The 57,671-nt window shown below is 56.3% G+C and carries 51 protein-coding genes and 3 tRNA genes (1 of these 54 only partly in view); 20 read left to right on the top strand and 34 right to left on the bottom strand.

The genetic code is table 11. The features are described 5' to 3' along the window. Both csdA and csdE read left to right on the top strand, forming a co-directional pair. Positions 1–648 carry the 3' portion of a cysteine desulfurase CsdA gene (csdA, locus tag DDA898_RS05210; protein ID WP_038910453.1) on the top strand. Its footprint begins 558 nt before the window's first position, so 648 of the gene's 1,206 nt are visible here — the last part of the coding sequence; the start codon falls outside the window, past its left edge; it ends in the stop codon at positions 646–648. 3 nt (positions 649–651) lie between these two features. After that, complete coding sequence (csdE, locus tag DDA898_RS05205) at positions 652–1,095, top strand: cysteine desulfurase sulfur acceptor subunit CsdE (RefSeq protein ID WP_038910452.1); 444 nt, start codon at positions 652–654, stop codon at positions 1,093–1,095. Here csdE and tcdA read toward each other — a convergent pair. After that, entirely contained in the window at positions 1,083–1,916 is an 834-nt protein-coding gene (gene tcdA, locus DDA898_RS05200) for a tRNA cyclic N6-threonylcarbamoyladenosine(37) synthase TcdA (RefSeq protein ID WP_038910450.1), read from the bottom strand. The two genes, csdE and tcdA, sit on opposite strands and share 13 nt — an antisense overlap. A gap of 218 nt (positions 1,917–2,134) precedes the next feature. Between tcdA and DDA898_RS05195 the strand changes: the two genes are divergently transcribed. The 3 genes from DDA898_RS05195 to DDA898_RS05185 are packed head-to-tail and all read left to right on the top strand — an operon-like array spanning position 2,135 to position 4,096. Then, on the top strand, positions 2,135–2,581 hold the full coding sequence (locus tag DDA898_RS05195) for a GNAT family N-acetyltransferase (protein ID WP_038910449.1): 447 nt from the start codon (positions 2,135–2,137) through the stop codon (positions 2,579–2,581). A 22-nt stretch (positions 2,582–2,603) separates the two neighbouring features. Further along, positions 2,604–3,617 (top strand): D-2-hydroxyacid dehydrogenase family protein, encoded by a 1,014-nt coding sequence (locus DDA898_RS05190; RefSeq protein WP_038910447.1) that lies wholly within the window; start codon positions 2,604–2,606, stop codon positions 3,615–3,617. Continuing rightward, positions 3,617–4,096 carry a GNAT family N-acetyltransferase gene (locus tag DDA898_RS05185; RefSeq protein WP_038910446.1) on the top strand — a complete coding sequence of 160 codons (480 nt, stop codon included), beginning with the start codon at positions 3,617–3,619 and terminating at the stop codon, positions 4,094–4,096. Before DDA898_RS05190 ends, DDA898_RS05185 begins: the two co-directional genes overlap by 1 nt. 41 nt (positions 4,097–4,137) lie before the next feature. Here DDA898_RS05185 and mltA read toward each other — a convergent pair whose 3' ends face one another. Further along, a complete protein-coding gene (mltA, locus tag DDA898_RS05180; protein ID WP_038910445.1) occupies positions 4,138–5,292 on the bottom strand; it encodes a murein transglycosylase A in 1,155 nt (384 codons plus the stop codon). A 210-nt stretch (positions 5,293–5,502) separates the two neighbouring features. Here mltA and DDA898_RS05175 point away from each other — a divergent pair. Together DDA898_RS05175 and DDA898_RS05170 are read left to right on the top strand one after the other, a co-directional pair. Then, positions 5,503–5,580 (top strand) — tRNA-Met (locus DDA898_RS05175). A gap of 42 nt (positions 5,581–5,622) precedes the next feature. After that, positions 5,623–5,699: transfer RNA gene (locus tag DDA898_RS05170), tRNA-Met, on the top strand. A 79-nt stretch (positions 5,700–5,778) separates the two neighbouring features. Here DDA898_RS05170 and amiC read toward each other — a convergent pair. After that, positions 5,779–7,017 carry an N-acetylmuramoyl-L-alanine amidase AmiC gene (gene amiC / locus DDA898_RS05165; RefSeq protein ID WP_038910444.1) on the bottom strand — a complete coding sequence of 413 codons (1,239 nt, stop codon included), beginning with the start codon at positions 7,015–7,017 and terminating at the stop codon, positions 5,779–5,781. Between the two features lie 224 nt (positions 7,018–7,241). Between amiC and argA the strand changes: the two genes are divergently transcribed. Beyond that, positions 7,242–8,567: an amino-acid N-acetyltransferase gene (gene argA / locus DDA898_RS05160; RefSeq protein ID WP_038910443.1), complete on the top strand. Its 1,326-nt coding sequence runs from the start codon at positions 7,242–7,244 to the stop codon at positions 8,565–8,567. 112 nt (positions 8,568–8,679) lie between these two features. On the opposite strand, the gene ptrA is transcribed toward argA, so the two are convergent. The 9 genes from ptrA to rppH all read right to left on the bottom strand — a co-directional run bounded on the left by ptrA (position 8,680) and on the right by rppH (position 18,427). Then, positions 8,680–11,589, bottom strand: coding sequence for a pitrilysin (gene ptrA / locus DDA898_RS05155; RefSeq protein ID WP_038912450.1), 2,910 nt, complete (start codon positions 11,587–11,589; stop codon positions 8,680–8,682). 39 nt (positions 11,590–11,628) lie between these two features. After that, complete coding sequence (locus DDA898_RS05150; RefSeq protein WP_438830410.1) at positions 11,629–12,015, bottom strand: prepilin-type N-terminal cleavage/methylation domain-containing protein; 387 nt, start codon at positions 12,013–12,015, stop codon at positions 11,629–11,631. Beyond that, positions 11,999–12,445, bottom strand: coding sequence for a YgdB family protein (locus DDA898_RS05145; RefSeq protein ID WP_013316724.1), 447 nt, complete (start codon positions 12,443–12,445; stop codon positions 11,999–12,001). The genes DDA898_RS05150 and DDA898_RS05145 overlap by 17 nt, the downstream gene beginning before the upstream one ends. Further along, complete coding sequence (locus tag DDA898_RS05140; RefSeq protein ID WP_038910441.1) at positions 12,435–13,028, bottom strand: prepilin peptidase-dependent protein; 594 nt, start codon at positions 13,026–13,028, stop codon at positions 12,435–12,437. The genes DDA898_RS05145 and DDA898_RS05140 overlap by 11 nt, the downstream gene beginning before the upstream one ends. After that, entirely contained in the window at positions 13,022–13,513 is a 492-nt protein-coding gene (locus tag DDA898_RS05135; protein ID WP_038912449.1) for a prepilin peptidase-dependent protein, read from the bottom strand. Before DDA898_RS05135 ends, DDA898_RS05140 begins: the two co-directional genes overlap by 7 nt. A gap of 241 nt (positions 13,514–13,754) precedes the next feature. Beyond that, entirely contained in the window at positions 13,755–14,549 is a 795-nt protein-coding gene (gene thyA, locus DDA898_RS05130) for a thymidylate synthase (protein ID WP_013316721.1), read from the bottom strand. Positions 14,550–14,580: 31 nt separating this feature from the next. Continuing rightward, entirely contained in the window at positions 14,581–15,444 is an 864-nt protein-coding gene (lgt, locus tag DDA898_RS05125; protein WP_038900481.1) for a prolipoprotein diacylglyceryl transferase, read from the bottom strand. 194 nt (positions 15,445–15,638) lie between these two features. Beyond that, positions 15,639–17,885: a phosphoenolpyruvate--protein phosphotransferase gene (gene ptsP, locus DDA898_RS05120; protein ID WP_038902563.1), complete on the bottom strand. Its 2,247-nt coding sequence runs from the start codon at positions 17,883–17,885 to the stop codon at positions 15,639–15,641. A 14-nt stretch (positions 17,886–17,899) separates the two neighbouring features. After that, positions 17,900–18,427 (bottom strand): RNA pyrophosphohydrolase, encoded by a 528-nt coding sequence (gene rppH / locus DDA898_RS05115; RefSeq protein WP_013316718.1) that lies wholly within the window; start codon positions 18,425–18,427, stop codon positions 17,900–17,902. A gap of 773 nt (positions 18,428–19,200) precedes the next feature. Between rppH and mutH the strand changes: the two genes are divergently transcribed. The 4 genes from mutH (at position 19,201) to DDA898_RS05095 (ending at position 22,328) form a co-directional block, all read left to right on the top strand. Further along, positions 19,201–19,887, top strand: coding sequence for a DNA mismatch repair endonuclease MutH (mutH, locus tag DDA898_RS05110; RefSeq protein WP_013316716.1), 687 nt, complete (start codon positions 19,201–19,203; stop codon positions 19,885–19,887). Positions 19,888–19,985: 98 nt separating this feature from the next. Then, positions 19,986–20,702, top strand: coding sequence for a TerC family protein (locus tag DDA898_RS05105; protein ID WP_013316715.1), 717 nt, complete (start codon positions 19,986–19,988; stop codon positions 20,700–20,702). A 153-nt stretch (positions 20,703–20,855) separates the two neighbouring features. Further along, positions 20,856–21,074 (top strand): YgdI/YgdR family lipoprotein, encoded by a 219-nt coding sequence (locus DDA898_RS05100; RefSeq protein WP_038910440.1) that lies wholly within the window; start codon positions 20,856–20,858, stop codon positions 21,072–21,074. Between the two features lie 213 nt (positions 21,075–21,287). Then, positions 21,288–22,328 carry an NADP(H)-dependent aldo-keto reductase gene (locus DDA898_RS05095; RefSeq protein WP_038910438.1) on the top strand — a complete coding sequence of 347 codons (1,041 nt, stop codon included), beginning with the start codon at positions 21,288–21,290 and terminating at the stop codon, positions 22,326–22,328. Positions 22,329–22,399: 71 nt separating this feature from the next. On the opposite strand, the gene DDA898_RS05090 is transcribed toward DDA898_RS05095, so the two are convergent. The 4 genes from DDA898_RS05090 to trmB all read right to left on the bottom strand — a co-directional run bounded on the left by DDA898_RS05090 (position 22,400) and on the right by trmB (position 28,484). Further along, on the bottom strand, positions 22,400–25,552 hold the full coding sequence (locus DDA898_RS05090; RefSeq protein WP_236616705.1) for an autotransporter domain-containing protein: 3,153 nt from the start codon (positions 25,550–25,552) through the stop codon (positions 22,400–22,402). A 1,041-nt stretch (positions 25,553–26,593) separates the two neighbouring features. Continuing rightward, positions 26,594–27,310: a YggN family protein gene (locus DDA898_RS05085; protein WP_013316708.1), complete on the bottom strand. Its 717-nt coding sequence runs from the start codon at positions 27,308–27,310 to the stop codon at positions 26,594–26,596. 110 nt (positions 27,311–27,420) lie between these two features. Next, complete coding sequence (locus tag DDA898_RS05080; protein ID WP_013316707.1) at positions 27,421–27,765, bottom strand: YggL family protein; 345 nt, start codon at positions 27,763–27,765, stop codon at positions 27,421–27,423. Beyond that, the gene (gene trmB / locus DDA898_RS05075; RefSeq protein WP_038910436.1) at positions 27,765–28,484 is read right to left on the bottom strand and encodes a tRNA (guanosine(46)-N7)-methyltransferase TrmB; all 720 of its coding nucleotides are present in this window, start codon (positions 28,482–28,484) and stop codon (positions 27,765–27,767) included. The genes DDA898_RS05080 and trmB overlap by 1 nt, the downstream gene beginning before the upstream one ends. Positions 28,485–28,642: 158 nt before the next feature. On the opposite strand from trmB, the gene mutY reads away from it, so the two are divergent. From mutY to ansP, 4 genes are all read left to right on the top strand, one after another. After that, positions 28,643–29,734: an A/G-specific adenine glycosylase gene (mutY, locus tag DDA898_RS05070; RefSeq protein WP_038912448.1), complete on the top strand. Its 1,092-nt coding sequence runs from the start codon at positions 28,643–28,645 to the stop codon at positions 29,732–29,734. Continuing rightward, entirely contained in the window at positions 29,731–30,003 is a 273-nt protein-coding gene (locus DDA898_RS05065; RefSeq protein WP_013316704.1) for an oxidative damage protection protein, read from the top strand. The genes mutY and DDA898_RS05065 overlap by 4 nt, the downstream gene beginning before the upstream one ends. Positions 30,004–30,057: 54 nt before the next feature. Then, positions 30,058–31,140 carry a membrane-bound lytic murein transglycosylase MltC gene (gene mltC / locus DDA898_RS05060; protein ID WP_038910435.1) on the top strand — a complete coding sequence of 361 codons (1,083 nt, stop codon included), beginning with the start codon at positions 30,058–30,060 and terminating at the stop codon, positions 31,138–31,140. Positions 31,141–31,551: 411 nt separating this feature from the next. Further along, the gene (gene ansP, locus DDA898_RS05055; protein ID WP_038910434.1) at positions 31,552–33,009 is read left to right on the top strand and encodes an L-asparagine permease; all 1,458 of its coding nucleotides are present in this window, start codon (positions 31,552–31,554) and stop codon (positions 33,007–33,009) included. A 68-nt stretch (positions 33,010–33,077) separates the two neighbouring features. On the opposite strand, the gene DDA898_RS05050 is transcribed toward ansP, so the two are convergent. Further along, on the bottom strand, positions 33,078–35,231 hold the full coding sequence (locus DDA898_RS05050) for an ornithine decarboxylase (protein WP_038910433.1): 2,154 nt from the start codon (positions 35,229–35,231) through the stop codon (positions 33,078–33,080). Between the two features lie 664 nt (positions 35,232–35,895). On the opposite strand from DDA898_RS05050, the gene DDA898_RS05045 reads away from it, so the two are divergent. Further along, a tRNA-Phe gene (locus DDA898_RS05045) sits at positions 35,896–35,971 on the top strand. 74 nt (positions 35,972–36,045) lie between these two features. On the opposite strand, the gene DDA898_RS05040 is transcribed toward DDA898_RS05045, so the two are convergent. The 4 genes from DDA898_RS05040 to DDA898_RS05025 all read right to left on the bottom strand — a co-directional run bounded on the left by DDA898_RS05040 (position 36,046) and on the right by DDA898_RS05025 (position 39,707). Then, positions 36,046–37,188, bottom strand: a complete 1,143-nt coding sequence (locus DDA898_RS05040) for a Fic family protein (RefSeq protein WP_038910431.1) — start codon at positions 37,186–37,188, stop codon at positions 36,046–36,048. Positions 37,189–37,668: 480 nt separating this feature from the next. Further along, positions 37,669–38,370: a helix-turn-helix transcriptional regulator gene (locus tag DDA898_RS05035; protein ID WP_038910430.1), complete on the bottom strand. Its 702-nt coding sequence runs from the start codon at positions 38,368–38,370 to the stop codon at positions 37,669–37,671. A 2-nt stretch (positions 38,371–38,372) separates the two neighbouring features. After that, positions 38,373–39,305 (bottom strand): NAD(P)-dependent alcohol dehydrogenase, encoded by a 933-nt coding sequence (locus DDA898_RS05030; protein ID WP_038910429.1) that lies wholly within the window; start codon positions 39,303–39,305, stop codon positions 38,373–38,375. A 24-nt stretch (positions 39,306–39,329) separates the two neighbouring features. Next, on the bottom strand, positions 39,330–39,707 hold the full coding sequence (locus DDA898_RS05025; protein WP_038910428.1) for a nuclear transport factor 2 family protein: 378 nt from the start codon (positions 39,705–39,707) through the stop codon (positions 39,330–39,332). Between the two features lie 49 nt (positions 39,708–39,756). Between DDA898_RS05025 and DDA898_RS23340 the strand changes: the two genes are divergently transcribed. The 3 genes from DDA898_RS23340 to DDA898_RS05015 all read left to right on the top strand — a co-directional run bounded on the left by DDA898_RS23340 (position 39,757) and on the right by DDA898_RS05015 (position 41,966). Further along, the gene (locus DDA898_RS23340) at positions 39,757–39,915 is read left to right on the top strand and encodes a hypothetical protein (protein WP_159077857.1); all 159 of its coding nucleotides are present in this window, start codon (positions 39,757–39,759) and stop codon (positions 39,913–39,915) included. Between the two features lie 114 nt (positions 39,916–40,029). Beyond that, positions 40,030–41,103, top strand: a complete 1,074-nt coding sequence (locus DDA898_RS05020) for a linear amide C-N hydrolase (RefSeq protein ID WP_038910427.1) — start codon at positions 40,030–40,032, stop codon at positions 41,101–41,103. Positions 41,104–41,438: 335 nt separating this feature from the next. Further along, positions 41,439–41,966, top strand: a complete 528-nt coding sequence (locus DDA898_RS05015) for a P-loop NTPase family protein (protein ID WP_013316685.1) — start codon at positions 41,439–41,441, stop codon at positions 41,964–41,966. A 78-nt stretch (positions 41,967–42,044) separates the two neighbouring features. Here DDA898_RS05015 and DDA898_RS05010 read toward each other — a convergent pair whose 3' ends face one another. The 13 genes from DDA898_RS05010 to DDA898_RS04950 all read right to left on the bottom strand — a co-directional run. Then, positions 42,045–43,337 (bottom strand): efflux RND transporter periplasmic adaptor subunit, encoded by a 1,293-nt coding sequence (locus tag DDA898_RS05010; RefSeq protein ID WP_038910426.1) that lies wholly within the window; start codon positions 43,335–43,337, stop codon positions 42,045–42,047. Continuing rightward, entirely contained in the window at positions 43,330–44,796 is a 1,467-nt protein-coding gene (locus DDA898_RS05005) for a TolC family protein (RefSeq protein ID WP_038910425.1), read from the bottom strand. The genes DDA898_RS05010 and DDA898_RS05005 overlap by 8 nt, the downstream gene beginning before the upstream one ends. Continuing rightward, positions 44,789–46,081, bottom strand: coding sequence for an ABC transporter permease (locus tag DDA898_RS05000; protein WP_081639220.1), 1,293 nt, complete (start codon positions 46,079–46,081; stop codon positions 44,789–44,791). The genes DDA898_RS05005 and DDA898_RS05000 overlap by 8 nt, the downstream gene beginning before the upstream one ends. A 216-nt stretch (positions 46,082–46,297) precedes the next feature. Beyond that, positions 46,298–46,705, bottom strand: coding sequence for a hypothetical protein (locus tag DDA898_RS04995; protein ID WP_033111661.1), 408 nt, complete (start codon positions 46,703–46,705; stop codon positions 46,298–46,300). 148 nt (positions 46,706–46,853) lie between these two features. Next, positions 46,854–47,579, bottom strand: coding sequence for an ABC transporter ATP-binding protein (locus DDA898_RS04990; protein ID WP_050570202.1), 726 nt, complete (start codon positions 47,577–47,579; stop codon positions 46,854–46,856). Between the two features lie 191 nt (positions 47,580–47,770). After that, entirely contained in the window at positions 47,771–48,244 is a 474-nt protein-coding gene (locus DDA898_RS04985) for a GyrI-like domain-containing protein (protein ID WP_038910424.1), read from the bottom strand. Positions 48,245–48,436: 192 nt separating this feature from the next. Next, on the bottom strand, positions 48,437–49,423 hold the full coding sequence (locus tag DDA898_RS04980) for a Bug family tripartite tricarboxylate transporter substrate binding protein (RefSeq protein WP_038900459.1): 987 nt from the start codon (positions 49,421–49,423) through the stop codon (positions 48,437–48,439). Between the two features lie 50 nt (positions 49,424–49,473). Further along, complete coding sequence (locus tag DDA898_RS04975; protein WP_081639219.1) at positions 49,474–50,460, bottom strand: Bug family tripartite tricarboxylate transporter substrate binding protein; 987 nt, start codon at positions 50,458–50,460, stop codon at positions 49,474–49,476. A 48-nt stretch (positions 50,461–50,508) separates the two neighbouring features. Then, positions 50,509–52,590, bottom strand: coding sequence for a biotin/lipoyl-binding protein (locus DDA898_RS04970; RefSeq protein ID WP_038910421.1), 2,082 nt, complete (start codon positions 52,588–52,590; stop codon positions 50,509–50,511). Positions 52,591–52,592: 2 nt separating this feature from the next. After that, positions 52,593–53,957: an efflux RND transporter periplasmic adaptor subunit gene (locus DDA898_RS04965; protein WP_013316675.1), complete on the bottom strand. Its 1,365-nt coding sequence runs from the start codon at positions 53,955–53,957 to the stop codon at positions 52,593–52,595. Then, on the bottom strand, positions 53,950–54,975 hold the full coding sequence (locus DDA898_RS04960) for an efflux RND transporter periplasmic adaptor subunit (protein WP_081639218.1): 1,026 nt from the start codon (positions 54,973–54,975) through the stop codon (positions 53,950–53,952). Before DDA898_RS04960 ends, DDA898_RS04965 begins: the two co-directional genes overlap by 8 nt. After that, complete coding sequence (locus tag DDA898_RS04955; RefSeq protein ID WP_071604506.1) at positions 54,972–56,498, bottom strand: TolC family protein; 1,527 nt, start codon at positions 56,496–56,498, stop codon at positions 54,972–54,974. The genes DDA898_RS04960 and DDA898_RS04955 overlap by 4 nt, the downstream gene beginning before the upstream one ends. 12 nt (positions 56,499–56,510) lie before the next feature. Then, a partial coding sequence (locus DDA898_RS04950; protein ID WP_038910420.1) for an Ig-like domain-containing protein occupies positions 56,511–57,671 on the bottom strand: 1,161 nt, incomplete at its 5' end.

The following is a 57,671-nucleotide window of genomic DNA, read 5'->3' as shown; positions in this document are numbered from 1 at the left end:
CATCAGGCCGGTGCGGTGGTGGTGGTCGATGGCGCGCAGGGCATTGCGCACACGGCGACCGACGTGACGGCGCTGGATATCGACTTTTATGCATTCTCCGGCCACAAACTGTATGCCCCCACCGGTATTGGCGTGCTGTACGGCAAACCGGCCCTGCTGGAAACCATGCCGCCCTGGCAGGGCGGTGGAAAAATGATGACGACGGTGTCGTTTGACGGTTTTACGCCCCAGGCCATTCCCCAGCGTTTCGAAGCCGGTACGCCGCACATTGCCGGGGTGATCGGTCTGGCGGCAGCCATTGACTGGTGGCAGCAACAAGACCGCCCGGCGGCGGAGCGACATAGCGTCGACCTGGCGAACGATGCGGAACGGCAACTGAGCGCGTTACCCGGCTTTCGCAGCTTCCGCGCTCCCGACTCCAGCCTGTTGTCATTCACTATCGACGGCGTGCACCACCACGATCTGGTGACCTTGCTGGCGGAGGACGGCATCGCCCTGCGAGCCGGTCACCATTGCGCCCAGCCGCTGATGGCGGCGTTGGGCGTGCCCGGCACGCTGCGGGCCTCATTTGCGCCTTATAACCAGCCGCAAGACGTAGACCGTCTGGTCCAGGCTACCCAAAAAGCCCTTGAATTACTGATGGATTAACTGATGACGACCGACGCTACCCGCCACCCGTTTGGCACGGACATTGATGAAACAGCGCTGACGGCGCGTTTTGACGCCTGTCGTTCCTGGGAAGAACGCTATCGGCAGTTGATTATGCTGAGCAAATCGCTGCCATCGCTGCCGGACACGCTTCGTCAGGAACACATCGAACTGTCCGGTTGCGAAAACCGCGTCTGGTTGGGGTATCAACGGCAGGCGGACGGCACGCTGCACTTTTACGGCGACAGCGACGGCCGCATCGTGCGCGGGCTGCTGGCTGTTGTGTTGACGGCGGTAGAGGGCAAAACCGCGGAAACGTTGCGGCAGATCGACCCGCTGGCGCTATTTGACCGGCTGGGGCTGCGCGCCGAACTCAGTGCGTCGCGCGCCGGCGGGTTGGCCGCGCTGGCCAGCCGCATCCACGACATCGCCCGTCACGAATTCTGATTCAACGCGGCAGCCTGCGACTGTCGGGCATCGCGCGCCATCATTTTTTTCAACGCATGGGAAACCGCCACAAAACCAAAGGTGGCGGTCACCATGGTCGCGGCGCCGAAGCCGGATGCACAGTCCATACGTTTTACGCCGTCGGCGGTGCTACGCGATGCGCAAACCGAGCCATCCGGCTGCGGGTACATCAGCGGTTCGCTGGAAAACACACAGTCAATGCCCAGCTTGCCTTTGCTGTTTTTAACGATATTAAAATCGTGCTTCAGCCGTTCACGCAGCTTGGCCGCCAGCGGATCCTGAATAGTTTTCGCCAGATCGGCGACTTCAATACGGGTCGGGTCGATTTGCCCTCCCGCGCCGCCGGTGGTCACCACCGGAATTTTGTAGCGACGGCACCAGGCCAGCAGCGCGGCCTTGGGGCGCACACTATCGATAGCATCAATCACATAGCTGAAATTGTTGTCCAGCAGTTCCGCCACATTATCTGCGCTGATGAAATCATCGACACAGGTCACCCGGCATTCCGGATTGATCGCCAGAATTCGTTCCTTCATCACCTCGGTTTTCAACTGCCCGGTGTGCTGGCGCAGGGCGTGAATCTGCCGGTTGGTGTTGCTGACGCACACATCATCCATGTCAATCAGGGTAATAGCGCCGATGCCGGTGCGCGCCAGCGCTTCCGCCGCCCAGGACCCGACCCCGCCAATACCGATCACGCACACATGCGCGTCGGCAAACAGCGACAACGCCCGCTGGCCGTACAAACGCGCCGTACCGCCAAAACGTTGCAGATAACTTTCGGATAATTGCGTACTCATTGCCCACCTTCACTCAATCTCAAACGGCAGCGATGATACTCCAGTCAGGACCGTTTGCGCAGTGGATAACGCCAATCAATCCCACACGCCGGTGTTCTACATGGGGGGAGCGTTTACTCAGCCTTGATTATTTACCGCTTTGACAGGTGACGACCTCAGTGGAGCTGTGGCACTTTAACTGATGACGCTTATTAGGCGGCGCGCCGCCGGAGGAAACCATGCATCCTGAACTGCTCCCCGCCACCGAATCCGATATCGACTTCCTGCTGCAACTGCGCAGACTAACCATGGGGAAATATCTGGCGGATATTGGCGCCTCGACAGATCACGACAGCCTGATGCGGCGCGTTCGTTACGAATTTGAACACGCCCATATCGTGCGGGTGGAGGGGCAACCCGCCGGGTTGTTCAAATATCGCTTCATGCCGCAGGAACAGCACTGGTATCTGATTCAGATTCAGATCCATCCGGATTTTCAAAATCGCGGCATCGGCAAGCAACTGATCGAAACACTGCTCGCGCAGGCATCAGCGCAGGGTCAAGCGGTGGTGCTGAGCGTGCTGAAAAATAATCCGGCGCGTCATCTGTATCACCGGCTGGGATTTCGGGTTACCGACCAGACCGAGCGGGAATTCATCATGACCTGCCTCCCCAACGCACAATAAAACACGAGTAAGGATGCCCGGCATGAACATCGCCATATTAGATGACTATCAGGACTGCGTCAGACAGCTGGACTGCTTTTCGCTGTTGAACGGTCATCAGGTACAGGTTCTGAATCAGACCTATACCGATGCCGCCCAACTGGCGGCGCAGCTGCAAGATGTTGAAGCGCTGGTGCTGATTCGTGAGCGCACCCGTATTACTGATGAATTACTGGCTCAACTGCCGAACCTGAAGCTCATCAGCCAGACCGGCAAAGTAAGCCAGCACCTCAGTGTTGACGCCTGTACCCGGCATGGCGTCGCGGTCGCCGAAGGCACCGGCTCACCGGTGGCTCCCGCCGAATTATGCTGGGGTTTGATCATGGCGGCATCGCGCCATCTGCCCTGCTACAGCACTCAGTTGACTCAGGGGCACTGGCAACAGAACGGCACATTGGGATTGGGAAGAACGCTGCATGGCCTGACGCTCGGCATCTGGGGATACGGCAAAATCGGGCAGCGTATCGCCCGATATGGCGCGGCATTCGGCATGACGGTGCTGGTGTGGGGCAGCGAGACGTCACGTGAACTGGCGCGCCGGCACGGCTTTAGCGCCGCCGACAGCAAGGCCGCGTTTTTTGCCGGCGCTGACGTGCTGTCACTGCATTTGCGCCTGAACGACGCCACCCGCTGCTGCGTAACCCGGAACGATCTGGCGCTGATGAAGCCAGATTCATTGTTCGTCAATATCAGCCGCGCCGAACTGGTGGAACCGGGCGCGCTGTGGCGCGAGTTGTCCACTCATCCCGGCAAACAGGCCGCGCTGGATGTCTTCGACAACGAACCCGCGACGCCGGAAAACGAACCGCTATTGACGCTGCCTAATGTGCTGGCCACACCGCATATTGGCTATGTCGAACGCAACAGCTACGAGCTTTATTTTAAAACCGCGTTTGAGAATGTGCTGGCATTTGCCGTCGGGCACCCAACCAATCTGGTCAACAGTGCGGTACTTTCCGCTGCCCGTTACCACAACGCCGCAACAGGGGCCGATTGATGCAACCTGCCGCAATCACGTTGCGTAAAGCCCGCCGAATTGATGCGCAGACGGTATTCGATCTCCGTAACCGCGCCATCCTGCACGGCTGCCGCCATGACTATACCGCTGAGCAACTGCAGCTCTGGACCAGCGGCACCCTCAGCGAGACGTTCGAGAACACCGTCACCCACCATTTCCACCTGGCGGAGAGCGCCGGTCGGATCGTGGCAACGGGAATGATCAATTTTCACACCGGCATGATCGACGCGGTGTTTGTCGACCCGGAGGCGATGGGGCAAGGGGTAGGCAAACGGATGATGCAACATCTGGAAATGCTGGCTCGCGCGGCGGGTCTGGTGGAAATCCGGCTCGACGCCAGCCTGAACGCCGCGCCGTTTTACCGCTCGCTGGGATTTTCAGGCGATGAAGTCAGCCTCTACCACTCGCCGCGGGGCTTCTCACTGGCCTGCATCCCGATGGTCAAATTTATCGGCTGACAGCCCCACGCCACCATATACTGACGACGGGACTGTCTGATTTAATTCGGATTACCGACCAATCCCCCGCCAGTCCCGCGGCTGTTGCCTGCGCTAAGCAGCGGCATGGCAGAGGCAGACTGCGCATTCTTCAATACCCACACCCGGCCGTAATGATTGTAGAACCCGGCCGCATGCCCGGCCTCTGAACCAATCCCCTGATAGATATCGAAATGCTGCCCTTTAATCGCCCCGCCGACATCCAGCGCGACCATTAAGCGCATCTCATATTGGCCGGTAAATTTGCCCTGATTATCCAGCAGCGGCACTTCCGCCAACAGCGTAGTGCCGGCCGGGATCAGCGAGCGGTCAGACGCCACCGACGCTTTGGCCACCAGCGGCACCGCGCTGGCGCCTTTCACCGGCATCGACGCCATCGATTTAAAGAACACGAAAGAGGGATTCTGCACCAATAATTCCCGTACTTCCGCTTCGGAATGCCGGTCGGCCCACTGCCGAATGGCCTGCATCGACATCTCTTCTTTCGGCACCTCGCCACGATCGATCAACACCTTGCCGATACTGCGGTAAGCATGACCGTTTTTGCCTGCATAGCCAAAAAAGGTCAGCGGGCTACCATCGCCGAAATCCACATAACCACTACCCTGCACTTCCATCATAAAGTTATCCATCAGGGAGTTGGTCCAGGCGATAGCCAGCTCGTTGCTCAACGCGCCGGAATAAATGGCGGCGCGATCCGGCAGACGGCCGTTCTTGCGCACACGAGGCATTGCGTACAATGGGAAACGGAACTCGCCCTGACGATAGCGGCGCGCCTGCACCACCGGGGTGTAATAACCGGTAAACTGTACGTTGCCGAAGCTATCGACGCCTTCCATCTGCCAGGCGCTAAGGCCGAACTGCGTCAGTTGGCGGGTATCGCCGCCGGCCTGAATCCAGTTATGAATGGCCTGAAAAATATCGCCGTTACGGGAATAGAGCCCGGGGGAGGAGGCTTGAATCTGGCTGATCTGCTGGGAAAAATCGACCGTATTTACCGGTTTGCCGTTGGCGTTCGGCGAGTTTACCCATTCCAGAGGCTGATCAAGACGGCCATCTTTATATTGCTGACCACGATCGCTGGGCCGGGTCTGACAACCGGCCAGTGTGGCGATGACGACCCCGGTCAACACGTATTTCCCCCACCATCCTTTCATTTCCGTGCTCTCTTCTTGCTTGAATGTAAAACCACGCAGAACGATAACAAACAGGCGGAGAGAATAAAACGCATCGCATCAAAACGACATACGGCAGTCTAAAAAAACGGCATCACGCCGATAATTTCACCATCTGTCTGCAAAAGCGTAAACTATTTGCAAAAAGAGGTTGCATCGAAATGAACGCGGAGTATAGTGCGCATCCACGGACGCGGGGTGGAGCAGCCTGGTAGCTCGTCGGGCTCATAACCCGAAGGTCGTCGGTTCAAATCCGGCCCCCCGCAACCAATTAGATGTACCAGGCAGTCATATAAGAAGAAGTAAGACGGACGCGGGGTGGAGCAGCCTGGTAGCTCGTCGGGCTCATAACCCGAAGGTCGTCGGTTCAAATCCGGCCCCCGCAACCAATAAACAGACACCCTAAAGGGTGTTTTTTTATGCCTGTCGTTCAGGCAATTCTCCCCGGCACAGTACGCCTTTCGGCGATTACCGCACCTGAGCCGCGAAATAGGCTTTGATCCCTTCCAGAATCGATTGCGCCACCTGCTGCTGAAAACGGCTGGTACGCAGCTTGCGTTCCTCTTCCAGATTGCTGATAAACGCCGTTTCCACCAGCACCGACGGAATATCCGGCGCCTTCAGCACCGCAAATCCGGCCTGGTCGACGCTGTTTTTGTGCAGATGATTGACCTTTCCCAGCCGATGCAGAATTTCCTTGCCGAATTTCAGGCTGTCGTTAATGGTCAGGGTTTGCACCATGTCAAACATGGTACTGTCCAGATAACGATCGCCGCTCAGGCTGACGCCGCCAATCAAATCAGATTCGTTCTGGGTTTGCGCCAGATAACGCGCCGCAGAGCTGGTCGCGCCTTTTTTTGACAGGGCAAACACCGAGGAACCGCGGGCAGCACGGTTGGTGAAGGCATCGGCGTGGATAGAGACGAACAGGTCGGCGCGCTGTTTGCGCGCTTTAGCCACCCGCACTTTGAGCGGAATGAACACATCCTCATTGCGGGTCATGTAGACCTTCATGTTGCGCTCACGCTCGATCAGCGCTTTCAGGCGCCGGGCAATTTGCAGCACCACGTCTTTTTCGCGGGTCCGGTTTTTGCCGATGGCGCCGGGGTCCTCGCCGCCGTGTCCCGGATCAAGCATGATAACCAGCGGTCTTTCGCGCCCCGCCTTACCGTCTTTGGGCCTTTCCGGCGGCAGCGTCCGTTCCAGTTCGCCTTTATTGTAATCCTCCAGCAACGCCAGCAGCGGATCATCAGCCTCGTCGTAACGACCGGCGGCGGGGTACAAATCCATCACCAGACGGTTTCGGAAGCCGGCGACCGGCGCCAGCGTAAACAGTTTAGGATTGACCTTCTGCCTTAATTCCAGCACCAGACGCACGGTATTCTTGTCAAACTGCCCGGCACGCGCCGTTTTGATGAAAGGATCCGGCCGTTCGAATTGCCGGCCGGCATTTTTCAGCACGCTATTCAACGAGGCGTTTTCAATATCCACCACCAGACGTTCGGGATTTTCCAGCATGAACTGGCGGTACTTGAGCGGCTGGCTGGACTCCAGCGTCACACGGCTATAGGAAGAAGAAGGCCACACCCGCACGGCAAGCACCTGCGAGACGGCGGCCAGCCCGATGCCGCTGATACTCAGTAACCAGGTGGCGGCGGCGCCCTGTAATAAATGACGACGGGTCAGATGGTGCTTCGGATCAGACATGCAACTCCGGTAATGGCTAAAGAAATCAGGCAGATTGATAAAAACGTCAAAAACTTTAACTAATACGCATCGGGCTGTCATGCAAAAATCATTTTTATGTTTTTTACTGTGATAAGCAGACTTCTCTGAACTATCGGGCCAGACCGAAAAGTTATCGCTTGCCTTTTGGTTTACGAGGAATAAAAATACGAAAATATCGAATAAAAATTCAAAGAGGGCTCGCAGTGAAGGAACGTAGTACAGAACTGGTTCAAGGCTTCCGCCACTCAGTTCCTTACATCAACGCACATCGCGGTAAAACGTTTGTCATTATGCTCGGCGGCGAAGCTATCGAGCATGAAAATTTTGCCAAAATCGTCAATGATATCGGGCTGTTACATAGTCTCGGCATCAAGCTGGTGGTGGTTTATGGCGCACGACCCCAGATCGATGCGAACCTGATGGCCCATAACTACGAGCCCCGCTACCACAAGCACACCCGCGTGACAGACAGCACCACGCTGGAACTGGTGAAACAGGCGGCCGGCATGCTGCAACTGGACATCACCGCCCGGCTGTCGATGAGCCTGCTGAACACGCCGCTACAAGGCGCGCACATTAACGTGGTCAGCGGCAACTTCATCATTGCCCAGCCGCTGGGCGTGGATGACGGCGTGGACTACTGCCACAGCGGGCGCATTCGCCGCATCGACGAAGAAGCGCTGCATCGCCAGTTGGACAGCGGCGCCATCGTGCTGTTGGGCCCGGTAGCGGTTTCCGTCACCGGCGAAAGTTTCAACCTGACGTCGGAAGAAGTCGCCACCCAGTTGGCTATCAAACTCCGGGCCGAAAAGATGATCGGTTTTTGCGCCTCTCAGGGCGTGACCAACATCGAAGGCAGCATTGTGTCCGAACTGCTGCCGGACGAAGCCCAACAGCGCATCCAGTCACTGGAGGAAGCCGGCGACTATAACTCCGAGATTGTGCGTTTCCTGCGCGGCGCGGTAAAAGCCTGCCGCAGCGGAGTACGCCGCAGCCACCTGATCAGCTATCAGGAAGATGGTGCGCTGTTGCAGGAACTGTTCTCCCGCGACGGCATCGGTACCCAGATCGTGATGGAAAGCGCCGAGCAAATCCGCCGGGCGACCATCAATGACATCGGCGGCATTCTGGAGCTGATTCGCCCGCTGGAACAGCAAGGCATTCTGGTGCGCCGTTCGCGCGAACAACTCGAAATGGAGATAGACAAATTCACCGTGGTGGTCCGCGATAATCTGACTATCGCCTGCGCCGCGCTCTATCCATTCCCGGAAGAGAGTATCGGTGAAATGGCCTGCGTGGCGGTCCACCCGGAATACCGCAACTCGTCGCGTGGCGATCAGTTGCTGCACCATATCGCCGTACAGGCCCGCCAGCAGGGACTCAAACGCCTGTTCGTGCTGACCACCCACAGCATCCACTGGTTCCAGGAACGCGGTTTCCAGCCGGCGGAGGTCGCCGTGCTGCCGAAGCGCAAGCAGGAGCTTTACAACTACCAGCGTCGTTCCAAGATTCTGGTCATCGACCTGTAAGGCAAATAACGCGTGGTTCATCGCCACGCGTTACTCACACTGCTCCCCTTCTTTTCCTGTGCCGGCCATTATCCCGGCACAGGTATTTCAGAATCTCACCAGCACCTTACTCTTACTGCGTTTCCGTCTGTTTTTGTTCCACCTTTTGCTCCACCGGTTTTAGCGTCAGCGTCCGTTGCAGCGCGGAAGTAGAGGCATAGGATTGCCATTCCGACGGCCGGGCGTAGTCCGCCTGCCCGCTCGCACTGCCGGAAACCTGGGACAAAATCGCCAGCCCCTGCGGATGCAGCGCCTGGCGGAAAAAGTCGGTTAACTGCGTCGAAGAAATGGACGCCAGTTGTCCGATCAGCTGCTGGCGGGTATCGAAGGCAAAATTCTCCCGCTCCAGATCGCCACGTAGACGGGCCGCCTCTTCATCCAGCGTTTGCGGCGGCTGACTGAGCGCATTGATCAACCCCTGCTTATTCTGAGCAAACGTCTCTGCGTTCATGGCGTTCAGGCGCTGCTCCGCCTTACCGAAAAAGTCCTGATAACGTTGATAGAGGTAGGCGGGCTGCTGGCTGTTGCTTTGCAGCAGGAAACCAATCCCCCACTGGCGATCGACCGAAACCGGGGTGGCGAACACGGCATAGCCCAGCTGTTCGTCAGTACGCAACTGATTAAAGAACCAGGGATGAATGATCTGCCCCAGCAGCTTACTGTAAGCCGCGCTCTGTACTTCGCCATACCCTGCCGGAATATATACCGCCGCCAGTGCCGAATCCGTGCTGCCAGCGCTGCGTTGCAGCGTGGCTCTCTGTGATTGACTGATGCTGACCGACTGCCCGCGCCACCATTCGGTACCGCCGCAGCCAAGGCGCTCACGCAGGCTGTGCGACAAGCTGACCACCTTGTCCTGCTCCAGGTTGCCGACCACCAGCATTTCCGGCGCGGCCTGCTGCAATAAAGCCTTGCGGTATTGCATCAGCTCCTGCAGCGTAATGTCTTTCAGCAAGTTGCGCCGCTCGCTTCGTTCGCTGTAAGGCACGTTCGACAGCCCCTTAATCGGGAACATCGCCTGTTCATACGCTTTGGCCTTCTCGGCTGCATCCAGTTGTTCGGCGTACCAGGATTTTGCCTGTTCCAACTGTTCTTCCGTCGAGCTGAAGTTGGCGTATTGTTCCACCAGCGTCAGCAATAGCTCCGGCAGATGCTGGGTGTAGCCGCTGGCCGTCATCATCAACCCGTCATCGCTGCCGGTGGAGAAACTGATGCCGCCCACCGATGCCTGGTAACTAAGCGCATCCAGCGCCACGCCGGCCAGATAATCATTCAGGGCGAACAGCACCTGATGACGGGCGGAATCGTTCGCCATCCGATTAAGCAGCATCAGCGTAATATCGGCTTTGGGTTCGCTGGCGAAATAGCGGCTGGGCATGTAAAACACGCGCAGCCCCGGCTGATCGACCACTTTCTTTGGATGCGTGATGGCGGCATCCGCGGCAATCAGCGAAAAATTGTCCGGTATATAGGGGTTGGGCACCGGCAGGCTGAGAGCCAACGACTGAGCCATCTTCTGCCACCGCGCTATCCGCGCATCGCCAATCTTGTCTACCTGATAAGGCGCGCCAACAAAATAGGCTTCTTTATTATGGGGCTGCTCTGGGCTTATCACCCAGATGCGCGCGTTTTGCGGCGTCATGGCCGACAATCGGGCCTTGATCGCCTCAGGATCGAACCGATCCGCCAGATAAGGCCCTTCAAGGGTATATTCCACCGGCAGCCGCAGCATGGTATCCGCCAGCCACTCCACATAGCTCATGTCGCGGGTAAGAGAGGGGTAGCGGAAATCAATACCCAGCACGCGTGAGATTTCATCAAAATAACGCGGTTGAATCCCTTCCGCGCGCAGCTTTTCCAGATAGCTGAATACTCCGGCGATCACGTTGTCCTGCTGTGCCAGTCCCTTGTCGGTCAAATCAACGCTGATATTGAATACGCCGCTGTCACGTTCAGACATCGGGTCAGAACTGGCACGTACCGACTCAGCCAGCCCTTGTTTTTGCAGCCAGTCAGAAAGCGTGTTCTGACTGCGGTTGCCGATCAGATAGCTGATGTAGGTATCCGTTTTGCTGCGAAACGCCGGACTGTTGTTATCGATCCGAAATTCAATCTTCAACTGCTTGCGGGGTTGCGCCGGAACATAATGGATAAACAACCCACGCTGCGCATCGGTCACTACCGGTGCGGTAATCGGCGGCACGCTGGCTTGACGATTCGCTATCCGCCCGAAGGTCGAGGCGGCGATGGCGGCCAGATCCGGCAACGGCAACTTGCCGTAAATCACACCTTTCATCAGGTTGGCGGAGTAGTAGCGTTGGTAGAAATTGACCAGTTCATCATGCAGTTTACTGCCGGGCTTATCGCTGAGGGTTTCCAGATTGCCGCCTGCAAAGCGGGAACCGGGATGTGCCGGGTTAATGGTTTCCGCCTCCACCTGCTCCATGCGCAAACCATCGCGGGCGCGAGCCATAGTTAACTCCGCATTGACCGCGTGACGCTCACGATCGGCGTTGACCGGGTCGAGCAGCGGTTCGGCAATCGCATCGGCCAGCCGGTCGACGGCGGGCTGCAACGCATCGTTTTCCACTTCGAGATAGAACGCAGTGCGATAAGACGCCGTGCTGGCATTGTGGCTGCCGCCGTGCATTTTCAGAAATTCGGCCAGCCCATCCGCCTGCGGGTAGCGCTTCGACCCCATCAGCAGCATGTGTTCCAGATAGTGAGCCAGACCCGGCTGCTGCGGAGGGTTGTCCAGCGAACCGACCGGCAGCGCCAACGCCGCCAGCGAACGGGTGGCCTGCGTATCGGACACCAGCAGAACCGTCATACCGTTATCAAGCCGTATAGCCTGATACTGCCGAACATCATTCTCACTCTTTCGTATCGTCTCGGGTAGCGGCTGCCAGCCATCCGCAGCCTGACTGATCGGAAACCAGAAACACAGCAACAGGGCGCTTAACCAAATACAAGATTTCCGCATCAACATCTCCAAAGGCGTTATACAGGCAATTATTCCAGGCTATGGGCTGTCACGTTGTACAACCGCGTCAGGGGCATCACAAAACCAGCGGCCGAGCACCGCACGATAGCGATAGGGCGTCACCACGGTCACCGTCACGCGGCGACAGGCCGGGGGATGGCGCTGTTCTTCCCGGCTCACGCCCCATCCGGCGGGAACGATTTGCGGCGGTGAAACGCTGTCGGCACCTTCGGTTTCCAGTTGCTGATGAGCCAGCCGCCACGCCTGACGCTGCTGCATCTGATGCAACAACGATTGCTGAAGTATCTGATGATATTGCAAGAGTCCAGTCAGCGAAACCGCGAATAACAGTGCTGCGACCAGCGTTTCCGGCAGACTGAACCCGGCGCAGGGATCACGACGCGGCCTTTCATTGCGCCAGGACACAGGCCAGCTCCGCCGCATCCGGGCAAAAATCCAGCCATCCGCCCGCGACGGGTCGGATGCCGCCGCCAGCCGCTGCGGCATCAACCATGACCCGGTGATAAAACGCCAACGGTTGTGGATTACCGGCTATCCGCCCTTCACCCCGCAACAGCCCGGCATGGTCTTCGCCATTCATACGCAGGCAGGCGCGTAACTGCGCCGACTGCTGAATCTGACACTGCCACTCGTCGGTGGTTTGCCAGCGCAGTCCCATTCCCCAGTTCAGCGACGACAGACCCTGATTGAATGCCTGCCAGAAGCGCTGTTCGTCAATTCCCTGCTGCAACTGGATATCCAACTGACGTTGCAATCCACCCAACATTAACAAGCCAATCATCATCACCAACATCACTATCACCAGTATGCTGCCCTGCTGTCGTCTACCCTGCATAATTCCTCCCTGTCACCAGGCTATTGACCTGCCACCGTCGTGTCGGACGCGCGGTCCAGTACCCTTCCAGCGATACCCGATAGCGCGGTTGCGCGCCGGACGTCTCCCTCGCGACCTCAAAACGGGCGATGGTCACCTCGCCGGGATCCAGCAATTTCTCCCAGCGATTTCCCTGACAACGCGGGCCGCCCGTTTGCACCTCCAGCGCGCCCTCGCGCAGGCGATAGCTGAAAAACTCCGGCTCCGACTGCTCCCCCGTTTCCCAGCGGCCATTGCGGTTGACGTCATAAGCCAGCGACAGGCAACTCACCTGTTTCGTGGCGCTGGCCTCCAGCGTCAGAGCGGTTCCCTGGCAACGACCGGCGCAAAATCCGGCGCGCCGCAGGTCTTTTTCTATGCCGAACAGGGTCTGGCTAAGCAGTTGTTCCAGCCGGATCAGACTGGCGCTATCCTGCGTTTGAGCCTGCAACAACGGTAGCAACTGCGCCACCGCCAACATGATCAGGCTGCTCATTCCCATCGCCAGCATCACCTCCGGCAGGGTAAACCCGCCCGCGCGCCTCCCGGTTAACTTGCTCAGCATAGCGATATTCCCTGCACCGGCCGGGATTCGCTGCAAAGGCGCAGGCGCCCGCGCGCCGATATCACCAGCCTCACGCGCCCGGCCGGATTGCTCAGAGTGAGATGCCCAGCCTGTGCGGCATTACGCAGGCCGTAAAACACCAATCGCTCGCTAGTGGCGTCGACGATCGCCGCGTCCTGCGCCGCGCGGGTAAAAACGAAAGCGCTTTCCGTTGGACAGGCAGCAGGTTCGGCGCCACTCCCAAGGCACCAATGGTCGCCCGCCGACTTGAACCACAGGCTTTCGGTCTGACTATGCCAGTTGGCGTTGGCCTGTATCCGCGCCATGAATGCCAGCAGGTGCCGGGCATGCTGTTCCAGCAAAAGGGCCTGGCGATAAGCCAGCCAGCTATGCAGTCCGCCGCCGGTCAGCAAAGCCACGATGGTGATCACCACGATGAGTTCCAGCAGGGAAAAACCCTGTTGCCGTACGTTGTTTCTGTTCATGGCCGCCATTCTAGAGCGTGGTATCAGCGTGAATAGTGCCAGAGGATAAGGTTACGAAGCGCTTCGCAGGCAAGATGCGGGGCGACGGCAACCGACAGAGAAACTGCGCGGCGGCTCGCAAATCAGGGGATAAGACAAAAAACCGCCCAACGGCAAGATGCCCGGCCAATCAACAGAAAACAGCCATTTCTGTTGTCAGCGACATCCGCCGTTGGGCGGTGATATCAGGGTAAGATCAGATTTAAACCGCGACCGGCGCCTTGATGGCAGGGTGCGGGTCATAACCTTCGATCTCGAAATCGTCAAACTGGTAATCAAACAGCGAAGCCGGACGGCGTTTGATCACCAACCGCGGTAAGGGACGCGGCTCACGGCTAAGCTGCAGATGCGTCTGTTCAAGGTGGTTGTTGTAGAGGTGGGTGTCGCCGCCGGTCCAGACGAAATCGCCGACCTCCAGGTCACACTGCTGTGCCATCATATGCACCAGCAGCGCATAGCTGGCAATGTTGAACGGCAGGCCGAGGAAAATGTCGCAGGAGCGCTGGTACAACTGGCAGGACAGCTTGCCGTTCGCGACATAAAACTGGAAAAACGCATGGCAGGGCGCCAACGCCATTTTGTCCAGTTCGCCCACATTCCAGGCGGAAACGATGATGCGACGGGAATCCGGGTCCTGTTTCAGCTGTTTCAGCACCGTCTGCAACTGGTCTATCTGACGGCCGTCCGCCGTTCCCCATGCACGCCACTGTTTACCGTAAACCGGCCCCAGATCGCCATTTTCATCCGCCCATTCATCCCAAATGGTGACCTTGTTGTCATGCAGGTAGCCGACATTGGTATCGCCGTTCAGAAACCACAACAGCTCATGGATGATGGAACGCAGGTGGCAACGTTTGGTGGTCACCAGCGGAAAACCATCCTGCAGGTTGAAACGCATCTGATGGCCGAAAATCGATAACGTCCCCGTACCCGTGCGGTCATCCTTGGGAGTTCCTTCTTCGAGCACCTTTTTCATCAGTTCCAGATACTGTTTCATACCACCTCATCGACTTAATTTTTAACAACAATCACTGCCGGGCAGACTGGCGACGATACGCCCAGACCATCATCAGAATACCGGCCAGCACCATCGGCACCGACAGAATCTGCCCCATACTGATGCCGCCGAACAGCCCCAGTTGGGCATCCGGCTGGCGGAAGAATTCCACAATAATGCGGAAAGAACCGTAGCCAATCAGGAACAGGCCGGACACGCTGCCCATCGGGCGTGCTTTGCGAATGAACACATTCAGAATGATAAACAGCACCACCCCTTCCAGCACCAGTTCATACAACTGCGACGGGTGACGAGGCAATACGCCGTATTGATTGAAAATCGCCTGCCACTGCGGGTTGCCGGCCGCCAGCGCCATGTCTTCGCCGCGCGAACCGGGAAACAGCATCGCCCACGGTGTATCGGTAGTAACGCGGCCCCACAGTTCGCCATTGATAAAGTTACCCAGACGCCCGGCGCCCAGACCAAACGGAATCAGCGGAGCCATGAAATCAGACACCTGGAAGAAATGACGTTTGGTGCGATGCGCAAACCACAGCATGACCGTGATGACGCCAAGCAGGCCGCCGTGGAAAGACATGCCGCCGTCCCACACGCGGAACAGATAGAGCGGATTATCCAGAAACGAAGGGAAAGCGTAGAACAGCACATAGCCCAGACGACCACCCACAAATACGCCAAGGAACCCGAAATAGAGCAGGTTTTCCACCTCTTCCTTGCGCCATCCGCTACCTGGTTTGTTCGCCCGGCGAACCGCCAGCCACATGGCAAACACAAACCCGACCAAATACATTAATCCATACCAGTGCAGGGAAACCGGCCCTAACGAAAAAATCACCGGATCAAACTGGGGAAATACCAGATAGCTCGTCGTCATCGATCACCACATTATCGTTGCTTTGTCCCTGATTTCGGGGCTATTCAAGGGCCGGAAGGAAGGCAGGGCTTCCGTCAGCCGTCCGCGGTTGCGCATGATAGCATAGCCAACGGAAACAGTTGGCGACGAGGGGATAAAAGAACTGTAAACATTTCCGGCACGAATCCGGCATGAAAAATGAGGCGACGCCGCGCTCAACGCCCGCCGCGAATCAGACCGCCCAGCCCACGCTCTTCGATGAAAATCGATGCCCACTGGCGCACTTCGCTGGCGGTTTGCGCCTGAAGCACCTTGCCCGCCAACTGGCGCGCTTCGTCCTCGCCAATCCGGCGCAGCAGGTATTTGATGCGGGCGACGCTACGCCCGTTCATGCTCAGCGTGCGGTATCCCAACCCGATCAACAGCAGCGCGCCCATCGGCTCGCCGGCCATCTCGCCGCACACCGATACCGGCAACGAATATTGCCGGCAATGGGTGATGATCATGTTTAGCGCCTGCAGCATCGACGGATGCAGGCTGTCGTACAGGGCGCCGACATGCGGATTATTACGATCCACCGCCAGCAGATACTGGGTCAGGTCATTGGTGCCGACGGAGACAAAATCGATGCGGGACGCCAGATGCGGCAACAGGAACAGCACCGACGGCACTTCGATCATAATGCCGATGCGCGGCCGCGGCTGCGGGAAACCAAGCATTTCCGCCACTTCCGCCGCGGCGCGATCGATCAACCGTTTGGCCTCATCGATCTCATCCAGGCTGTTGATCATCGGCAGTAAAATGCTCAGGTTGCCGATATGCGCGTTGGCGCGCAGCATGGCGCGAACCTGAATCATGAAAATTTCCGGCTGATCGAGCGTGACGCGGATACCGCGCCAGCCCAGACAGGGATTTTCCTCACTGATGGGCAGATAAGGCAATTGCTTGTCCGCACCGATATCCAGCGTGCGCAACATCACCGGACGGGACGGATAAAGCCGCAACATGCCTTCATATTGCGTCATCTGCTCCTCTTCCGAGGGGAAACCATTTTGCAGCATGAACGGGATTTCGGTGCGATACAACCCGACTCCGTCCACCTGATTGATAAAGCGCTTTTCATGCTCGGCGCTCAGACCGGCGTTGAGCATCACTTCCACCCGCTCGCCGCTTTTCAGCACCGCCGGACGTTCCATGTCATCTTCCGCCAGCCGGGTGAGTTCGTTTTCCTCACTCAGCAGGCGCTGATACTCCTGCACCAGCACCGGTTCCGGATCGACCAGCAACTCGCCGCGATAACCATCCAGCACCAGCAGTCGCTGATGCAACAGCTCGGGTTGAATATCGGCGCCCATCAGCGTGGGAATGCCCATCGCCCGCACCAGAATGGCGGCGTGGGAATTGGCGGCGCCGTCATAGGCGACCACGCCGGCCAGACGCTCCTGCGGCACCTCCGCCAGCAGCGTGGCGGTCAGCTCGTCAGCCACCAGAATGAAGCGCTCCGGCCACTGGCCGTTGCTCTGGGCATTGTCGTCGAGATGGAACAGCAGGCGTTGCCCCAGCGCCCGCAAGTCGCTGGAACGATCGCGCAGGTAAGGGTCCTGCAGGCTGGCGAATTGCGCGGCAAAGCGCTCGATCACCACTTTGACCGCCCATTCGGCGACGCTGCCGGTATCCACCTCCTGAAACAGTTCGCGTTTGAGGCGGGCGTCGTTGAGCAGGTGGGAATAGAAATCGAAGATCGCCGCGCTCTCTTTCTGCGCGCTGGCGCTGAAACGTTTACTGAAACGGCGGAACTCCGCCCCGGCCTCTTCCATCGCCATCAGCAGCCGCGATCGTTCGCGATCGCTATCCAGACTGGAGGCCGGAAACACCAGTTCCAGCGACGGCTGACCGCGATCCTGCCAGCCGGTAGCGATCGCCACGCCGGAAGAGGCCGCCATCGCCTTGATGCGTGTCTGCCGGTATTGCCCGAACAGCGCTTTCATCTGGGACAGGGACAGGATGGCCGCCATCTGGGTGGCCAGCGTCACCATGAACGATTCTTCGTTTTTGTCGAACTGCCGGTGTTCGCGCTGCTGCACCACCAGCACGCCCAGCAGTTGACGCCGATGGATCACCGGCACGCCCAGAAACGAGCGGAAGTGCTGTTCGCGTACGGCAGGAATGAATTTGAAACTGGGGTGGCTTTGCGCATCCGCCAGATTGATAGGTTCCGCCCGTTCGCCGACCAGCCCGACAATCCCCTGGCCGAACGCCAGCGTAATGGTGCGGCCGCGCGGCTTTTTCAGCCCGCGCGTCGCCATCAGGTAATAACATTGACGATCGTGATCGGCCAAATAGATGGAACAGACTTCGGTATCCATCGCCAGACAGGTTTCATTCACCAGAATATCCAACGCATCACTCAGCCGGGCCGCGGCCGCAACCTTTTCAATAATTTCTCGCAGTCGCGTGAGCATCATGATGTGTCGGATTATCCTCGTTTTCGTCTGGTTCCTGATGATATTCGGGTAACCGAATTCTCCTGTAGCTGCATCACGGCGATGACAAACTCCTTCATCACCTTTCGATAAACGTCACGTTTGAACGACACCACCTGGCGCACCGGATACCAGTAGCTCACCCAGCGCCACCCGTCGAATTCCGGGGTGCCGCTGCTTTGCATGTTGATGTCTGATTCATTACACATTAACTGTAGCAGAAACCATTTTTGCTTTTGGCCGATACATACCGGTTTTGTATCCCAACGCACCAAACGTTTTGGCAATTTATAGCGTAACCAGCTTCGGGTGGAAGCCAAGATACGAACGTCCTTTTTCCGCAGCCCCACCTCCTCGAACAGTTCGCGGTACATCGCTTGTTCCGCGCTTTCTCCGGGGTTGATTCCCCCTTGAGGAAACTGCCAGGAGTGCTGGCCGTAGCGACGGGCCCACAATACCTGACCCTGCCGATTACAAATTACAATACCAACATTCGGGCGGTAGCCATCATCGTCGATCACCGGACTACCTCGATAAACTAGAATGCAAAGATGACTCGATTGTTTCACACTCCTGACAGACGGTAAACTCCCGCTTTACATCCCTTTTATTGATGCCGCTTCCGGCGATCGCACCGGACATCGACGGCTTGAGCCGCCGCCTCGTCACTCCCGCGCATCTCTGATAAAACGCCGTTAACCCACAGATAGGATCGAAGTTATAAACATTCATGCGGCAATTCCGCTGGTTTATTCACTTTTTCTGTGGACATCTTTGTGAAGAACATCATGAAAAAGTGCGTAAAACTCATTTAACCCTTCACGCGGCCGTGATCTCCACCACTAAATTGCTATTCCCTTTCAACCAATTACCCTGTCTTTCCACGACTTCTCCACCGCCTGACGCGGCACGATTCCGCCGTGGTTTTCGGAATGGCGAAAGATCGCACTACGCCGGTTTTATCCACAGGCAAGCGCCGAAATCCAGCCAAAAAATCAGCAAAACCAGCAAAAGCACCACCCGTCAAGGCTGTAAATCAAAACAGTGATCCCGAGTTATCCCGGTTATCCCAAAAAAACTGTGGATAACATAGTGTAAAATCCTGTTCATTGCCGGTGTCTTGTCATGAACAAAAATCGGCAGCGCATTTTTCCCTGTGAAGAGTGGGAAAAAAATCATAAAAGAATCATGCTATTATTATTTTTCAGCCGAATAACCGACTGCCTGACGTTATCCTCCGTTATGGCTGTACTTTTTTTAATCACCCTTGTTATCAGTAACGGATAAGCAATCCATGCAGACACCCACTCCCCACCAGAACCCGCCGGACAGTGAACAAGCCCTGTTGCTGCGGGCGCAGGCGCTGGCCGGCTATTCGCTGGCGGAATTGGCCCGAATCGCCCAACTGCCGCTGCCTGCCAACCTTAAACGAGACAAAGGGTGGATCGGCGTGCTGCTGGAGCGTTTTCTGGGCGCCAGCGCCGGCAGCAAGCCGGAGCAGGATTTCCCCGATATCGGCATTGAGCTGAAAACCATCCCGGTGGATGAACAGGGTCGGCCGCTGGAAACCACCTTTGTCTGCGTAGCGCCGCTAACCGGCAACAGCGGCGTGACCTGGGAAAGCAGCCATGTGCGCCACAAGCTGACCAAAGTGCTGTGGATTCCGGTGGAGGGTTCGCGTCCTATCCCGCTGGGAGAACGCCGTATCGGCGCGCCATTGTTATGGAGCCCCAGCCCGGAGGAAGAGCGGCAGTTACGCCAGGACTGGGAAGAGCTGATGGATTTGATCGTGCTGGGCAAAGTGGAAAGCATCACCGCTCGTCACGGCGAGGTGTTGCAGCTACGCCCCAAGGCCGCCAACAGCCGGGCGCTGACCGAAGCGATTGGCGAACATGGGCAGCCGATTCTGACGCTGCCGCGCGGTTTTTATCTGAAGAAAACCTTTACTACACCGTTACTGGCCCGGCATTTTCTGCTGTAATGCCCACCGGGCAGGGCATAGCCTAAATCCTCTTGCCTGCACGGTAGCGGGCCAGAGATAATAGTTGTTTACGTTTCGTTTAAGGATGCATTGAGATAATGTTCGATTGGATCGCAGACCCTAACGCATGGCTGGCGCTGGGGACACTCACCATATTGGAAATCGTGCTGGGCATAGACAACATCATCTTTTTGTCGCTGGTTGTCGCCAAGCTCCCCAAACATCAGCAGAACAAAGCCCGCCGTATCGGCCTGATGGGCGCCATGCTGATGCGCCTCGGCCTGCTGGCGTCCATCGCCTGGGTTATCAGACTCACCAATCCGCTGTTTAGCGTTTTCGGGCAGGAAGTTTCCGCCCGCGACCTGATTCTGTTCCTCGGCGGCCTGTTCCTGATCTGGAAATCCAGCAAGGAAATCCACGAAACCATCGAAGGCGGTGCGGAAGACCACACCTCGCAGGTGCATTCCTTCTTTGGCGCCATCGTACAGATTATGCTGCTGGACATCATCTTCAGCCTGGATTCGGTGATTACCGCCGTGGGCCTGTCCGACCATCTGTTTATTATGATGGCGGCAGTAGTGATTGCCGTCGGCGTCATGATGTTTTCCGCCCGCCCCATCGGCGAATTTGTCGATCGTCACCCGTCGGTGAAAATGCTGGCGTTGTCGTTCCTGATTCTGGTCGGCTTTACGCTGATTCTGGAAAGCGTCGATATCCACGTACCGAAAGGCTACATCTACTTCGCCATGTTCTTCTCCATGTCAGTGGAGGCGCTGAACCTGATCCGCGGCAAGAAATCGGTCAAAAAACACTAATTCCCCCACGGGAAACGGCCAGCGTGCCGTTTCCCGCCCCATCCTTACGTATCTTTTTAATTTTTTTACCATAAATCCTAACCTCGCTCGGACGATGCTTTGCTAGACTCAAAAGACGTTCAGTTTTTTTGCTAAATAACAGGTAAATTCAGCATGCGATTTCGGATAAAAACCGCCATTGCCCTGACTTTTGTCGTCCTGCTCTCCGGCTGCTCCAACCACTATGTTATCGCCACCAAAGACGGCCAGATGCTACTGACCAAGGGAAAACCGACGCTGGATCCGGCTACCGGCCTGCTCAGTTATACTGATGAAGAAGGCGTAAAACACCAGATCAACAACGACAACATTTCCCAGGTGATTGAACGCTAAAGCGGCTATTCGCGTCAGCCGGGCCAGATTCGGGGATGTTGTTCGGCCCCGCCATCCCCATCGCTTCCCCAGCCAGGGGGAAAATCGTTTTTCCCGCATTAATGCCCGGCTTTCCCGCACAAAGAGTCTTCCCCCCTCGTCACGGCTTGGTTATAGTCGAAAATACGGTGCCGTCGCACCCGCGTTACTCAGAAGAATAAAAAGGACACTGCAATGCTCTATCACCGTATTCCCCACAGCAGTTTGGAAGTCAGTACGCTGGGTCTGGGCACCATGACCTTTGGCGAACAGAACAGCGAAGCGGATGCCCACGCCCAGTTGGATCTTGCGGTTGCCGCCGGCGTTAATCTGATTGATACCGCGGAAATCTATCCGGTTCCGCCACGTTCGGAAACGCAGGGGCTGACGGAAAGCTATATCGGTTCCTGGCTGAAAAGCCGCGGCGGGCGCGAAAAACTGATCATCGCCAGCAAAGTCGCCGGGCCGGTGCGCGGCAACGATAACAGCCTGCGCCCGCAGCAGGCGCTGGATCGCAAGAATATCCGCGCCGCGCTGGACGACAGCCTCAAGCGCCTGAACACCGACTACATCGATCTGTATCAGTTGCACTGGCCGCAGCGCCAGACCAACAGCTTCGGCAAACTGAGCTATCAGTACACCAGCGAAAAACCGGCCGTCACGCTGCTGGAAACGCTGGAAGCGCTGAACGAACAGGTGCGAGCTGGCAAGATCCGCTATATCGGTGTGTCGAACGAAACCCCGTGGGGGGTGATGCGCTATCTGCAACTGGCGGAAAAACACGACCTGCCGCGCATCGTCTCGATCCAGAATCCCTATAGCCTGCTGAATCGCAGCTTCGAGGTCGGTCTGGCGGAAATCAGCCAGCATGAAGGGGTTGAGCTGCTGGCCTACTCGCCGCTGGCGTTTGGCACATTGACGGGCAAATACCTAAACGGCGCCAAACCGGCCGGCGCACGCAATACGCTGTTTAGCCGCTTTGTGCGCTACTCGGCGCCTCATACCCAGCAGGCCATCGCTGAATACGTGGCGCTGGCGCAAAAACACGGACTGGATCCGGCGCAGATGGCGCTGGCGTTTGTGCGTCAGCAGCCGTTTGTCGCCAGCACCCTGCTCGGCGCCACCACGCTGGAACAATTAAAGACGAATCTGGGCAGCCTTGACCTGACGCTCGGCGAAGACGTGCTGACAGAACTGGAAGCCATCCACCGTCGTTTTACCATTCCTGCGCCCTGACCTCGCAACGCGCCTTCCCCGCCGGGAAGGCGCGCCTGCTCAGAACGTCATGCCGTCAGAATGCCATACTGTCAGAACGCCATACTGAACAGTGCCTGCGCGCTGTCGTCTTTCACCCGGGTTGCGCGATCGCCCTGATACCCCAGCGACAGGTGGACATTACGGGAGAAGTCCACCGCGACGCCCGCCCGCATCAATCGGGTATTATCCGCCAGCGGCAGGCCTTCGGTAGTAAAGGCATCGCCGCCGGAAACAAAGCGCAGCCGAACCTGATTGTCGTCGCGGATTAAACGACGCTGATAGCCGATATCCCCGTACAACGATACCGGCAGGCGTGACAATGGCCGTACTTTCAGGCGCAGGCCGCCGGTGGCAAAGGCGGTGTGGGTGGTGTCCTTATCATACGCCAGCGCCGCGCTGTTCCCGCTCTCCTGTCCACTCTGATTCTGTAGCCAAACCCAGGCGGTGTTGCCATACGGCTCCACGCTCAGGGTATTAAAGAAATCAAAGCGATGGCTGGCTTCGACGAAGCCCTGCGCCAGATTGGCGCGATAATCGCCCGTTGCCTGGCCATTTAGCCCGGAAACGTTGATGTCGCGCTGGTTGTCGAGGGTGATATAGCTGTAACTAAGTCCGGACCGCAGGTCGAGCGCCAGCGCCCGGCCAGACAGGTAAACGCCGGCATGGTAGGCGCTCAGATCGCCGCGTGACGCGCGATCGTCCATCGTGATCCGCCCTTTTTCCGCCCCAACGGCAAACCCCAATGCCCCCTGTTCCCCCACATGCCCGCCATTGCCAAGCAGCAGACCATAACCATTGTATTTCATACCCGCCTGCGCGCCGTCGCCATCCTGACGGCCGTCATATCCCCAACTGCTCACCCAGGGCTCGGCGCCTTTGCCCGCGCCGCTCATGGTGCTGTTCAGGGTATCGCGTATCGACCGGCTGTTTTGAATCAACGCATTACGCGCCGTGGCGTAAAACTCGCCGTTGAGATTATCAAAGGCGCGCCGGGCGCTGTCGGCATCCTGCAGATCGGCAATGGCGCTCAGTACCGCGGTGCCCGACTGGTTGTCGATGGCATTCGCCACCGCGCTCTGGTTTGCGGTTTGCGCCACGTCGCTGAAACGGACGTTGTTGCGCACCACGCTGACGAATGCGCTTTGCGGGTTGTAGCTAAGCGCGTCGGCCAAAAACAGCGAGTTATTGACCGATTCCAGCTTGTCGAACGCGCCGGTCAACGTTCCGCCTACCTGCACCAAAGCAAACCGATCGCCCAGATGTCCGGTGGTTTGCCCGACCAGCTTCACGGTTCCCGCCAGTTGGGCATTATTGGCCACCACCAATTGGTCGGCGTTGCCCTGCGGATCAATCTCAAATTCATAAATCGAGCCGGAGTCAAAGCGTACATTGCCGACCGTCAACGTCCCGACCGAATTACCGGGCGACAGCGTGCCGCCATTCTGCACCACCACCGAACCGTTGATGACGCCGTGCCCGCCCAGCACCGCGCCGGACTGCACCCAGGCATCACCCGCCAGACTGCCGGTGCCGCCGGCGACCTTGCCCACGATCAGCTTGCCGCCCTCCACTACGGTCGGGCCGGCGAATGTATCATTGCCGGTCAGGTACAACGTACCGGCCCCCTGCTTGCGCAGGCCGACGTCCAGCCCGGACAGCGCGCTACCGCTGGCGGTGTTTTTCACCTGGCCGATATCGTTGCTCCAGGTGCTGTCGATACCTTTGGTATCAATCGAATAGAGCGCAAAGTTTCCGCCAAAGGTACCGCTGCTGAGATCGCTGTCCACCAACCGTTTGGCGTTCAGCACACCGGGGCCTTGTACCGCTTTGAACGCATTGACCACCCCCTGACCGAACAGCGCCTGATAGTCGTTCTGCGACATAACGGTAATATTTTGATCGGTGGCGGCGCTCAGAATCGCCGCCCGTATCTGATCGTCCGTCATGCCGTCGTACGGGCTTTTAATTTTCAGCGAGCTTATCAGCGTGGTTAGTTCGTCGTCGGTAAACGTAATGCCGGTATGGGTGGAGTAAACCTTGACGGCGGTGCCGGTCAGCGATTGGTTTTCATCATACTGCTCGTTGGCCAGCACCACCGCTTTCGGCAAATTACTGCCGCTCAGCGGCGTCGCGGTGGACAGCAACACATCGGCAATCTGCTTGCCGCTCATGTAGGGATACGCCTGACTCACCAGCGCGCCGACGCCGGCGACATAGGGTGAGGAAAACGAGGTGCCGTTGATCCGAACGAAGGTGTTGTTGGTGGAGGTGGTTATGACGTTCACGCCCGGCGCCAGCAGGCTGTAGTCGGTCGCACCCTGCGCCAGGTTGCTGAAAGTGGCGATGAATGCCGCGCTGCTGGTGGGCTGAGACGGATCGTACGCCACGACGTTAATCCAGGTGTTGGCGATGCTGTCCTGAAGACCGTTATTGTCCAGCACCGTCGGCAACGCGGCAAACAGCGCCGGCGTCAGGTGCCCTTCATTCCCGGCCGACATCACCATCAACTGCCCCTGACTGGCCAGCACATCCGCCGCGCTGGTATACGCGGACACCACCGTATTTAACAGTAGATCCTGCATAGCGGCGGAATAAGAGGAAAGCTGGTCGGGATAAAACAGAAAGTTCCAGCTGTTGCTGATGATTTTCACGTCCGGGCGGTTGGTCATATCGACCATGCCTTGAAAAAGATCGTTGATGGAATTATCCGTCCCCAGCGTTAACAGGTTCGAGTTATAGGCCACCCCCTGCATGCCGACACCATTCCTTTCTGCGCCAATCACCCCGGCCACCCAATAACCGTGCGGGCTGGCGCTGCTGGGGTCGCTGACCCAGTGTGAACCGGCATCCACTTTGCCATTAAATTCATCATTGCCGGACAGATCGCCGACGCGGTTAATAATCCCCACCGTTACCCCGGCGCCGCTGTATCCTAGCGCGTAAGCGTCGGCGGCGTGAATTGAATCCAGCGCCGCACCGTTACGCATATATTCGCGAGTACGAAAATCCTCAGCAGTAGCGGCCAGCACCGGATGTAATACGGCGCCCGCCAGTTGAGCCAGCAGCAGCGCGGCGACCAACCGCTTTTTAAAACGTTTTTTATCTTTCGCGTTCCCACTGTGATGAAAATCCGTTTTTATACGGTGAAAAACTACTGCTCTTCTGGCATAAGAAAACCCTAACGTATTAAACGTTATGCGCATATGACACATCCTGGCGATAAAAGAATAATAAAATCTCAATAAACGGATCGCGTGATCCGGCAGTCAAGCATTGAGGGTGTTTTTTATCTGCTGTGCGAAAAGTACTACCTTATCAATATATTCGTCACGCTTCGTGTCGCAGGTGTATTGACGGTAGGGCCTCGCCCTTTCAGGTCACTGTCAATTACGCCCCTGCAATCCGAATATTTTTAGTATATATATGGAAAACCGCCACTAAATAAAGATAAACCTGATAATTCCGATTGAATAAGAAAAAGCAAAATCGTCATCGGCTTATTGATGAAAATACCATTCATATGGCAATAACCTGCAATCATCGACCGTCATCCCTTGTTCGACCAACATATTCCATTGATTCAGAAAAACACTATTTTTATCTTTCACACCATTTTTATCTTTTACACCATTGTTTGTTCTATATCGTTCTATGTCGGACTCTGCACCATAGCGCTATGCCGAACTCTACGCTTACGCTGTGATTTTTCGCCATGACTTTACACATAACGAAAAACTGCGTTTATTTACGATATATTTACACGACAAAAATGAACAAAACAAGCCATTTAATTTATATTTTGATGAATTAAATAAAATTAAAATCCAAATGAAACAAACAGAAAAACAAAGAAACATTCATGCCAGAGAAGAAACGTTATTTATAAATAAACGCACCTTATTAATACATAACGCACATGAATACAATTACGTATTAATCATTCCAGATAAATGCCAGAAGGAAGAAAAATGATGGCTGAAATACTAAAGCGCCATTGTTGTTTAGGTAAAACATACGATAATCCGCACCAGTCATTTTCATTTATCTCTCAACGTGATAACGCAAAAAGCGTAATTAGCGCAGCCGGTTGACTGAGACAGTATTTAACTATTTGCTGTCTATATTGCCAGGATACAGTGACACAGGCAGGACGCTACGGTTAGGAAGAATTAAGGAAGCACAGCTGAATAATCAAGGAATCAAGGGCAAATACAAAACGGCATTTACCCTTGAAAAAAGAAAGGCTATTTAATTGACTGCACTAACATCTGGCGTTGATTTTCCAGCGCCGTCACCCGATTGCAGACATCGTGGCCAAAACGCTGAAAATCCATTTCCTGATTGTTCCACTCGGTCTGGATCGCTTTCTGCAAGCCGCCCAGATTGCCCATCATCGCCTGCAGCGGATTACCGCCGCCACTGCCCATCTGCTTGACGCCCATTTCGTTGAGGCTATCCTGCAAGACGCCGCCCAGACTGCGTTCAACAATCTGCCGTCCGTCCTGCTCAACCTGCTTAATCGCCTGATGATGGAAGGTCAGGCCATCGCTACGGTGTTCGATAATCCGGTTCATCTGCTGCTTTAACTGTTCATCCAGCGTGCCGAGACGGTTGCGCACATTACTGTCGCTGCCCAGCTGTTGCACAATCACCTTGTCCAGCGCCTGACGAGCCTTCTCCAGATGCTGCTTTGCGCCTTCGTCAATCCACGGCAGTTGCTGACGCAGTTCAGCCTGGTAGGCTTTGGCCTGCTGACGCTGACCGGCATCGAGGTTCAGCGCGCTGCCGTTGCTCAGTATGTCGCCCTGCGGCGAAATCTGCAGATTGCCGCTGGCGCCGACCACTTTCACACTCTGCGGACTGATGATGATGTCGTCCTGAGGTTGAACATTGCACTGATAGGCCGCCTGCGCTTGCCAGGCCAGTAACATCAATGCACCCAAGGTCATTTTACGCAACATAAAGACTCCTGAAGAAACAGCGCCCGACGCCAGCCGGAACGACCGGCCGTCAAGACCGACAGTCGTCATCACCGGCGGCAACCGCCAGTGATGACGAAAAACGCGCGGGTTTAACCGAGGTTGGCGGGCAGATCCCACCAGATGTCAAACAGATCGCTGACCGTTACGTCCGTCATCTGGTTCGCGTCCAGCCATTTGCGTACCAGTTCGCGATGTTCATCGGTGCAATTACCCAGTTTCTGCATGCACACCAACCCTTCCCACTGCAGATAACCGCTGCCTTCGAACGCCAGCCCATTCGGCTCGATCACTTCATCGACAAACAGATCCAGCAAGCGATCGATCGCTTCCACACTGGTTTCCTGCGGGAAACGCCAGCTTACCGAGAAGCCGAATTCCTGAAATTCATCGATGTGCAGCTTTTTACGTAAACGACGACTCCGATTCTTAGCCATTATTGATTCCTCTCAAACATCAGATCCCAGACACCATGCCCCAGCCGCTGGCCGCGGGCCTCAAATTTGGTCAATGGCCGCGACGCCGGGCGCGGCACATAATCATTATGGTCCGACAGGTTGCGATAACCTGCGAGCGAACTCATCACTTCGAGCATATGTTGCGCATAAGGTTCCCAGTCGGTGGCCATATGAAACACACCGCCGATCGCCAGCTTGCTGCGCACCAGTTCGGCAAAAGGCGCCTGAACGATACGGCGTTTATTATGGCGCGCCTTGTGCCACGGATCGGGGAAAAACAGCTGCACCATGGCAAGCGAACCATCGGGGATCATGTGTTCCAGCACTTCCACCGCGTCATGGCACATCACCCGCAGGTTGTCGACGCCCGCCTCTTGCGCCGCGCCCAGACAAGCCCCCACGCCGGGCACATGCACTTCTATACCGATAAAATTCTGTTCCGGGTGCTGCTGCGCCATCGTCACCAAAGACGCCCCCATCCCAAAACCGATCTCCAGCACCACCGGCGCATCGCGTCCGAATAGCCGGGCGAAATCCAGCGCCTCATTCTGATACTCCACGCCCTTCACCGGCCAAAAATCATCCAGCGCCTGTTGCTGTCCTTTGGTCAGGCGGCCCTGGCGGCGCACAAAACTGCGGATTCTGCGCAGCGGGCGTCCGTTTTCATCAAATTCCGGAGAGATGACGTTATTGATCATAATGCTTTCTGTAAGTCTGATTGGGTTGGGAAAACGCGCATTATCCAAGGATACGGTTGTTTAGCAAGTAGCCGGAGGCGGAAAGTTCCGGTTTACAGTACATTCACTCTGTGCTGCAATCGCTGTCAAATTTTTACCAGCCGGATGACGACGCCTTTATGATGCAAGCGCAACAGTTCGCGCAACAGGTACTGGAGTGGTACGAGCGCTACGGCCGTAAAACCCTGCCCTGGCAACTTGAAAAAACGCCCTATAAAGTCTGGCTGTCGGAAGTAATGCTACAACAGACCCAGGTGACCACCGTCATTCCCTATTTTGAACGGTTTATGGCGCGTTTTCCCACGGTGGCCGAACTGGCGGCGGCGCCGCTGGATGAGGTGCTGCATCTGTGGACCGGGCTTGGTTATTACGCCCGCGCCCGCAATCTGCACAAAGCGGCGCAGACCATCGTCGACCGCCACGGCGGCGAGTTTCCGACTCGTTTTGACGACATCGCCGACCTGCCCGGCGTAGGCCGTTCCACCGCCGGCGCCATTCTTTCGCTGTCGCTCGGTCAGCACTACCCGATTCTGGACGGCAACGTCAAACGCGTGCTGGCGCGCTGCTACGCCGTGGCGGGCTGGCCGGGGAAAAAAGAGGTCGAGAAACGGCTATGGACGCTGAGCGAAACCGTCACGCCCGAGCACGGCGTCGAAAAGTTCAATCAGGCGATGATGGATCTGGGCGCGATGGTCTGCACCCGCAGCCGCCCGAAATGCGAACTGTGCCCGCTCAGTAACGACTGCATCGCTTACGCTAATCATAGCTGGGCCGAGTATCCCGGCAAGAAACCCAAACAGACGCTGCCGGAAAAAACCGCCTGGTTCTTATTGATACAAAACGGACAAACCGTCTGGCTGGAACAGCGCCCGGCGGTCGGCCTGTGGGGCGGCCTGTATTGCTTCCCGCAGTTCCCCAATCCGGATGACCTGACGCAATGGCTCGACCAACGCGGCATTCGGCGGCAGGCGCTGCGTCAGGGCATTGCTTTTCGTCATACCTTTAGCCACTTCCACCTGGACATCGTGCCGATGTGGCTGGAACTTTCCGACCAAGGTTCCTGCATGGATGAAGGTACCGGTCTCTGGTATAACTTAGCGCAGCCGCCGTCCGTAGGGCTCGCCGCCCCGGTAGAACGGCTGTTACGCCAGTTGGCGCAGCCGCAATCGGTCTTCGCCGACGCCTGCGCACATAATGAGGAACAAGCATGAGCAGAACCATTTTCTGTACCTTTTTACAACGCGACGCCGAAGGGCTCGACTTCCAGCTCTACCCCGGCGAGCTGGGCAAACGCATCTATAACGAAATATCAAAAGAAGCCTGGTCACAGTGGCAGACCAAGCAGACCATGCTGATCAATGAGAAAAAGCTCAACATGATGAATGTAGAGCACCGTAAGCTGCTGGAGCAGGAGATGGTGCAGTTCCTGTTCGAAGGCAAGGACGTGCATATCGACGGTTACACCCCGCCGCAACATTAAATGACAGGGGCCGGCAGGCCCTGACGCGTCCTTGATACCGTACGGCTTGATACGATGAAGAAACTGTTTGCTTTGCTGCTTGTTGCCCCGTTGTTGATTTCCTGCTCCAGCAAAAAAGGAGGCGAGAACAACGAGGCTTTTATCAAAGACACCAACGCCTTCGACATTTTGATGGGGCAATTCGCCAACAACATCGAAAACATTTGGGGATTGAACGAGGTTCTGATCGCCGGCCCCAAAGACTACGTCAAATACTCCGACCAATATATGACGCGTAGTCACGTCAACTTCGACGCCGGTACCATCACCATCGAAACCATTTCTTCTACTAATTATGAGGCCAGCCTGCGTCAGGCGATCATCACCACCTTGCTGATGGGCGATAACGCCAGCAACACCGACCTCTATTCCGACGCCAACGATATCCAGATCAGCCGCGAACCGTTGCTGTACGGTCAGGTGCTGGATAACACCGGCCAGCCGATTCGCTGGGAAGGCCGCGCCGGCAACTTCGCCGATTATCTGATCCAGAATAAGCTGCAGCGCCGCACCGCCGGCATGCGCGTGATCTGGTCGGTCACGATTCAACTGGTGCCGGACCACCTGGATCAACGCGCGCACAAATACCTGCCGATGGTGCGTCAGGCCTCCGAACGCTACGGTATCGACGCCTCGCTGATCCTGGCCATCATGCAGACCGAATCCAGTTTCAACCCCTACGCAGTCAGCCGTTCCGACGCGCTGGGGTTGATGCAGGTGGTGCAGCACAGCGCCGGCCGCGACGTGTTCAAAATGAAGGGCAAATGGGGACAGCCGAGCCGTAGCTACCTGTTTGACCCGGAGAACAACATCGACACCGGTACCGCTTATCTGTCGATGCTGAAAAATGTCTACCTGTCGGGCATTCAGGACCCAACGTCGCAGCGCTACGCCGTCATCACCGCCTATAACGGCGGCGCAGGCAGTGTGCTTAGAGTCTTCTCCAGCGATAAGGACACAGCGTTCGGCCGCATCAATAACATGTCGCCCGGAGAGGTCTACCAGACCCTGACGACGCGCCATCCGTCCGCTGAATCACGGCATTATCTGTACAAGGTCAACACCGCGCAGAAAAACTATCGCGGTTACAGCCGCTGACTGCGCGTCCTCCCCGAACAAGCGGTGTTCCTGTTCACCACAGGAACACCGCCATCACATTAGCAATGATTAATAAATAACCAAAGCAAACGATTGGTTACAGTCATAAGCAAACACTATCTTAAAAGCCATTTCATAGACTAAAAAACCGAAAAATTGAAATTAAACAGATTAATGAATTAGTAAAAATAAAAAAATGAGCACACAAACAAAATAAACCCTCCATGTTAGCGCAGGGAATTTTTGCCTCTCAGGTCAGGAAACGGTAGCATCGCTGACGTTTTTGGCCCGATACCAGCAGGGAACCCGGCACGGTACGGCCAGAAAAACACAATCCTCTCGATGAGCCAGGCTGTGACACAACAGCCAATTTCATTCTCCTGAATGACAGACAAGGGAATCAAACGGGCAATGAATCAACATAAAAACGAAACCGAACACCACGCCAAACGACGCTGGCTCGACTCACATGAAGCGGGTTACCACAAAAGCATGGGTAACCGCCAGGTGCAGATGATCGCCATCGGCGGTTCGATCGGCACCGGTTTATTTCTGGGCGCAGGCGCACGGCTGCAGATGGCCGGCCCGGCGCTGGCGCTGGTTTATCTGGTGTGCGGCATCTTCTCTTTCTTCATTCTGCGGGCGCTGGGCGAATTGATCGTACACCGCCCGTCCAGCGGCAGCTTTGTTTCCTACGCCCGCGAATTTCTGGGCGAAAAAGCCTCTTATGTCGCCGGCTGGATGTACTTTCTCAACTGGGCGATGACCGGCATCGTCGATATCACCGCGGTCGCGCTCTACATACACTACTGGGGCACCTTTGCCGAGGTTCCCCAATGGATGTTCGCGCTCGGCGCGCTGGCGATTGTCACCACCATGAACATGATTGGCGTGAAATGGTTCGCCGAGATGGAGTTCTGGTTCGCGCTGATCAAAGTCGCCGCGATTTCCCTGTTCCTGGTAGTTGGCACCATTTTCCTCGGCACCGGCAAAACGCTGGACGGCAACGTGCCGGGGCTGCACCTGATTACCGATAACGGCGGGCTGTTCCCGCACGGCCTGCTACCGGCGCTGGTTCTGGTGCAAGGGGTTATCTTCGCGTTCGCCGGGGTGGAGCTGATCGGCACCGCCGCCGGCGAGTGTAAAGACCCGGAAAAAACGCTGCCCAAAGCGGTCAACAGCGTTATCTGGCGTATCGGTCTGTTCTACGTTGGCTCGGTCATCCTGCTGGTGTGCCTGCTGCCGTGGAATGCCTATCAGGCCGGACAAAGTCCGTTCGTTACCTTCTTCAGCAAGCTGGGCGTGCCTTATATCGGCACCATCATGAATATCGTGGTGCTGTCGGCGGCGCTTTCCAGCCTCAACTCCGGGTTGTACTCCACCGGCCGTATCCTGCGTTCGCTGTCTCAGGGCGGTTCCGCGCCGAAATTCCTCGGCAATATGAGCGCGCAGTCGGTGCCTTACGCCGGCATTCTGGTCACCGTCTGCATCCACATTATTGGGGTGTTCCTGAATTACATCGTGCCGTCGCAGGTGTTTGAAATCGTCCTGAACGTGGCCTCGCTCGGCATTATCAGCTCCTGGGCGTTCATCATCATTTGCCAGATGAAGCTGCGTCAGGCCATTCATCAGGGCAAAGCCAGCCCGGTGGCCTTCCGTATGCCGCTGGCGCCGTTCTCCTCCTGGCTAACGCTGGCGTTTCTGTTCAGCGTGCTGGTGCTGATGGCGCTGGATTACCCGAACGGCACCTGGACTATCGCCACCATCCCGGTGCTGGCGATCATGCTGATTGCCGGCTGGTATGGGCTGCGTAAACAGAAAGAAGAAGTCAACCGGCTGAAAGCAGAACACGAAAAAACGGCAGCCTGAAGACTGGAAAACGATAAAAAAACCGGGGTTTCCCCCGGTTTTCTCTTTAGTGGATACGGAACAGCCAGTTAGCGAGCAATCACATTCGCGCACAGGCGTTTGCTGCCGTCTTCCTGCGCCACGCTGTAGACGCCCTGTAGCTCCGGCGCAAAGCCCGGCATCAGGTTGATGCCCGCTTCCAGCGCCTGGAAGTAACGCAGCACTGCACCGCCCCAGACTTCCCCCGGCACCACGCACAGCACGCCCGGCGGGTAAGGCAACGCCCCTTCCGCCGCGATGCGCCCTTGCGCTTCGGCCAGCGGCACCAGGTCTACCTCGCCGCGGATATACGCGGTGTGAGCATCCTGCGGTAACACCACCGCCTGCGGGAAAGAGGCTTTGCGGAACATCTCTTTTTGCAGCCGCTTCACATCGTGACTGACGTAAAAATCGTGCATCTCCTGACACAGGCGGCGCAGGGTATAGCCGGCATAGCGCTGCTCATATTTGTGATACAGGTTCGGCAACACTTCGCTTAACGGCGCGTCCTGCTCGATCAGTTGCTCGAACTGCACCAGCGCAGCCGTCAGACGCTCCATCTTCACGCTGTCTTCCGCCGGGGTCAGCAGGAACAGAATCGAGTTAAGATCGCATTTTTCCGGAATGATGCCGTGTTCGCGCAGGTAGTTGGCAAGAATGGTCGCCGGAATACCAAACTCGGTATACGCGCCGGTCACCGCGTCAATCCCCGGCGTCGTCAGCAGCAGTTTGCACGGGTCGACAAAATACTGTTGCTGCGCATAGCCTTCAAAGGCGTGCCAGTTGTCGCTCGGCTCGAAGTTGAAGAAGCGCACATCCTGCGCCATCACCTCGGTGTCGTGGTCCTGCCAGCGCAGGCCGCCTACCGTCGGCGGCACAAACGGCTTGATCAGCGAGCAGCGCTCCAGCAGTTGCTTACGCGCTTCGATCCCCAGCCTGACGCACTCCATCCACAGCCGGCGACCGCTCGGCCCCTCATGCATTTTGGCGTTGACGTCCAGCGCGGCGAATAGCGGATAAAACGGGCTGGTGGACGCGTGCAGCATGAACGCATTATTGAGGCGCTTGTGCGGGCAGAAGCGCTTCTGCCCGCGAATATGGTTGTCTTTCTTGTGAATTTGCGAGGTTTGCGAGAAACCGGCTTGCTGCTTATGCACCGACTGGGTGACGAAAATTCCCGGATCGTTCTCGTTCAGATCCAGCAACAGCGGCGAGCACTGCTCCATCATCGGGATGAACTGCTCGTACCCCACCCAGGCGGAGTCGAACAGGATGTAGTCGCACAGGTGACCGATGCTGTCCACCACCTGCCGGGCGTTATAGATAGTGCCGTCATAGGTGCCGAGCTGAATCACCGCCAGACGGAACGGACGGGCTTCGTCAGCGCGATCCGGCGCGACTTCACGCACCAGCTCACGCAGGTAACCGTCGTTAAAACAGTGCGCATCCACCCCGCCGATAAAACCGAACGGGTTACGGGCGGTTTCCAGATAAACCGGCGTCGCACCGGCCTGAATCAACGCGCCATGATGATTGGATTTGTGGTTATTGCGGTCGAACAACACCAGATCGCCGCGCGTCAGCAAGGCGTTGGTCACCACTTTGTTGGCTGCCGAGGTGCCGTTCAGCACGAAATAGGTTTTGTCCGCGTTGAACACGGTGGCCGCGAACTTCTGCGCCTTTTTGGCCGCGCCTTCATGAATCAGCAAATCGCCCAGCTTCACATCCGCGTTGCAGATATCGGACCGGAACAGGTTTTCGCCGTAGAAATCGAAAAACTGGCGCCCCGCCGGATGCTTGCGAAAAAACGCCCCGCCCTGATGACCCGGGCAAGCAAAGGTGGTGTTGCGCATGCCGACATACTTGGACAGCGTGTCAAAGAATGGCGGCAACAACCGGGCCTGATACTCCGCCGCCGTCTTTTCCAGCAGAAGCGCGTGCTCGCCGGTTTTATCCAGACACAGCCATTCGCTGTTCGGCGGCAGCGTTTCCTGGCCGCTATGCCAAGACTCCCGCACGACGAATGCCGGAATACCGAAGCCGGAATGATGCATCACCGACAGGATGCCGCTGCGCGCCTCCTCCACCGATACCACGACGGCCGCGATGTCGGTAAAGTCGGTTTGACTGAGCGCCACAACCGGACGCAGGGTGATTAGACGGGAGGCAACCGCCGCATTAGCCGCAATTTTTAACTGTTTCATGTAACCAAACCCAAACGGTTAAGAATGAGTGTACGTGTCGAAAAGACACCTCGCAGGGATAACGCCACGGTTTAAGCGTAACGCACCCGATCAACTACTGCCCAAAACGACGAACAGCATGCCAGCCAACCGCGACAAACGTATGACCCGCACCAGCAGCGCAGGCAAACATCACATCATTGGGACCAGCACCGTCCGATAGACATCAGTAAAATCAGAGACCAGCTCTATTTTTAATCATGCCTAACAGGGAGCGTCAGCACGCCTCACCGCATGGTGGCGAGGGATAATCGGGAAAACAGGGACGGGGTTAACGCAGTGCGTTCAGGATGCGGCGACAGCAGCAGAGATCCGGCGCACGGTGTCTGTACCATGAGCATTGAATCCGACATATCCGCAACCCTCTAATAACCGCAGGTGAAAGGTAAGTTAAAAACCGCGCAATAGTGGCATTATTTTTCGCCGAATTCAAGAAAACGAATGTGACAGTATTTATCATCGCAATGCCGCGCGCCGTCTGGCCTGCCGCGTCATTGCGGGAGCGCGCCGGCACGCCGGAAACCCACGGCCAATGGGGGTGACTGACTGAAAATAGACCAACCGCAGCGATTATGACAGAAACTCGTTGACGCTCCCCACGATATACGGTTTAATGCGCCCCGTTGCCCGGATAGCTCAGTCGGTAGAGCAGGGGATTGAAAATCCCCGTGTCCTTGGTTCGATTCCGAGTCCGGGCACCATTTATTTAAAGAACCCGCTCACAAGGCGGGTTTTTGCTTTTCTGTCCATAGAACGACAAATGAGTAAGAACACATCACAAATCAGGAATAAACCCTTCTTCACGCAGGGCCTTAATCACACCACGAATCAAATATGAGTTAGAAAACTTCGCCGTATAGGAACGGGCTCCCTCTTCCACTGGCTGGAGCAGTCCCCGGTCGATCAACTTGCCAAGTTGATAAGTCACCTGCGCCGGTTTTAGGTCAGGTAAGGCGGCGCGGAGATCACCCGCTTTTATCGTCCCTAGCTCGACAACGCGTTTCAGTACCTTAGATTCCAACGGGTTTATTAACCCTCTTTCAGATGAAAAGTCGATCGCCGGATACAGTATTTTCGTACTCAAAAAAGCATGGTTTGTCAGTTGATCGACTTTCTTCAACTCAGATGAAATTCCCGAAAGTACATATAAACACCATTCTTCTAAGCCCTGCTCAGTTCCTTTATCCGCTAACGATAGCATGGCGTAATAACGCTCACGATCGTTACAGAATACCGCTGTCGGATTAAGAACCCGGCCACCTGCCTGCACATTAAAACCATACTTGATCAATAACGCATAGGTCAGCAGTCTGACCGTTCTGCCATTACCGTTGCCAAATGGGTGTATCCAGCCAAAACGGTGATGCACCAGCGCAATCTTCATCAGATCATATTTTGGTTTATCAGCACGGTTAATAAGGGCGGTCAGTTCTGACATATAGTCAGGAACGTGGATATGATCCGGCGGTAAATGGTCAGACTGAGCGATGCTGACGTTATGTTGTCGATAGGCACCGGGCGTTTTATCGCCTTCCTGTTGCAACCCGACAACCGCCAGACTATGTAGCTCGCGGATAAAATATTCCGTTATCTCATCACCATTATTTAGATGCTCGTCGATGAATTCCATCGCGGCTTCAATATTGTTGATTTCTTTGAGCTGATCCGTCGAACTCTGTGTTCCTTCGACTTTGCTTTCCACATAGTCGGCAAGCGTGGTGTGGTTTCCCTCAATCCTCGCAGAGCCCAGACTCTCCAGCATGTGGAAAACGGCTTTCAACTGCGCAAACAGGATAGGGTGAACATCCGTTTCCAGCCTCAGATGCCGGAGTAACTCCAGTTCCGTCAGCGCATCGACCAAAGGGGAGTCAAAACTGGGGTTCAGGAGCGAGAGTTCAAAGTGATTAAATTGAGCCATGATATGTAGTTATCTCAAACCTAGCATGACGACATCTCAAAATGATAGCAAAAATACCAATATAATCCATCAATTATAGGTCACACCATTTTTTATTATCTCAAAAATCACAAATCCAACATATCAAATCTACGTTTAAAAGATATTCAATACAGAGAGCTGTCGACTGTTGCCTGCATAGGAGATGGAACGACGTTTTTAGCGCCGTTAACCTCTAAAACAACGATTCATCGTGACAACCATCAAAAAAACAAAGCGATTTTTTATGGGGGCTTTCATGGGGGCGCTGTTTACGATAAATATCAACAAAATAGATAATTAACAGCAAGTTAATCGTGAGTATGATCCCGAGTCCGCACCACTTAATTTAAAGAACCCGCCCACAAGGTGTGGTTTTTGCTTTTCTAGCCAACGACTTGCTAGTTTTCTCTTGGCTACCTCTCGCTACCCAACCTCCCAGTGATACAAAACTGACGCAGCCTAGCGCCCTGTTTGATGCTTACACCTTAACGCTTCCTGCGTACGCCATTCCTTAACAAGCCGTCGACGGCTGCGTGAATAACGGTCGTTCAGATACTCGACGTGGGTGATACGGTCGGCGCGAAAGAGGCGGAAGTCTTCACGCAGTTCACACCAGCCGGCAATGAAGCGCCGGGATTCAACAAAACCGAGGACGATTGGCCACACGATGCGCTCTGACGCCACGCCGAGCTGATCCATGTATGTGATGCGCATCTTGCGTTGTTCGCGCATGGCCTGCCGCACCCGCGCCAGATCAAGGCTTGAGGCCATTTCCCTTTGGCGGCCGACATAGAGCGCGTCATCGTCCAGGACTCGTCTCATCTCGGGATGAAGCACCCCGCCGATTTTGGCGAGTGCGTTCTGCGCGGCGAGCGCCAGAGCGTCGTCAGTCTGGCGGCTGACCCACTGGGCGCCGGCTGCCAGCGCTTGTAGCTCTTCCTCGGTGAAAGACAGCGGCGGCAGAAGGAAGCCTGGTCGCAATAGATAGCCCACGCCAGGAGCGCCATCGATATCGGCTCCCATCGCTTGCAGCGTAGCGATATCACGGCGAATGGTGCGCAACGATACGCCAGTCTCGCGTGCAAGCGCTTCGCCGGACACCGTTCCACGGTGCCGGCGAAGCGCCTGTATCAGATCGAATAACCGATGACTGCGCGACACGCTTAATCCATCACGACCAGCCCCTTGCCGCCGAGCCTGTGGCCCGCTTCAAGGATGGTGATAAACGGGATTGCTTCGCTCAATGGCACGATTTTGGCAACCGGAAGTCGCAGATTTCCCGCCTCCGCGGCGTGAGCGAGGCTATCGAGTATTTCGGACCGAGGCGTGCAGACAATCGGCTTCAGCCGTCGGTTGAAGATGGATAGCATGAACTTGCCCGGCGTCGGGTTAACATCAAGAAAAATCCCCTTGTTATGCAACAAGCCAAGACCCTCTACGGTCGTCATCACGGCAGCCGCGTCGTAGACCACATCAAAACGTTCGCTGAGCGTCGACAGATCGGTTTTTCGATAATCAAACACCGTTCGGACACCGCGCGCCCTGGCTCTCTCCATGTCCGCCTCGCTGCAACATCCGGAGACGTTCGCTCCAAGCATCAGCGCAATCTGCACGGCCGCGTCCCCCACCGCACCGGCACAGCCGTTAATGAATACCTGCATGCCGGTGGCGATCTTTGCCCTGTCTACCAGGCCATTCCAGGCCGTAACACCGGGAGTACCAAGGCAAGCCGCATCCTGATAAGACAGGTTGTCAGGCTTCTTTGCCATGAACGCCTCGTTGGTTATGACAGCCTGGCCCAGCGCGCCGCTCTCCCGGAGACGGGCAAGGCCGAACACGGCGTCACCGGGTTTAAAACGCGTCACGTCTGGGCCAACCGCCATCACCGTCCCGGAAAAATCGCTCCCCATGGCGCGCGGGAAGGCTCTCCCCGTAACCATCTTGAGATAGCCGTTACGAACCTTCCAGTCGATTGGGTTGATGGCGGCAAACCTGACCTGCACCGCCACTTCGCCTTTTCCCGGTACCGCCAGTTCAAAGTCTTCGAGCCGCATCCGCTCCGGCCCGCCGTACTTATCGTATTGAATACGCCTCATAAGCCTGATGCCTTTCCAGTGGGGTCAGTGAGGTTGAACCGATGCCATGTAAGCGGCGAACGGCGTAGCGTCGTAGATCACCTCGGTGGAGGCGAGCTTACCGTCCCTGACCTTGATCAGTTCCGCCACGACCGAGTGCGGAACCGGATGCGTTTCGGCGTCGTAGACCACGACAGCCTGCTCGTCATCGCCATAGACGGCGAGGACGGTCAAGTTCGTAATCATCCGGGCGAAGCCTTCCTGAAAAGCCTGGAAGCGCTCAATACCGGTGATTTGCCCGATGGGTGATGTGCAGACGACATTCCCGGCGGAGATCGAAATAATTGTTTCGACATCTTTTTTCGCCATCGCTGCAACGTAAGTACGCGCAATGTCCAGGGCCTTGTTGCTCATTGTAGTCATGATAGTTTTCCTTGGTTGTGATAAAGCAAACCCAGTCTAGAGCAACGTAGTGACAGATCCTGTCACCATGGTTAGAGGAATTGCCGCCGCCATGCGCAACGTAGAAGAAGCTATTGGATTTATCTATAACGGACGAAAACCATTGCCTAAAAATAATAAAAACATAGCCATAAATAAAAATTTAAATACTATTAAATCGAAAATATAAGAACAGAAAATTAATCCACTAAAAATAATCAATAATAAAAAACCCCAAAAACACCTATGCAATATCAGATGCCACCTATAATTAATTGACATTGCAAACTCGGAAGGAAAAAACATGAAGATAAATAATAAGCGCGTTAATCCCATTGCTTGCATGATATCGCTGGGTGCTTTAATACTTAGCTCATCCGTAACGCTTGCCTGTACACGGCTGGTCTATCTGGGCGACGATAATGAAACCATCACAGCTCGCTCGATGGACTGGAAAAAAGATGTGGGAACAAATTTATGGGTATTCCCACGCGAATTACATCGTTCTGGCGAAGGGGGGCAACACACGCTGAAGTGGGTTTCTAAATATGGCAGCGTCATCGCAGCGGCTTATGATATTTCGACAACGGATGGCATAAATGAGAAAGGGCTAGCCGCTAATTTGCTGTGGTTGGTAGAATCAGAATATCCAACCGCTGCACCCACCGCTGAAAAACCGGGGCTGAGCGTTGCAGCCTGGGCGCAATATGTGCTGGATAACTTTGCCACCGTCGATGAGGCGGTTCAGTCGCTAAAGCAGGATAAGTTTACGTTGGTCACCGCCAATGTTCCTGGCGAAGAGCGACTGGCAAAATTGCACCTGTCTTTGTCTGATTCGTCAGGCGACAGCGCAATTATTGAATATATCAATGGTAAACCCGTCATTCACCATAAGCGGGAATATCAGGTGATGACCAATTCACCGGTTTTCGATCAACAGTTAGCGCTTAATGCTTACTGGGAACAGATAGGCGGAAACGTCATGTTGCCAGGCACTAACCGGGCAGCGGATCGCTTTGTACGCGCCTCATTTTACGTGAACCATATTCCTAAAAATGAAGGTCATGATAAAGCATTAGCCAGTGCCTTCAGTGTAATACGGAATGTCTCCGTTCCTTACGGTTATGCCCTGTCGGCTGAACCGAATATCGCCTCAACCCGGTGGCGTAGCGTGATTGATCATAAATCCATGCAATATTTCTTTGAGTCGGCCATGTCTCCTAATATCTTTTGGGTCGACCTGAAAAAGGTGGATTTCTCTCCGCGCGATGGGAGCGCCATGAAACTGGATCTGGGGCCGAATCAAAGTAAGATTTACTCTGGGCAGGTTTCAGATCAATTTAAAAAAGCGACGCCATTCGATTTCGCTGGGATATAATCTAAAAACGCCAGACTGTCTCTTCACTATAGAAGTAATAGTCTGGCATCAATATATTAATAGCATTAGCCATTGCCTTCAGTGTAGTACGGAATGTCTGCGTTCCTTACGGCTAAAACGGACGAATAACGATAAACCATCCCGCGCGTCAATCAGGTATTACATCAACCAATACAACCGCCAGGCTGCTTTATTTTTTCCACGTTCCCCTCACTTTCAAAATCTTTTACTACTTCGTCAACCCGAACAGGCGAGAGATCGTTAAAATGATAAATCGCCGTGGTGGCAGTTCGCGCTCCCCCAAATACCAGACACCACGCGGTATGGAGAAGACGATGAAGCTTTCAGATTTAGGCGACAGAATTTGCATTATGGGGCCATCGAACAGCGGTAAATCTACCCTTGCGAATGCGATTGCGCGGAAACGTAACCTGGACGTTATCCATCTGGACCAACTTTTTCATGTCCCGCACTCAAACTGGCAAGAACGCCCTTTCCATGAGTTCCTTTTATTGCATGATATGGCAATAAATAAAGAGAGTTGGGTCATCGATGGCAATTACAAAAGATGCCTGCCACAGCGTTTGTCTCGCGCCACGGGGCTTATTCTGCTGGATGTCTCCACGCTGTCGAGCTTACTGCGCTATGTGAACCGAACGCTATTTCAATACCAGCGCTATGGTGCTCTGGAAGGGGGGATAGACCGGCTGAACTGGAAAATGTTCCATCATATTGCCGCCGTCACGCCTAAAAACAGGAAACACTATGCTGAGCTGTTTGACGCGTTGACCCTACCCAAAATCAGACTCGCCTCGATTAAAGACATTAATAAACAGTTTGATGAATGGGAACTGACGAGATAGCCATCTCAACACCTGAATACCGCTATCGGCCCGGCCTGAAAAACCTGCTGTCATCTGACCGTTATGCATCGACCCGTTTCATTCAGCAACGCCGCTGTTATTGGTGATTTCGACGAACCCCGGACCATCGGATAATCCTTTCACTTCCACGCCCTGCGGCACCGCAACGCCCGGCACTACCGTACGCCGTTGCGGCGCGCTATCGCTATCCTGACGGAAGAGAACATAGCTGTTGCCGGCCTCGTCCGTGTGCAACGCCTCGGCAGGAACAGCGGTGCCATGCTCGTTACGATACGTGACCACCGACAGCCGGGCGCTCATCCCTAACCGCAGGCGCTGGCGCTGTTCCGCTGGTGGAGTAGCAATAGTGACCAGCACATCGTAGCGGGCGCTGGCACCGGCCACGTCGGCGGCGCGCCCTTCACTGCCGATGGTCTGAATATGGCCGGACAGCGTCAGCCCGGCAAAGCCGTCACCGCTGATGTCCACCGGCATGCCTTCATGCAACTGATGCAGATCGGCCTCTTCAAGACTGGCGATGACCTGTAACTGGTCGGGATTGATCAGTCCGAACAGCGGCATTCCCTGACTGGCTCGTATCCCCGGCTGTAATGGCTGGCGTTTATCGGTTTCCGGCGCGGCGGGGCGCACCAGTACACCCGCAAACGGCGCGCGCACCACCTGTTGCGCCTGCATCGCCATCAACGTTTGATGGCGCGATTGAGCATTAGCCAGTTCCATCTCGGCGATCTGACGGTTTTCACCACGCCCGCGGTCCAGCGCCGCCTGTAATTCATCCTGCGCGGCGGACAAATCCAGCCGCTGCGCCTGAGCCTGCTGAGCCAGCGCGTCGACTTCCATTCTGGCTACGATGCCGCGCTCAAACAGGGTGCGGGTATCTTTCAGGTTGGCCTCGGTGTTCGCCAGGCTGATACGCGCGTTATTCAGGGTGCGTCGCGCCCGCGCCACCTCCTGACCTTGCTCCCAGTGTTGCATGTCCTGCACCGTGCGCTGCGCTTTTAGCAAATCGGCCAGCGCCTGACGCAGTTGGATATCCAGCAGGCCGGTGTCCAGCGTCAGCAGCGGCTGACCCGCTTCCACACGTTGCCCTTCATTGACCAGCACGTCTTTGATCATGCCGTCAAACGGCGCGGAGAGCGTCAGCGTCGCGGCGGCCTGAATCCGCCCGGTCAGCCCCAGACGGTTTTCCAGCACCTGTGGCTCAACCCGTAGCCATTGTGTCTGCGGCATGGCGCTGGTGGTTGTCGGCCATAACTTCCAGACCATCGCCGCCGCGCCCAGCGCCAGGGCGATCATCAGCGCCGCGCGCTGGCGTAGCGGACGTTGCCGGTATCGTGAAAGATTAATCATTGAGTGAGATATCCCAGCTTTGCAGCGTCGTACCCAGCGTTTGATCCAGATCGGCCTGGGTGTTGAGATAGGTAATCAGGGCGCTGAGCCGGGCGTTTTCGGCGTTACGCAGATCGGTTTCGAAACTCAGCACCTGAAAGTTGCTGGAGCGCCCGGCGGTGAGCTTTTCCCGTTCGATCTCCAGCTTGCGACGCGAAAGATCCCGCGCGCGCTGGGCAATCTCAAACTGGCGCCAGCGGGTGCTGATATCACGCACGGCGTTGGCGACGTCGCGCTCCAGTTGCTGGCGGGTTTCGGCAAGCTGAATGCGTTGATTCTGCACGTTAACCCGCGCCTGCACTTCCGCCTGCTGTTGGCTCATATCGCCGATGGGAATGTCCACCTGCACGCCGACATAGTTCTCCCAGTTGCGCGAGCTGCCCACCGTGCTGCTGCGATCGCGCAGCTGGTTGGTTCCCCCCACCAGCGACACATCCCATAGGCGGTCATTGCGCGCCACCGCCAGATTAATGTCGGCCTGTTTATCGACGATCAACTGCGTAAGGTAGGCGGGTTGCAGCGCCTCGGCCTGAGACAGCGCCGCGGCGGGGCTGACGTCGACGCGACTGGCCTGTAGCCGTTCGGTCGCACGGACCGGCGTGCGCAAATCCAGCGCCAGCAGTTGCAGCAGCGCCAGACGGCTAACGTCAAGCTGATTGAGCGCTTCCTCACGGGATAGCTCCTGAGTCGCGACATCCGCTTCCGTCTGGATGATTTCGAATTCAGCCATGCGCCCGGCGGCGATCAGCGAGCGGTTCACCTCCAGCAACTGACGTGAGCGCGCCAGCGCTTCATCGGCGATGTTCAATTGCTCCTGCGCCTGCAACAACGCCCGATAAGCCATAATGATTTGGGTGATAGTCCGCGCGACGGTGGCTTTCAGCGTCAGCCGGTTGATCTGTTCGGACAGCTTTGCCAGCCGCACCGGCGCGGTGGCTATCTCCTTACCTGCGCCGCGCAGCAACGGCTGGATAACCGTGATCGTAGCGCCGTCATTGCGGGTACGACCGGCTTCATCCGCCTGCTTGGAGCGGTGCGTCCAGGCCAGGCTCACGCGGGTGCCATAAGGCGTCAGCAGCGTGGTGGTGGGCGCGATTTCGCCCTGGCGGTAGCGATCATCCTGATTGCGCGCCGCCAGATAGCTGCCGCTCAACACCAGCTTGGGGGTAAAGCGGTCTTCGGCCACCAGCAGATCAAACTTCTGCGCGACGCGATCCAGATAGGCGCTACGAATGGCGCGGTTATCGCGCAAGCCAAGGTAGATGGCGTCGCTTAACGTCAGGTCGATAATCTGCGCGTTGGGCGACAAGGTGCTGCTGCCCGCACGGGTAGCCTGAGAAGGCAGCAAGCGGTCGGTCAGCGCCGCGGACGCATCCAGACCGACCAGCAGCAACAGGACGAGGGCAACCGTTTTAATCATCACGCAGCGCCTTTACAGGTTCCAGCCGGGCCGCCGTCAGGGCGGGATGTAGACCAAAGAACACCCCGACCGCCAGTGAACTGATAATGCCCAAAGGCAACGACAGCGGGGATAACGAAAAAATCCAGCCGGACATTTTCACAAACAACCAGGCGGTGAGCAGGCCGACAATCGCGCCGGCCAGCGCGCCGGCGATCGCCAACGCCGCCGCTTCCAGCAGAAACAGGCGGCCAATATCTTTTGGGCGAGCGCCCAGCGCCATGCGCACGCCGATTTCTCGCCGCCGCCCGGCAACGTTCATCACCATCACGTTCATCACGCCCACGCCCCCCATTAGCAGCGAAATGCCGCCCAATCCGGCGAGTAACCAGGTAAAGGTGCGCGACTGCCGCGCCATGCCTTCCAACAGTTGTTGGGAGAGTTGCACCGACACCTCGCGTCCCGGCGCCAGGGCCATTAGATAATCACGCAACGCTGCCGCCTCTTGCTGCAGCGTCTCGCTACGACGGCTGCGTGCCACCACGCTGCTGATTTCAGGAGAAGGGAGAAGACGGTGCATTCCTTCGATAGGCAAGATGATAGCTTCGTCCACCGGCACCGGAAGCAGCGGATTTTGCCCCTGCTCTTTTAAAATTCCTACCACTTCAAACAGATAGCCGCGAAGTTGTATCCGGCTGCCAAGCGTCGCCGGCGTACCGGCCTCGCCCAGTTCGACCGCCGTTTTCGCGCCGAGCACGGCGTAGGTGCTCTGACGATCGTATCGGGTCAGGAAGCGGCCATGCGCGACCTGCAACGCCAGTACCTGCGCCAGTTCAGCGCCGGCACCGGCCACAATGGCATTAAATTGACGTCGATGCAGGCGGGCATTGGTCGAGGTGAGAATAAGCGGCGCGGCGTGTCGGATGCCAGGCAAGGCGCGGGTCAGCGCGTCGATATCCAGCGTGGCGGGCACACGGCGTTGGTTGGTTTCCGCCGTGTCGTCAAAGCCGGCGACCAGCATATCGCTGCCCATATCGTGAAAGGCGCGGATGGCGTCCGCCGCCGCGTTGTGGCCAATGTTCAGCAACGCCACCACCGCCGCACAGCCCACCGTGATGCCCAGCAACGCCAGCACCGCCCGTCGCCCTAGCTGGCGCAGGCTATCCAGCGGTTCGGTCAGCATGTAACGCAGAGAAGCGCCGTAGGGTGAATGAGCGACTCCAGAAAAAGACGCGTTCCGTTCTTCCGGCGGTTTCGCGGAATGTATCCCTTTAGCGTAGTCTCCGTCGCTGTCGCGCTTTAACACAAGTGCTGAGCCTTTATCGCATCAGGAAACGGGTTTTTCCGTCACCACGCAAGAGACAGAAACCAGCGAGAGAACCGCCCGGCACATGGTTTTTACGCCGCCACGGTCTTTGCGCCGCCACGGATGAAATTTGAATGCTCACGGTATCCTCCCTGATTCGTGCTGTTAACTGACCCACACCTTTGTGAGAAATGGTGTGGGCCATTTCCCTGTCAATTAGTTGTTGAGAGGGGATTTATAGTTTCCGGTCCAGTTAAGGGCGTTACCGCTGGTATTGCTATTGAATACGACCAGTTTGTAAGTACCGCCGGTGCTGCCCATCTGATAGGAAACATTGCGGCCTTCGCTGACGCTACGCCAGCTTCCGCCCACCTGCTGATACAGCTTGAGCGTCAACGACAGAGAAACGGAAGAGGAACCAAAATTCGGCGTTAAAGACGCCATCAGGTATGCCGAGCAGTTGTACGTTTTGGAATAGATCTGCACTTCTGTCTGAGGGTCAACCGTTCCCGCTACCGGAACAGTCACACGGGTCGGACCGCAGCTTGCCGCGTTCGCCTGAGAAGCGGCGCCCAGAGCCAGGGCACTAACAAAAAACAATTTTTTTAATGATTTAAGATTCATGGAAACCTCCCTTGGTTTCGTTTTACGCTGTCGAAAAAAGACAGCATCCTTTATAAAATAAGGCAATAAGTCGGAAACTCTGCCGCTAGTCAATATCGACTCCTCCGACCAAACCTTTACAAATAAATCAGTAACCATACAAAAATATTTAACTATTACTGTATTCCTGAACCCGGCCATCGTTCACCTGAATACGACGCTGCATCTGCCGGGCGATGGATTCGTCATGCGTAACCATCACCAACGTCACCCCTTGTTCCCGGTTCAGCGTCAGCAACAACGACAGAATATCGCCGGCGGTCTGGCTATCGAGATTGCCGGTGGGTTCATCGGCCAGCAACAGTGACGGTTCGCCGGTGAGAGCGCGGGCGATGGCGACGCGCTGTCGCTGGCCGCCGGACAGATCCGCCGGGCGGTAATGGAGGCGCTCGGCCAGCCCAACCCGCTCCAGTTGCCGTCTGGCCGCCTGATGGGCATCACGGCGGGAGTCACCGCGATACAGCAGCGGCAGTGCCGCGTTATCCAGCACGGAAAGACGCGGCAGTAGATTAAAGCTCTGAAAAACGAACCCGATAGTCTGGTTGCGTATTCTGGCGCGTTCATCGGTCGAGGCCTGCGCCATGTCGCAGCCATTCAGCCACAGTCGCCCCGACGTGGGTTTATCGAGCAACCCGATAATGTTCAGCAGCGTGCTTTTCCCGGAGCCGGAAGCGCCAACGATGGCGCAGCTCTGCCCCGCGTCAACCCGCAGGGAAACATTATGCAGAACCGGGTGCGATGCCGCCGCGGAGGGATAAGCGTGGCTAACCTGTTCCAGCCGTATCAAACCGGGGGCCGCTGTTCCCGGTGGCGTATCGAACCGGTCTTCCTGCATGACTCCATCCTTTGGTGATGCCCGAGATTTCCGTCTTTCCCGACGCTATTGACGCTGGGTAAGACGGCATCGTTTCCTCATTCGGGGCCAGATCGCTTGCGATATTCAGACAACGAATCATACACGAAACATAAGAAATACATGACTAAACCAGCATGATTGCCTGTAAAAACGGCGGCAACGTCCATTCTTCATTGGGCGCCGTCATTCGGATCGACCGACTGCCAGATTTCAATTTCCCAGTTTCCGCTGCTGCCATCACACAAATAGTTCTCAAAGCAAATGCCTCTGGCCGGCTTATACCCATTTTGCGCAATCAGGTCATACAGCTCGTTCCAGGCTTTGGCAAATTCACCATTGCTGACAACAGTATGAAGGACGGCGAATAATCCCCCCGGCACCGTTTCCTCACGCACACCCAGCGTATTTTCATCAATAGCCGTCCCTTCGGGAAGGACCAGCGCCACATCCGCCCGCAGCTGATCTTGTTCCGTTTCGGATGGATCGTCCCAGTAAAACGCCAGCGTTTCCGTCCAGGGCAATTGCTGCTCCTGCGACCACGCCATCAGTTTCTGAAAGCCATCAGGCACCGATTGATAATAAGGCCCGATAACGCGCAGGCAATGCACCTTCTTAGGCGGTGCCACGTCAAAACGCAGTGTCATATTTACCCCCTCATTACACGATTAGAGATACTGTATATAATCACAGCATTATTAATGACACAATAAAATAAGGGCTATTGGATAAACGTTTTTGACATGACCAAACCGCTTCGAAAGATGATTCCTTTATAACCGGGATAACTGGGAGGGGTGCGGCATCCCCGTGGAGCGATAACCCGGCGCGAAAACGATTCACACTTTACTCACCCGATACGTCTCAACAAGCTCGGCGTAATATGCCTGCTCCTGTTGAATTCGCTGGCGGATTTTATCGGGATTGTCGTACACCGGCTTCAGATAATATTTCCTCAGCATTTCCAGATAGTCGTAGCTCACGATGGTTCTTTGCATCGCATCCGCCAGCGGGCGATAAACACGGTCCGGCATGCTGGCCGGCGCCAGCCAGGCATACCAGCCGTTAATGTTCATCGACGGAATCCCTTGCTCACGGCAGGTCGGCACGTCATCCACCCCCGGCTGGCGCAACCGGCTGGTGGAGGCAATCGCCCGCAGTTTGCCATTCTTATACAGATCGAGCGAGTTGCCGGAAATCAAAAACGCCGCTGCCAAATGCCCGTTCAGCAGGTCGTCCACAATCATTGAGGTGCCATAGTAAGACTGCGGTTGCAGCGCCACGTTCTTTTCGCGCCCGAGCACCAGTTGCGCCATGTGGCCGGGAGAACCAAACTGGGCAAAGCCGATATTGCTGAACTCCGGATTGTTTTCCACCCACTTAACATAATCGTCCAGGCTTTTTACCCTGGCATCGACTATCGGCCCCAGCGTCAGCAGCAAGGTATATTCGCCGGTTATCGCCAGCGGCTTGAAATCGGTCAATGGATTGTAGGGCAAGCGGTTGTAGATAGACGGGAATATAATCAGCTGCGGCGATTGCGCCATCAGCAGTACGCCGCCATCACCAGGCGATTTCTTCGTCGACATCACCGCCCTGATACTGTTTTCGCCGGGTTCGTTATACAACCGGTAACGTCGCTCGCGATATTGAGACTCCAGCAATACCGACACCTCGGTCGCCACCTTGCTGCCCAACCCGGTCTGGGCATAGCCAAACATCACCACGCCTTCCTGCGGCGCGGCGGCCAGGGGTCCACGCGAATACAGCGCGGGGAGTAGCAGCGAAGAGCAGCCCGCCAGAAATGTTCGCCGGGTCATAGCCATAGGTTCGTCTCCCAATCGATTTACGGATGTTCCATCACAGCAGCCTCGCATCAGATCCGGCTGATGTGATAACTGTCGACCAATTCACGGTAGTGTTCCTGCTCATCGCGGATACGTTCCCGAATCCTGTCGGGGGATGACGACGACACCGGTTTCAGCGAATAGCGCTCCAGTACAGAGGCATAATGCTCATGCTGAATGCGCTGTTGTAACGCCTCGGCCAGCGGCGCGTAGATGCGGTCGGGCATTGAGGCCGGCGCAAACCAGCCGTACCAGCCGTTAATCGCCATTCCCGGCACGCCCTGCTCCTTGCAGGTCGGAATATCTTCCCAGCCGGGATGACGTTCGGTGCTGGTAGCGGCGACCGCACGCAGGCGACCACGTCGAAACGCGCCGGAGGCATTACCCGAAATCACCAGCCCGGCGGAGAGGTAACCATTCAGTAAATCCTCGATCATCATCGAAGAACCAAAGTAGGCCACCGGCTGGAGAGCCACGCCTTTTTGACGCGCCAGAATCGCCTGTGCGATATGGCCGGTCGAGCCGAACTGGGTAAAACCGACATTACGGTATTCCGGGTTCCTTTCCACCCAGCTTAGGTAGTCATCCAGCGTTTTGACTCGTGGGTCTACCAGCTTGCCGACGGTCAGAAACAAGGTGTATTCCCCCATCAGCGCCAGCGGCTCGAAATCCATGAGCGGGTCATACGGCAAACTGCGGTAGATCACCGGCAGCAGATTCATCTGCGGCGACTGGGCCTGCAACAGCGTTCGGCCGTCGGGGACGGCGTGTTTAACCGTCGAAACGGCGCGCAGGCTGTTCCCGCTGGGGATATTGACCAACTGGTAACGATTCTGCTGATAGGATTGCGCCAGCAACGCCACGGTATCTTCCGCCAGCGCGCTGCCAATCCCGGTTTTACCATATCCGAAGATCAATTCGCCGGACGGCGCAGTTTCCGCGGCCCTCGTGCCTAACCAGGGCGCCACCATGCAGGCAGAGGCACCTGCCAGAAATGCACGTCGAGTCAATGTCATGTCCCCCTCCCGCGTTACTGGTCAATGTCAATTACTGGTTAAGCTCAATTACTGGTTAAGTTCGGCAATAATCAAACGCCACAAACGTTTTCCCGACTGGCTGGCAAGGCTCTCCGGCGCCAGCCGCAACACCACCACCCCCTGCGACGCCTGCCGATCGGGCAGGCTGGCGTCGCTAAACAAAAACTGTATTCGGTGCATCGCCACCACCGGCACCGCGTCCCCTTTATCATTTTTCAGCGACGCGATCGGCCCGCCGTACAGAACACTCAGGGATTTGGGCGTAATAAATTCGGAACTGTTCGGATCCAACTGTTCAACTTTGACCGGCTGGGACGGCATCGACAGGTTATTGGGGATAAACTTGCCGCGCAGGTCGGGCGACAGACGGGAAACAAAGGTTTCATCCACATAGCCAATGATGTCCTGTTTGTCGCCCTCCAGAATCCGGCCGATGATTTGATCCGGCGAGAACCACTGCCCCGGCTGTAGGTTGGCTAGCAGATCCACCACCACGCCATCGACAGGCGAACGCCAGACCAGTTGCGCCAGTTGGTTATCCAGCCCGGCCAGTGTTTCTTCCGCTTCCTGCAATTTCTGCCGTAGCGTCACGGTTTCCAGTTTTTCCGCCTCGGAGCTGCTGATGCGGTTGAGCCGGAATTGCATCAGGTCATGCTCCATCATCGCCTGCTCGCGCTGGAAGGTGAGTTCCGGCGAGGAAAAACGCAGCAGCACCTGCCCCTGCCGCACCCGGTCGCCATTACCGATGGCGACCGTTTCCAGCTTCGCTTTATCCGGTGCGTGAATCAGGGTTTGCCCCTGAATATTCACCATGGCGGGGATATTCACCGTGCGGGGAAGCGGGCAAAAAAAGGCCCCTATCGCCACGAACGGCAGCAACGTCAGCACCAGTTTGCGTCTCCAGGTGATTTTCTCCCGATGTCGAACCATATCTCTCCCCATCAGCACAAGCGGCAGCAGCAGATAGTGATAAAGGATGTAAGCGAATATCAGTATCCCGATGAGCGGGATGAAAAACCGGTAAGCCAGATAGCCGATGCCCAGAATCAGAAACATTTGGTACGCCAGCACCAGCAGGCCATACAGCGCCATCAGCTTGGGGCGCAGACCGCCCACCGGCTCCGGCTTGTCCAGCACCGGCCCCAGTACCCACCGGTGCCAGTAATAATTGAGCAGCGAGCGCGAGCGCGGCTGTAGGTTATCCACCCCGGTCAGATCGTTTAAAAAGTAGTAACCGTCAAAACGGGAAAACGGATTGAGGTTGATAGCCAGCGTCGTCACCCAACTGGTGGTCGCCAGCACAAAGCAGATGGAGCGCAGCGTGCCCGGCGGCAACAACGCCCACCCCGCGGTAGCCAAACCGGCAATCAGCGTCTCGGCCCCCACGCCGCCCAGCGCAATCCACATCCGGCGACGCGGCTGGACCACCCGCGCCGCGTCGGTCAGATCGGTATAAAACATCGGAAAGATAACAAACAGGGAAATGCCCATTTTTCCGACCCGACATCCCTGACGATACGCCACAAAGGCATGTCCCATTTCGTGAAACCACTTCAGAAACAGGATCGCCACGCCAAACCCCAGCACGCCCTGTAACGAATAGAAATCCCGAAAAGTGGCGAGGTAGCTGTCCCACTGTCTGGCGGTCAGATACAGCCCGACCAGCGTGACTAGCAGCCAGAGCGTCAACAACGCGCGGGTAAGCCAGCGCAGATGGTGTCCGGCCACCAGATGCAACAGCGGCATCGGGTCCCATAACGGCAATTGCCGGACGCTGGGTTTGCGCAGCAACAGCGCCTTGGGCTTTTCTTCCGCCGATGCCGCGTAGTCCTGCGCCATCAACAGATGCTGCTGGCGCAGAAACAGCGTCAGCGAGCCGAACTGCTCCATATCGAAACGCAGCCCGTGCAAATCCAGCAGCGGTTTCAGTTGGCCGATGGTACGGCAGCCGGGCCGGGACAGCAGCATCACATCACTTTCCGGCAACTGGAAGAAACGATGCTGCCAGGGATCGTAAATGCGCCAGCTCATCTCCCCGTCGTTGCCGGGGCTGGATTCCAGCTGCAGTTCCTGACGTAAACGGGGCAGCGCCGTGCTGTCGTCAAGCATCTTCACACCCCCAGAAACTGCCTGGCCGAGGCAATGGGACGGCGCAACAGCTGAAACCACAGCGGCACGTCTTCCGTGTAGATGCGCGCGGTTCCCCGGGCGCCGATACGCGGGTAAACGTCATCGCTATCCGCCTCGGCCAGCAGCGTATAGCTGCTGACGCCTTCCGGCGTGACTTGCGGGGTATAACTGAACGTGGTCAACGTGGCGTTGTAGGATTTCAACGGCGAACTGTCGAGAAAAATCCGGATCCGGTCGCCGGCTTTCAGGTGAATGCTGTCATTGACCGGCAGCGCAATCTGATACTGGATCTTCCGCGGGTCCGCCACCTGCATGATCTCCTCGCCCACCCGCACGGTTTTGCCTTCCCAGTCGCGCTTATTGGTATAGATGGCGATGCCGGATTGCGGCGCAACGGCTTTGGTACGCTGGTAAATGTCCGTCATGTACTGATAGCGCCCCCTCGCCAGCAGGTATTCGGTGCTGGCCACCGCCATCTCCTGACGGAATTTTTCATCCTCAAACGCCGAGGCGTTGACCTGGCCGCTGTGCGCTTCCGCCACCGCCAGCTCCTGCCCGGCCAGCACCATCTCGTTGTAAGGTTTCAGATCTTCGAACTGCACCAGCGATGTTCCGGACGCCACCTGGCTGTTGGGCGCGACCAGAATCTGGCGCACCACGCCATCGATCGGCGCGGTCAGGCGGTAAGGTTCGCGGGCGATCACCTCCACCGGCGCTACCACGCTGAGCGGCACCGGAATAAACCCGCCCGCCGCCAGAATCGCCGGCACCAGCCACAAACAGTGACGCAGCAGCCGCGTCCCCTGCGACAGCCGCGGCTCGCGCCGCAACGCCAGCCATGCATGGGTGTAAGTTTCGGAAAGGCGCAGCGCCAGCGACTGCTCGGCTTCATTAAAATCCTGCTCGCTACGCAGGTACAGCACGCCGGCCTCCGGTTGTTCCCGGTAGCCGAGCGGCAACCACAAGCCATGCTGCAACGGATAGTTTTTCAGTTCGGCTTCCGGAGACTGTTGCAAATTCAGCACCCGGCACGCTTCCAGCGCCTGGCCTTTTTTATTGAGGAACCGCTCCAGCGCCAGCAACAGCGGCGCTTTGCGTTCCACGCCCTTGACGTCCGATATCTGTACTACGCGCAATTTGCCGGAGAACTGATTGCGCTGCCAGACAATCGCCTGTTCATAAGGCAGCAGTTGGCGCACCGCATTGGCGATATGCGCTTTCATGATTCGCTCATCCGCCAGCTTTCTGATCGCCGCTTCAAACTGCAACAGCTTCAACGCGGGCAGCGCCAGTTGCCCCAGCGGCGCAGTATTGTTATTGCCTTGTGCGGGGATCGTATTATTCATCGCCGTCCCCCTGTAGTTTAGAGATGACCGACGGTTTAGAGATGACCGACGGTTTAGAGATGGCCGACTGTTTAGCGATGACCGGCTGTTTAAACATGACTGAGCCGCTCATACCGGGGCCAAACACGTTGGGGTCCAATGCGTCGGCATCCAGTTTGCCGATAATTTTTACCGTCTTGCTCACCGCGTCGATTTGCGGCAACACCTGAGTGACATGGCCCTGATAAGCCGACTGGGTTTCATCCACCATAAACTGGAGCGGAATATCGGTTTTCAACCAGTTCAACCACGAAGACGGCACGATCACGTTCAGTTCCAGCGCGCTCGGGTCCACAATGGTAATCAACGGCTGGCTGACCGAAACCGCTTCAAACGGCGAGACTTTCAGTTCCTGCACCACGCCGGAAAAAGGCGCGCGAATGTCGCAATAACTGATTTGAATCGCCAGCCCGCGTGCTTTGGCGACCGCCTGATTGTATTCCGCCTGCGAGGTGAGCAAATCATAACGCCCCACCGACTGGAATTTATCCAGCTCGATATTGGTGTCCCAGGCGTTCTTTTTTACCTTCACCTCTTCATTGGCCGCGTCCGCCTCGGCACGGGGACGATCACAATTAAACCCGACCAGCAGGTCACCTTTTTTAAACGCCATCCCTTCGCGAAACGGAATTTGTAATACCTGAGCGCCCAGTTCCGAAGAGAGCGTGGCTCGATTTATCGCCCGCAAAATACCGTGCGCCTGATAAACGCCATTATCTTCAGCGAAAGCCCGGTTACCCGATAATACCGCACGGGAATTCCCCTTCATCACCGCCCTATTTTTTTCCGGCCCACTGTTTTCCGGTCTACTGTTTTCCGGTCTACTGTTTTCCGGTCTATTGTTTTCCGGACTATTGTTTTCCAGACTATTGTTTTCCAGACTATTGTTTTCCAGACTATTGTTTTCCGGCCCAACGCCGTGGGCGGAAAACGACAGGGCGGCAAGCATACAAATAAGAATAGGTTGGCAGTTTTTCATGGATTTTCCCGCCTTGATACTTCCGGTAAGGTGGTAATTTCTTCCGTCCAATAAAACTGGAGTTTTTTCGCGATACTGGAGACGGAATCCTTTTCAGTAATGTCAGAATCAAAATTATCGATACCCATTGAGGCATACAGATTGGCATAAGCATTTTGCAAATCGGCATAGGCGGTGTCGTAGCGCACCTCATCCAGGATGGTTTTCATCTCGACCTGTACCAGATCCATCTGGCTGATGATTTTTCCCTGAAAACCGGCACGGGTTAATTCCAATATATTGTCCTGAACCTCATGGCTCTGGCGCACCGTATTTAATTCCTGAGACAGGCGGATAAAACGCGCTCTGGAGACATAGATTTGCGTAAGAATAGCCATTATCAGCGCATCCTCACGTGCCTGAATCACTTTCGCTTCGGCCTGCACCACCTTACGTTGCATCGGATAACTGAACACATTCATCAAATTCCAGCTGACCGTGCCGGAGAAATTCGCCCATTCATTGTTATAGAGATATTTATTGGTGTCGTAATTCATGCCCAATAACGTTTTAAATGACGGTAAATTGCGGACCCATTGTTTCGTCAACTCATTGTCATTGATTCGTTTTCGATAACTGGATTCACGCAATTCGGAGCGGTATTTCAATCCAATTAATATCATCTGTTCCGCCGAACCGGGTAATTCCGGCACGACGGCTGTCCGGTCCGGCAGAACCAGTTTAAACGGTGTTTCGGGTTTCAGGTTAATCAGCGCCGCCAGCTGCTTTTTGGCAAAAAACAATTCACGCTGCATGCGTTGCACATTCGCCTGAATCTCCAGCAGGTCATGCTGATAATTCAGCACCTTTAGCGGCGACACGTTGCGCCGTTTCGCCAGTTGTTCGGACTGGTATAGGGTTTTCTGCGCCAGCGCCTCCAGTTTGATCAGTTTTTCATGGGTGCGGTCGGCGCTGACCGCCCGCCAGTAAGCCGTACGCACATCCTCCAGAATACGGCTGATGACCTTACGTCGCCGCTCCTGGGAAATATATTGCTCGTCCACATTCTGTTTGTTCTGAATATAGGACAGGCCGAAATCCAGAATATCCCAACTGGCCGCCAGTTGAGCGGTATAGGTACGCCGTTCCGAAGAGGTCGACGATTGCAACGACTGGCTGCCGTCGATCAATGAACGGCTGCTGGAGCCGGAGTCATTATTGCGCTGACTGCCGCCCACCGACGCCACCACCGACGGAAACATGCCAAGCCTTCCCAGTTCGCTGAGTTTGCTTTTGTACTCCTCATCCATCAGTTCGATTTTCTGGTCGAGGTTGTATTTCAACGCACGCGCCATCGCTTCATACAATGAAATCGGCCCCGAAACCGGTTCATCACGGGACACGATCTCATTGATGCGGTCATACGCGCCCCAGGTTTGTTTATCGGTATCAATCGGCGGCGACGTCACCGCACACCCGGTAATCGTCACCACTCCCCAGACAGCAAAAGACGCCAAAACAGATTGTTTAATAAAATCAGGCATTGTGACATTCCATTAACTCAACGCACGGATAAGATCCCTCAATGCTTGCTGTTCACGCATCGCAATGGTCTGCAATTGCTGCTCTACCGTGACAGCGGGTTCATCCTGCGCGGGTATCGTCGTGTTATTGTTCTGTGCGGTTTCAGGCCCGATGGGTATCCCTTCACCGAGTGTTGCCGGGTTGGTTACCGGCTGATTCTGCGCATCATTCAAAAACTCAAATGTCCTGGTTGGTTCAAAATCGCGGACCACCTGGGTAATACTCCCTTGTGACAAATCGAGCCCGCTGCTGGTGCCCAGCGACTTCACGCCGGCAACAGCCTGGTCACCCGGCTGATTGCCGAGCAGTTGCGCGCTGCCGCCCAATCCTTTGATCGCGTTCACGGCGTCCAGCAATATCGGGTCATACTCTCTTGCCTCCATTTCCGCGCTCAACCGTCCCGGTATGAACGTGGGCTGCAAGCCGGCATTATCCGGCGGCGGCACATAGTTCATCTGCCCCGCTCCGCCGCCCGCCGTATTACCATCCGTTCCCGGTAACGTGCTGACCACTACCGTCAGCGTACCGCGCACCGTACTGCCCTGCGGGTCGCTGAGGGTATAACTGACCACATCCGTCCCGCTAAAACCGGGGTTGGGTATGTAAGTCATCATGCCGCCGGCGTTAACCAGCACCCTGCCGTTGGTAACCGATATCGACGTGACGGTCAGCGGGTCGCCGTCCACATCGCGGCTGTTATCCAGCACATTGACCGATACCGGGGTATTCACTGACGTATTTAACGTGGTCTCACCGATCACTTCAGGCGCGTCGTTGACCGCGGTGACGGTAATGGTCAGCGTGCCGGTCACCACGCCACCCTGTCCGTCGCTGACGGTGTAGGTCACCGTATCGGTACCGTTAAAGTTGGCATTCGGCGTGTAGGTCAGCGTGCCGTCGGCGTTGATCACCACCGAGCCGTTGCCGGCGCTGGCGGCGGTCACCGTCAGCGGATTGCCGTCCACATCGCTGTCGTTCGCCAGCACATCGACGGTGACCGGAGTGTCTTGGCGTGTGGTGGCGGTATCCTTGCCGGCCACCGGGGCGTCATTCACCGCGGTGACGGTAATGGTCAGCGTCCCGGTCGCCACCCCGCCGGCGCCGTCGCTGACGGTGTAGGTCACGGTGTCGGT

The sequence above is a fragment of the Dickeya dadantii NCPPB 898 genome, assembly GCF_000406145.1.
GTDB classification, from domain to species: domain Bacteria; phylum Pseudomonadota; class Gammaproteobacteria; order Enterobacterales; family Enterobacteriaceae; genus Dickeya; species Dickeya dadantii.
Note: the sequence above shows the minus strand (reverse complement) of the source record. Positions and strands in the feature narration are given on the sequence as shown.

What these genes read in the sequence shown, in the direction of transcription:
- DDA898_RS04980 (WP_038900459.1), bottom strand. Translation starts at nt 49,423, where the DNA reads ATGGCTATGACCCGGCGAACATTTCTGGCGGGCTGCTCTTCGCTGCTA.
- mltA (WP_038910445.1), bottom strand. Translation starts at nt 5,292, where the DNA reads ATGAAAGGATGGTGGGGGAAATACGTGTTGACCGGGGTCGTCATCGCC.
- ptrA (WP_038912450.1), bottom strand. Translation starts at nt 11,589, where the DNA reads ATGCGGAAATCTTGTATTTGGTTAAGCGCCCTGTTGCTGTGTTTCTGG.
- DDA898_RS05145 (WP_013316724.1), bottom strand. Translation starts at nt 12,445, where the DNA reads ATGCAGGGTAGACGACAGCAGGGCAGCATACTGGTGATAGTGATGTTG.
- DDA898_RS05020 (WP_038910427.1), top strand. Translation starts at nt 40,030, where the DNA reads ATGAAGATAAATAATAAGCGCGTTAATCCCATTGCTTGCATGATATCG.
- DDA898_RS05090 (WP_236616705.1), bottom strand. Translation starts at nt 25,552, where the DNA reads ATGCGCATAACGTTTAATACGTTAGGGTTTTCTTATGCCAGAAGAGCA.
- DDA898_RS05050 (WP_038910433.1), bottom strand. Translation starts at nt 35,231, where the DNA reads ATGAAACAGTTAAAAATTGCGGCTAATGCGGCGGTTGCCTCCCGTCTA.
- DDA898_RS05185 (WP_038910446.1), top strand. Translation starts at nt 3,617, where the DNA reads ATGCAACCTGCCGCAATCACGTTGCGTAAAGCCCGCCGAATTGATGCG.
- DDA898_RS05030 (WP_038910429.1), bottom strand. Translation starts at nt 39,305, where the DNA reads ATGAGGCGTATTCAATACGATAAGTACGGCGGGCCGGAGCGGATGCGG.
- csdE (WP_038910452.1), top strand. Translation starts at nt 652, where the DNA reads ATGACGACCGACGCTACCCGCCACCCGTTTGGCACGGACATTGATGAA.
- mutY (WP_038912448.1), top strand. Translation starts at nt 28,643, where the DNA reads ATGATGCAAGCGCAACAGTTCGCGCAACAGGTACTGGAGTGGTACGAG.
- DDA898_RS04965 (WP_013316675.1), bottom strand. Translation starts at nt 53,957, where the DNA reads ATGAATAATACGATCCCCGCACAAGGCAATAACAATACTGCGCCGCTG.
- lgt (WP_038900481.1), bottom strand. Translation starts at nt 15,444, where the DNA reads ATGACGACGAGCTATCTGGTATTTCCCCAGTTTGATCCGGTGATTTTT.
- mutH (WP_013316716.1), top strand. Translation starts at nt 19,201, where the DNA reads ATGCAGACACCCACTCCCCACCAGAACCCGCCGGACAGTGAACAAGCC.
- mltC (WP_038910435.1), top strand. Translation starts at nt 30,058, where the DNA reads ATGAAGAAACTGTTTGCTTTGCTGCTTGTTGCCCCGTTGTTGATTTCC.
- DDA898_RS05080 (WP_013316707.1), bottom strand. Translation starts at nt 27,765, where the DNA reads ATGGCTAAGAATCGGAGTCGTCGTTTACGTAAAAAGCTGCACATCGAT.
- DDA898_RS05085 (WP_013316708.1), bottom strand. Translation starts at nt 27,310, where the DNA reads ATGTTGCGTAAAATGACCTTGGGTGCATTGATGTTACTGGCCTGGCAA.
- DDA898_RS05095 (WP_038910438.1), top strand. Translation starts at nt 21,288, where the DNA reads ATGCTCTATCACCGTATTCCCCACAGCAGTTTGGAAGTCAGTACGCTG.
- amiC (WP_038910444.1), bottom strand. Translation starts at nt 7,017, where the DNA reads ATGTCTGATCCGAAGCACCATCTGACCCGTCGTCATTTATTACAGGGC.
- DDA898_RS05065 (WP_013316704.1), top strand. Translation starts at nt 29,731, where the DNA reads ATGAGCAGAACCATTTTCTGTACCTTTTTACAACGCGACGCCGAAGGG.
- DDA898_RS04990 (WP_050570202.1), bottom strand. Translation starts at nt 47,579, where the DNA reads ATGCAGGAAGACCGGTTCGATACGCCACCGGGAACAGCGGCCCCCGGT.
- DDA898_RS04975 (WP_081639219.1), bottom strand. Translation starts at nt 50,460, where the DNA reads ATGACATTGACTCGACGTGCATTTCTGGCAGGTGCCTCTGCCTGCATG.
- DDA898_RS04960 (WP_081639218.1), bottom strand. Translation starts at nt 54,975, where the DNA reads ATGAAAAACTGCCAACCTATTCTTATTTGTATGCTTGCCGCCCTGTCG.
- DDA898_RS05135 (WP_038912449.1), bottom strand. Translation starts at nt 13,513, where the DNA reads ATGAACAGAAACAACGTACGGCAACAGGGTTTTTCCCTGCTGGAACTC.
- ptsP (WP_038902563.1), bottom strand. Translation starts at nt 17,885, where the DNA reads ATGCTCACGCGACTGCGAGAAATTATTGAAAAGGTTGCGGCCGCGGCC.
- DDA898_RS04995 (WP_033111661.1), bottom strand. Translation starts at nt 46,705, where the DNA reads ATGAATCTTAAATCATTAAAAAAATTGTTTTTTGTTAGTGCCCTGGCT.
- ansP (WP_038910434.1), top strand. Translation starts at nt 31,552, where the DNA reads ATGAATCAACATAAAAACGAAACCGAACACCACGCCAAACGACGCTGG.
- DDA898_RS05195 (WP_038910449.1), top strand. Translation starts at nt 2,135, where the DNA reads ATGCATCCTGAACTGCTCCCCGCCACCGAATCCGATATCGACTTCCTG.
- DDA898_RS05140 (WP_038910441.1), bottom strand. Translation starts at nt 13,028, where the DNA reads ATGCTGAGCAAGTTAACCGGGAGGCGCGCGGGCGGGTTTACCCTGCCG.
- tcdA (WP_038910450.1), bottom strand. Translation starts at nt 1,916, where the DNA reads ATGAGTACGCAATTATCCGAAAGTTATCTGCAACGTTTTGGCGGTACG.
- DDA898_RS05010 (WP_038910426.1), bottom strand. Translation starts at nt 43,337, where the DNA reads ATGATTAATCTTTCACGATACCGGCAACGTCCGCTACGCCAGCGCGCG.
- DDA898_RS04985 (WP_038910424.1), bottom strand. Translation starts at nt 48,244, where the DNA reads ATGACACTGCGTTTTGACGTGGCACCGCCTAAGAAGGTGCATTGCCTG.
- DDA898_RS05005 (WP_038910425.1), bottom strand. Translation starts at nt 44,796, where the DNA reads ATGATTAAAACGGTTGCCCTCGTCCTGTTGCTGCTGGTCGGTCTGGAT.
- DDA898_RS05040 (WP_038910431.1), bottom strand. Translation starts at nt 37,188, where the DNA reads ATGGCTCAATTTAATCACTTTGAACTCTCGCTCCTGAACCCCAGTTTT.
- DDA898_RS04955 (WP_071604506.1), bottom strand. Translation starts at nt 56,498, where the DNA reads ATGCCTGATTTTATTAAACAATCTGTTTTGGCGTCTTTTGCTGTCTGG.
- thyA (WP_013316721.1), bottom strand. Translation starts at nt 14,549, where the DNA reads ATGAAACAGTATCTGGAACTGATGAAAAAGGTGCTCGAAGAAGGAACT.
- DDA898_RS05025 (WP_038910428.1), bottom strand. Translation starts at nt 39,707, where the DNA reads ATGACTACAATGAGCAACAAGGCCCTGGACATTGCGCGTACTTACGTT.
- DDA898_RS04970 (WP_038910421.1), bottom strand. Translation starts at nt 52,590, where the DNA reads ATGCTTGACGACAGCACGGCGCTGCCCCGTTTACGTCAGGAACTGCAG.
- DDA898_RS05015 (WP_013316685.1), top strand. Translation starts at nt 41,439, where the DNA reads ATGAAGCTTTCAGATTTAGGCGACAGAATTTGCATTATGGGGCCATCG.
- DDA898_RS05190 (WP_038910447.1), top strand. Translation starts at nt 2,604, where the DNA reads ATGAACATCGCCATATTAGATGACTATCAGGACTGCGTCAGACAGCTG.
- DDA898_RS05100 (WP_038910440.1), top strand. Translation starts at nt 20,856, where the DNA reads ATGCGATTTCGGATAAAAACCGCCATTGCCCTGACTTTTGTCGTCCTG.
- trmB (WP_038910436.1), bottom strand. Translation starts at nt 28,484, where the DNA reads ATGATCAATAACGTCATCTCTCCGGAATTTGATGAAAACGGACGCCCG.
- DDA898_RS05105 (WP_013316715.1), top strand. Translation starts at nt 19,986, where the DNA reads ATGTTCGATTGGATCGCAGACCCTAACGCATGGCTGGCGCTGGGGACA.